At 39.5% G+C, this 55,739-nt stretch carries 65 protein-coding genes (2 of these 65 cut by a window edge); 32 read left to right on the top strand and 33 right to left on the bottom strand.

Annotated features, from left to right (window positions below):
• The 5 genes from H153_RS0102885 to H153_RS0102865 form a co-directional block, all read right to left on the bottom strand.
• Window positions 1-14: the start of a hypothetical protein gene (locus tag H153_RS0102885; RefSeq protein WP_155883393.1), read on the bottom strand. Its footprint begins 781 nt before the window's first position; the window shows 14 of its 795 coding nt (coding positions 1-14); it begins with the start codon at window positions 12-14; the stop codon falls past the left edge of the window.
• 5 nt (window positions 15-19) lie between these two features.
• Entirely contained in the window at window positions 20-622 is a 603-nt protein-coding gene (locus H153_RS0102880) for a hypothetical protein (protein WP_022846639.1), read from the bottom strand.
• Window positions 615-1,055, bottom strand: a complete 441-nt coding sequence (locus H153_RS0102875; protein WP_022846638.1) for a hypothetical protein — start codon at window positions 1,053-1,055, stop codon at window positions 615-617. Before H153_RS0102875 ends, H153_RS0102880 begins: the two co-directional genes overlap by 8 nt.
• Before the next feature lie 190 nt (window positions 1,056-1,245).
• Complete coding sequence (locus tag H153_RS0102870) at window positions 1,246-1,773, bottom strand: YqhA family protein (protein WP_022846637.1); 528 nt, start codon at window positions 1,771-1,773, stop codon at window positions 1,246-1,248.
• Between the two features lie 188 nt (window positions 1,774-1,961).
• On the bottom strand, window positions 1,962-2,540 hold the full coding sequence (locus H153_RS0102865; RefSeq protein ID WP_022846636.1) for a flavodoxin family protein: 579 nt from the start codon (window positions 2,538-2,540) through the stop codon (window positions 1,962-1,964).
• Between the two features lie 144 nt (window positions 2,541-2,684).
• On the opposite strand from H153_RS0102865, the gene H153_RS0102860 reads away from it, so the two are divergent.
• Together H153_RS0102860 and H153_RS0102855 are read left to right on the top strand one after the other, a co-directional pair.
• A complete protein-coding gene (locus H153_RS0102860) occupies window positions 2,685-3,134 on the top strand; it encodes an antitoxin AF2212-like protein (RefSeq protein ID WP_022846635.1) in 450 nt (149 codons plus the stop codon).
• Between the two features lie 8 nt (window positions 3,135-3,142).
• Complete coding sequence (locus H153_RS0102855) at window positions 3,143-3,475, top strand: septation protein SpoVG family protein (RefSeq protein WP_022846634.1); 333 nt, start codon at window positions 3,143-3,145, stop codon at window positions 3,473-3,475.
• Here the strand turns inward: H153_RS0102855 and H153_RS0102850 are convergent.
• Genes H153_RS0102850 through H153_RS0102830 form a run of 5 tightly spaced genes read right to left on the bottom strand, consistent with a single transcriptional unit; the run spans window position 3,429 to window position 6,326 of the window.
• A complete protein-coding gene (locus H153_RS0102850) occupies window positions 3,429-4,277 on the bottom strand; it encodes a 4Fe-4S binding protein (RefSeq protein WP_022846633.1) in 849 nt (282 codons plus the stop codon). The two genes, H153_RS0102855 and H153_RS0102850, sit on opposite strands and share 47 nt — an antisense overlap.
• Entirely contained in the window at window positions 4,277-4,429 is a 153-nt protein-coding gene (locus H153_RS10135) for a hypothetical protein (RefSeq protein ID WP_022846632.1), read from the bottom strand. Before H153_RS10135 ends, H153_RS0102850 begins: the two co-directional genes overlap by 1 nt.
• Window positions 4,430-4,431: 2 nt before the next feature.
• Complete coding sequence (locus H153_RS0102840) at window positions 4,432-5,292, bottom strand: Mrp/NBP35 family ATP-binding protein (RefSeq protein ID WP_022846631.1); 861 nt, start codon at window positions 5,290-5,292, stop codon at window positions 4,432-4,434.
• 1 nt (window position 5,293) lies between these two features.
• A complete protein-coding gene (locus H153_RS0102835; protein ID WP_022846630.1) occupies window positions 5,294-6,076 on the bottom strand; it encodes an inositol monophosphatase family protein in 783 nt (260 codons plus the stop codon).
• 1 nt (window position 6,077) lies between these two features.
• On the bottom strand, window positions 6,078-6,326 hold the full coding sequence (locus H153_RS0102830) for a hypothetical protein (RefSeq protein ID WP_022846629.1): 249 nt from the start codon (window positions 6,324-6,326) through the stop codon (window positions 6,078-6,080).
• A 93-nt stretch (window positions 6,327-6,419) separates the two neighbouring features.
• Here H153_RS0102830 and H153_RS0102825 point away from each other — a divergent pair, with 93 nt between their 5' ends.
• The 3 genes from H153_RS0102825 to pstS all read left to right on the top strand — a co-directional run bounded on the left by H153_RS0102825 (window position 6,420) and on the right by pstS (window position 9,087).
• On the top strand, window positions 6,420-7,091 hold the full coding sequence (locus tag H153_RS0102825; RefSeq protein ID WP_022846628.1) for a response regulator transcription factor: 672 nt from the start codon (window positions 6,420-6,422) through the stop codon (window positions 7,089-7,091).
• Complete coding sequence (locus H153_RS0102820; RefSeq protein ID WP_081638808.1) at window positions 7,036-7,983, top strand: HAMP domain-containing sensor histidine kinase; 948 nt, start codon at window positions 7,036-7,038, stop codon at window positions 7,981-7,983. The genes H153_RS0102825 and H153_RS0102820 overlap by 56 nt, the downstream gene beginning before the upstream one ends.
• Before the next feature lie 66 nt (window positions 7,984-8,049).
• On the top strand, window positions 8,050-9,087 hold the full coding sequence (pstS, locus tag H153_RS0102815; protein WP_022846626.1) for a phosphate ABC transporter substrate-binding protein PstS: 1,038 nt from the start codon (window positions 8,050-8,052) through the stop codon (window positions 9,085-9,087).
• A 49-nt stretch (window positions 9,088-9,136) separates the two neighbouring features.
• On the opposite strand, the gene H153_RS0102810 is transcribed toward pstS, so the two are convergent.
• Window positions 9,137-9,391 carry a DUF4911 domain-containing protein gene (locus tag H153_RS0102810; protein WP_027719978.1) on the bottom strand — a complete coding sequence of 85 codons (255 nt, stop codon included), beginning with the start codon at window positions 9,389-9,391 and terminating at the stop codon, window positions 9,137-9,139.
• Between the two features lie 198 nt (window positions 9,392-9,589).
• Here H153_RS0102810 and H153_RS09830 point away from each other — a divergent pair, with 198 nt between their 5' ends.
• The 5 genes from H153_RS09830 to H153_RS0102785 all read left to right on the top strand — a co-directional run bounded on the left by H153_RS09830 (window position 9,590) and on the right by H153_RS0102785 (window position 15,813).
• Entirely contained in the window at window positions 9,590-10,657 is a 1,068-nt protein-coding gene (locus tag H153_RS09830) for a GGDEF domain-containing protein (RefSeq protein ID WP_022846624.1), read from the top strand.
• 144 nt (window positions 10,658-10,801) lie between these two features.
• Window positions 10,802-11,800, top strand: a complete 999-nt coding sequence (locus H153_RS0102800; RefSeq protein ID WP_022846623.1) for a response regulator transcription factor — start codon at window positions 10,802-10,804, stop codon at window positions 11,798-11,800.
• A gap of 42 nt (window positions 11,801-11,842) precedes the next feature.
• Window positions 11,843-12,724 carry a hypothetical protein gene (locus tag H153_RS0102795; protein ID WP_022846622.1) on the top strand — a complete coding sequence of 294 codons (882 nt, stop codon included), beginning with the start codon at window positions 11,843-11,845 and terminating at the stop codon, window positions 12,722-12,724.
• A gap of 78 nt (window positions 12,725-12,802) precedes the next feature.
• Complete coding sequence (gene thrB / locus H153_RS0102790; RefSeq protein WP_022846621.1) at window positions 12,803-13,699, top strand: homoserine kinase; 897 nt, start codon at window positions 12,803-12,805, stop codon at window positions 13,697-13,699.
• Window positions 13,696-15,813 (top strand): UvrD-helicase domain-containing protein, encoded by a 2,118-nt coding sequence (locus tag H153_RS0102785; RefSeq protein ID WP_022846620.1) that lies wholly within the window; start codon window positions 13,696-13,698, stop codon window positions 15,811-15,813. The genes thrB and H153_RS0102785 overlap by 4 nt, the downstream gene beginning before the upstream one ends.
• A 117-nt stretch (window positions 15,814-15,930) precedes the next feature.
• Here H153_RS0102785 and H153_RS0102780 read toward each other — a convergent pair whose 3' ends face one another.
• Window positions 15,931-16,755 (bottom strand): tyrosine-type recombinase/integrase, encoded by an 825-nt coding sequence (locus H153_RS0102780; protein WP_022846619.1) that lies wholly within the window; start codon window positions 16,753-16,755, stop codon window positions 15,931-15,933.
• A 416-nt stretch (window positions 16,756-17,171) separates the two neighbouring features.
• Here H153_RS0102780 and H153_RS0102775 point away from each other — a divergent pair, with 416 nt between their 5' ends.
• A complete protein-coding gene (locus tag H153_RS0102775) occupies window positions 17,172-17,495 on the top strand; it encodes a hypothetical protein (protein WP_022846618.1) in 324 nt (107 codons plus the stop codon).
• On the opposite strand, the gene sfsA is transcribed toward H153_RS0102775, so the two are convergent.
• The 6 genes from sfsA to H153_RS0102745 are packed head-to-tail and all read right to left on the bottom strand — an operon-like array spanning window position 17,483 to window position 23,828.
• Window positions 17,483-18,178 carry a DNA/RNA nuclease SfsA gene (sfsA, locus tag H153_RS0102770; RefSeq protein WP_027719976.1) on the bottom strand — a complete coding sequence of 232 codons (696 nt, stop codon included), beginning with the start codon at window positions 18,176-18,178 and terminating at the stop codon, window positions 17,483-17,485. The genes H153_RS0102775 and sfsA overlap by 13 nt on opposite strands.
• Before the next feature lie 37 nt (window positions 18,179-18,215).
• Entirely contained in the window at window positions 18,216-18,869 is a 654-nt protein-coding gene (locus H153_RS0102765; RefSeq protein WP_022846616.1) for a histidine phosphatase family protein, read from the bottom strand.
• Window positions 18,870-18,882: 13 nt separating this feature from the next.
• Window positions 18,883-20,733, bottom strand: a complete 1,851-nt coding sequence (oadA, locus tag H153_RS0102760) for a sodium-extruding oxaloacetate decarboxylase subunit alpha (RefSeq protein ID WP_022846615.1) — start codon at window positions 20,731-20,733, stop codon at window positions 18,883-18,885.
• 14 nt (window positions 20,734-20,747) lie between these two features.
• A complete protein-coding gene (accC, locus tag H153_RS0102755; protein WP_022846614.1) occupies window positions 20,748-22,166 on the bottom strand; it encodes an acetyl-CoA carboxylase biotin carboxylase subunit in 1,419 nt (472 codons plus the stop codon).
• On the bottom strand, window positions 22,159-22,611 hold the full coding sequence (locus H153_RS0102750) for a phosphatidylglycerophosphatase A (protein WP_022846613.1): 453 nt from the start codon (window positions 22,609-22,611) through the stop codon (window positions 22,159-22,161). Before H153_RS0102750 ends, accC begins: the two co-directional genes overlap by 8 nt.
• A complete protein-coding gene (locus tag H153_RS0102745; protein WP_022846612.1) occupies window positions 22,608-23,828 on the bottom strand; it encodes a pitrilysin family protein in 1,221 nt (406 codons plus the stop codon). The genes H153_RS0102750 and H153_RS0102745 overlap by 4 nt, the downstream gene beginning before the upstream one ends.
• Window positions 23,829-23,890: 62 nt before the next feature.
• Between H153_RS0102745 and murD the strand changes: the two genes are divergently transcribed.
• From murD to H153_RS0102720, 5 genes are read left to right on the top strand one after another with little or no spacing between them, the layout of a single operon-like run.
• A complete protein-coding gene (murD, locus tag H153_RS0102740) occupies window positions 23,891-25,123 on the top strand; it encodes a UDP-N-acetylmuramoyl-L-alanine--D-glutamate ligase (protein ID WP_022846611.1) in 1,233 nt (410 codons plus the stop codon).
• A complete protein-coding gene (locus H153_RS0102735; RefSeq protein ID WP_022846610.1) occupies window positions 25,120-26,274 on the top strand; it encodes a putative peptidoglycan glycosyltransferase FtsW in 1,155 nt (384 codons plus the stop codon). Before murD ends, H153_RS0102735 begins: the two co-directional genes overlap by 4 nt.
• Complete coding sequence (murG, locus tag H153_RS0102730) at window positions 26,271-27,356, top strand: undecaprenyldiphospho-muramoylpentapeptide beta-N-acetylglucosaminyltransferase (RefSeq protein WP_022846609.1); 1,086 nt, start codon at window positions 26,271-26,273, stop codon at window positions 27,354-27,356. Before H153_RS0102735 ends, murG begins: the two co-directional genes overlap by 4 nt.
• Window positions 27,343-27,876, top strand: coding sequence for an SMC-Scp complex subunit ScpB (scpB, locus tag H153_RS0102725; RefSeq protein WP_022846608.1), 534 nt, complete (start codon window positions 27,343-27,345; stop codon window positions 27,874-27,876). The genes murG and scpB overlap by 14 nt, the downstream gene beginning before the upstream one ends.
• Window positions 27,845-28,717 carry a cytidylate kinase-like family protein gene (locus tag H153_RS0102720; protein ID WP_022846607.1) on the top strand — a complete coding sequence of 291 codons (873 nt, stop codon included), beginning with the start codon at window positions 27,845-27,847 and terminating at the stop codon, window positions 28,715-28,717. Before scpB ends, H153_RS0102720 begins: the two co-directional genes overlap by 32 nt.
• 49 nt (window positions 28,718-28,766) lie before the next feature.
• Here H153_RS0102720 and H153_RS0102715 read toward each other — a convergent pair whose 3' ends face one another.
• From H153_RS0102715 to rsmD, 4 genes are read right to left on the bottom strand one after another with little or no spacing between them, the layout of a single operon-like run.
• The gene (locus H153_RS0102715; protein WP_022846606.1) at window positions 28,767-29,984 is read right to left on the bottom strand and encodes a phosphoglycerate kinase; all 1,218 of its coding nucleotides are present in this window, start codon (window positions 29,982-29,984) and stop codon (window positions 28,767-28,769) included.
• Between the two features lie 57 nt (window positions 29,985-30,041).
• Complete coding sequence (locus H153_RS09825) at window positions 30,042-32,330, bottom strand: peptidase U32 family protein (RefSeq protein WP_022846605.1); 2,289 nt, start codon at window positions 32,328-32,330, stop codon at window positions 30,042-30,044.
• Between the two features lie 3 nt (window positions 32,331-32,333).
• Entirely contained in the window at window positions 32,334-33,002 is a 669-nt protein-coding gene (locus H153_RS0102705; RefSeq protein ID WP_022846604.1) for a 6-carboxytetrahydropterin synthase, read from the bottom strand.
• Window positions 32,995-33,585 (bottom strand): 16S rRNA (guanine(966)-N(2))-methyltransferase RsmD, encoded by a 591-nt coding sequence (gene rsmD, locus H153_RS0102700; RefSeq protein WP_022846603.1) that lies wholly within the window; start codon window positions 33,583-33,585, stop codon window positions 32,995-32,997. The genes H153_RS0102705 and rsmD overlap by 8 nt, the downstream gene beginning before the upstream one ends.
• Window positions 33,586-33,648: 63 nt before the next feature.
• Here rsmD and H153_RS0102695 point away from each other — a divergent pair, with 63 nt between their 5' ends.
• The 6 genes from H153_RS0102695 to ruvX are packed head-to-tail and all read left to right on the top strand — an operon-like array spanning window position 33,649 to window position 38,345.
• Window positions 33,649-34,275, top strand: coding sequence for an outer membrane lipoprotein carrier protein LolA (locus H153_RS0102695; RefSeq protein WP_022846602.1), 627 nt, complete (start codon window positions 33,649-33,651; stop codon window positions 34,273-34,275).
• Window positions 34,272-35,648, top strand: coding sequence for an FAD-linked oxidase C-terminal domain-containing protein (locus H153_RS0102690; RefSeq protein ID WP_022846601.1), 1,377 nt, complete (start codon window positions 34,272-34,274; stop codon window positions 35,646-35,648). The genes H153_RS0102695 and H153_RS0102690 overlap by 4 nt, the downstream gene beginning before the upstream one ends.
• A gap of 44 nt (window positions 35,649-35,692) precedes the next feature.
• On the top strand, window positions 35,693-36,454 hold the full coding sequence (locus tag H153_RS0102685) for a motility protein A (protein WP_022846600.1): 762 nt from the start codon (window positions 35,693-35,695) through the stop codon (window positions 36,452-36,454).
• A 3-nt stretch (window positions 36,455-36,457) separates the two neighbouring features.
• Entirely contained in the window at window positions 36,458-37,156 is a 699-nt protein-coding gene (locus H153_RS0102680) for a flagellar motor protein MotB (protein ID WP_022846599.1), read from the top strand.
• Window positions 37,157-37,165: 9 nt separating this feature from the next.
• Window positions 37,166-37,957, top strand: a complete 792-nt coding sequence (locus H153_RS09085; protein ID WP_022846598.1) for a flagellar motor protein MotB — start codon at window positions 37,166-37,168, stop codon at window positions 37,955-37,957.
• Window positions 37,905-38,345, top strand: a complete 441-nt coding sequence (gene ruvX / locus H153_RS0102670; protein ID WP_022846597.1) for a Holliday junction resolvase RuvX — start codon at window positions 37,905-37,907, stop codon at window positions 38,343-38,345. The genes H153_RS09085 and ruvX overlap by 53 nt, the downstream gene beginning before the upstream one ends.
• On the opposite strand, the gene mnmH is transcribed toward ruvX, so the two are convergent.
• Window positions 38,308-39,351: a tRNA 2-selenouridine(34) synthase MnmH gene (gene mnmH / locus H153_RS0102665; protein WP_022846596.1), complete on the bottom strand. Its 1,044-nt coding sequence runs from the start codon at window positions 39,349-39,351 to the stop codon at window positions 38,308-38,310. The two genes, ruvX and mnmH, sit on opposite strands and share 38 nt — an antisense overlap.
• A gap of 58 nt (window positions 39,352-39,409) precedes the next feature.
• Between mnmH and H153_RS0102660 the strand changes: the two genes are divergently transcribed.
• Window positions 39,410-39,904, top strand: coding sequence for a tetratricopeptide repeat protein (locus H153_RS0102660; RefSeq protein ID WP_022846595.1), 495 nt, complete (start codon window positions 39,410-39,412; stop codon window positions 39,902-39,904).
• Window position 39,905: 1 nt separating this feature from the next.
• Here the strand turns inward: H153_RS0102660 and gatB are convergent, their stop codons facing one another.
• From gatB to fabF, 9 genes are read right to left on the bottom strand one after another with little or no spacing between them, the layout of a single operon-like run.
• A complete protein-coding gene (gatB, locus tag H153_RS0102655) occupies window positions 39,906-41,366 on the bottom strand; it encodes an Asp-tRNA(Asn)/Glu-tRNA(Gln) amidotransferase subunit GatB (RefSeq protein WP_022846594.1) in 1,461 nt (486 codons plus the stop codon).
• Window positions 41,367-41,383: 17 nt separating this feature from the next.
• Window positions 41,384-42,163, bottom strand: a complete 780-nt coding sequence (gene lpxA / locus H153_RS0102650) for an acyl-ACP--UDP-N-acetylglucosamine O-acyltransferase (RefSeq protein WP_022846593.1) — start codon at window positions 42,161-42,163, stop codon at window positions 41,384-41,386.
• Complete coding sequence (fabZ, locus tag H153_RS0102645; protein WP_022846592.1) at window positions 42,160-42,603, bottom strand: 3-hydroxyacyl-ACP dehydratase FabZ; 444 nt, start codon at window positions 42,601-42,603, stop codon at window positions 42,160-42,162. The genes lpxA and fabZ overlap by 4 nt, the downstream gene beginning before the upstream one ends.
• Complete coding sequence (gene ispF / locus H153_RS0102640; RefSeq protein WP_022846591.1) at window positions 42,600-43,082, bottom strand: 2-C-methyl-D-erythritol 2,4-cyclodiphosphate synthase; 483 nt, start codon at window positions 43,080-43,082, stop codon at window positions 42,600-42,602. The genes fabZ and ispF overlap by 4 nt, the downstream gene beginning before the upstream one ends.
• A gap of 4 nt (window positions 43,083-43,086) precedes the next feature.
• The gene (locus H153_RS0102635; protein ID WP_022846590.1) at window positions 43,087-44,094 is read right to left on the bottom strand and encodes a response regulator; all 1,008 of its coding nucleotides are present in this window, start codon (window positions 44,092-44,094) and stop codon (window positions 43,087-43,089) included.
• Window positions 44,091-44,804 carry a hypothetical protein gene (locus H153_RS0102630; RefSeq protein WP_022846589.1) on the bottom strand — a complete coding sequence of 238 codons (714 nt, stop codon included), beginning with the start codon at window positions 44,802-44,804 and terminating at the stop codon, window positions 44,091-44,093. The genes H153_RS0102635 and H153_RS0102630 overlap by 4 nt, the downstream gene beginning before the upstream one ends.
• Complete coding sequence (locus H153_RS0102625) at window positions 44,801-45,397, bottom strand: Maf family protein (RefSeq protein ID WP_022846588.1); 597 nt, start codon at window positions 45,395-45,397, stop codon at window positions 44,801-44,803. The genes H153_RS0102630 and H153_RS0102625 overlap by 4 nt, the downstream gene beginning before the upstream one ends.
• Window positions 45,394-46,095, bottom strand: coding sequence for a ribonuclease III (gene rnc, locus H153_RS0102620; RefSeq protein WP_022846587.1), 702 nt, complete (start codon window positions 46,093-46,095; stop codon window positions 45,394-45,396). Before rnc ends, H153_RS0102625 begins: the two co-directional genes overlap by 4 nt.
• A gap of 4 nt (window positions 46,096-46,099) precedes the next feature.
• On the bottom strand, window positions 46,100-47,344 hold the full coding sequence (gene fabF / locus H153_RS0102615; protein WP_022846586.1) for a beta-ketoacyl-ACP synthase II: 1,245 nt from the start codon (window positions 47,342-47,344) through the stop codon (window positions 46,100-46,102).
• Between the two features lie 149 nt (window positions 47,345-47,493).
• Between fabF and H153_RS0102610 the strand changes: the two genes are divergently transcribed.
• The 9 genes from H153_RS0102610 to hemB are packed head-to-tail and all read left to right on the top strand — an operon-like array spanning window position 47,494 to window position 55,665.
• Entirely contained in the window at window positions 47,494-48,111 is a 618-nt protein-coding gene (locus H153_RS0102610; protein WP_022846585.1) for a bacterio-opsin activator HTH domain-containing protein, read from the top strand.
• A 13-nt stretch (window positions 48,112-48,124) separates the two neighbouring features.
• A complete protein-coding gene (gene pilB / locus H153_RS0102605; RefSeq protein WP_022846584.1) occupies window positions 48,125-49,843 on the top strand; it encodes a type IV-A pilus assembly ATPase PilB in 1,719 nt (572 codons plus the stop codon).
• An 11-nt stretch (window positions 49,844-49,854) separates the two neighbouring features.
• Window positions 49,855-50,178, top strand: coding sequence for a DUF190 domain-containing protein (locus H153_RS0102600; RefSeq protein ID WP_022846583.1), 324 nt, complete (start codon window positions 49,855-49,857; stop codon window positions 50,176-50,178).
• A gap of 4 nt (window positions 50,179-50,182) precedes the next feature.
• Complete coding sequence (aroD, locus tag H153_RS0102595) at window positions 50,183-50,929, top strand: type I 3-dehydroquinate dehydratase (RefSeq protein WP_022846582.1); 747 nt, start codon at window positions 50,183-50,185, stop codon at window positions 50,927-50,929.
• The gene (gene ccsA / locus H153_RS0102590) at window positions 50,926-51,735 is read left to right on the top strand and encodes a cytochrome c biogenesis protein CcsA (RefSeq protein ID WP_022846581.1); all 810 of its coding nucleotides are present in this window, start codon (window positions 50,926-50,928) and stop codon (window positions 51,733-51,735) included. Before aroD ends, ccsA begins: the two co-directional genes overlap by 4 nt.
• Before the next feature lie 15 nt (window positions 51,736-51,750).
• Complete coding sequence (gene hemA / locus H153_RS09080) at window positions 51,751-53,016, top strand: glutamyl-tRNA reductase (protein WP_022846580.1); 1,266 nt, start codon at window positions 51,751-51,753, stop codon at window positions 53,014-53,016.
• A 2-nt stretch (window positions 53,017-53,018) separates the two neighbouring features.
• On the top strand, window positions 53,019-53,963 hold the full coding sequence (gene hemC, locus H153_RS0102580) for a hydroxymethylbilane synthase (RefSeq protein WP_343122674.1): 945 nt from the start codon (window positions 53,019-53,021) through the stop codon (window positions 53,961-53,963).
• Window positions 53,960-54,679: a uroporphyrinogen-III synthase gene (locus H153_RS0102575; RefSeq protein ID WP_022846578.1), complete on the top strand. Its 720-nt coding sequence runs from the start codon at window positions 53,960-53,962 to the stop codon at window positions 54,677-54,679. The genes hemC and H153_RS0102575 overlap by 4 nt, the downstream gene beginning before the upstream one ends.
• Window positions 54,676-55,665, top strand: a complete 990-nt coding sequence (gene hemB, locus H153_RS0102570; RefSeq protein WP_022846577.1) for a porphobilinogen synthase — start codon at window positions 54,676-54,678, stop codon at window positions 55,663-55,665. Before H153_RS0102575 ends, hemB begins: the two co-directional genes overlap by 4 nt.
• A gap of 18 nt (window positions 55,666-55,683) precedes the next feature.
• Here the strand turns inward: hemB and H153_RS09820 are convergent, their stop codons facing one another.
• On the bottom strand, window positions 55,684-55,739 hold the final stretch of the coding sequence (locus tag H153_RS09820; RefSeq protein WP_022846576.1) for a hypothetical protein. It continues 478 nt past the right edge of the window; the window shows 56 of its 534 coding nt (coding positions 479-534); its start codon lies off the right edge, out of view; the stop codon is at window positions 55,684-55,686.

Genomic DNA, 55,739 nt, shown 5'->3' with positions numbered 1-55,739 from the left:
TTCAATGTAGCCATACCTTCTACCCTTTTAAACGAAATTTCTTACAGATTTTTGACATGTAGAGTTCACAGAAAAGCACAAATTCTTCTTCGTTTAAAGATCCATATTCCTTAAAGAGAGAATTCAGTTTTGGCTTTAGCCTATTCCACCTTTTATATTTGGCCTCTCTGGATAGGGCTGATAAGAATGGATTTTCCTCAGAGGGATACTTTTTGTTGAACATCATCCAACATAGTGTTTCAAGTTCCTTGCTTGAGAGATGGTTAGCTACTATTTCTACCATCTCTTCTGCAAAAAGGAATGCTATGACTGAGCGGCTTATACTTTTCCCTGAAAATTCGGGAAGAGACTTTTCTTTTAAAATGTGCTGGATTCTACCCTTTAAAAATTTATCCTGAAAGTAGTTGCGTACTATAGTGTACAGGAAACTGAAATTTACTTCCTTTTTTTGCTCAATAATTTCCTTTTTCTCCGTAAGGATGTAAGAAACTTCAGCCCTTATAACCTGAAAGCTGCATTCACCATACTGCTTAAGTATAATTTGCTTTTCTTTTTCCGTTAACTTCTTGATTAAAACGGAAGTTATCTTGTCGATGATTTCTGGTGACAGAAAGTTACTCACCGCATACTCCGCAGAATTTAAACAGATTTTCGTCTTTTACAAAGTATTCTGGAATTTTAAAAACTTTCCTGCGTGTATTTCTCCTGAAATCTATATAGATGAATTTGTAACTCTGTTTGATGAAGTGAAATTCATCACAAAGTTTATTACATTTTTGTAAATCCACTCTGACAGGTTCAAGGTCATAACCGCAATGTCTGCTTTTTGTTGTGAGAAACGTACAGATGTAGTTTGATTTCACCTTTTTGGATGTTATCATCGGTCTTTTTTCCCGCTGTCTTCTTATTCCCAAATCGGCAGAAACAATACTTGAAACGGATGAAATGTCAACAACAAGCCACAAACATCTGGAATTTTTACATCTTTCCATGCTTTTTTCCACGTAATCTTCTTTGAAAAGTTCCCTGTATATTTCCATCAATCGTTTTTTCATTGTTCGAACCAGCGTAAATGCAGTTTTAATTAACGGAGACTACTTTAAGTTTCGGCTATCGTTTTGCAGGTATCTGAAGTTTGTGGAGCGAAACAGAGCAAATTTGGGAGAAGTAAAACGAAGCCAGATACCAGCTTGTTGTGCGCAGTTAAAAATGACATCATATCATTCTCCTCCTGATCTCTTCACTTTAGTGGCGAGCACTGAGAAAAATGGCTCCGGATATTGAAAGAATAGAAATGGATAGAATTAAAAGTTCTTGTGGATTGTGATATGGTATCTGTAGTGCATATTTAAAAAATGTAACTATTAAAACCATCAAAATAACTTTACCTAATTTTCCTTTCAAATCATCAAGAGATTTAATTTTAAGTATTTTAATGATTTCAGAATGTTCAGCAGGATCTAGTTTACTAACATAAAGTTCGTATAGACCCAAGCCAAAAATTATCATAACAGTTGCTATAAGATATATATCCACCGCCGTGACAACGTCCATAACCGCATATTTATAAAATCCTTTTTCATAATTCATGAAATTGCCGAAAGTTTGCAAAAAAACTTTAAGGATTTTATGAGTTCCTATGAAAAAAAGTGAAAGAGATGCCAGAATTGAAGGAATGACTGCAATTATAACCGCCAATCGACTCTTCCATAGAAAAATTTCAAATATATTTTCAAGAACAGTTTTCTCGTTAATGTTTTTATAATTATTCATATTTGCTCCCTATTTTTTATCAAGCATATCTTATGAAATGCTTACATCGCCGAGTAAATTTAATCATATCAAATTTTAGGATTTAGGACTACCGAAAAGGTTCAAGCTTTTAAAATTTTTGCACGCTTGAATGGCATTTTGAAAAATATTCCAATAGAAATGTGGGCAGCCTCAGCTGCCCACGAATATTATTTAAGCATTTCGGCTATCTCGTTTATATGCCTTCCGAGGCTTTTTGCCGTTTCAATGCCGCCTTTGTTGAACTCAAACTTGCCGTCCTTCTGACTCGCCACTGCTGCGCAGCCAAAATGGGCTGTTGGTGATGTGTCACCAAATACAAGCATGCCGTGAATGAGAGCCCAGCTGTGAATTGCCTGAATAGTATGTTCCTGCCCGCCGTGAATAGTTGCTCCAACTGCCAGAGCACCACAGAACTTGTTTTTAAGAGACCAGCTTACCCTTAATGCTCTTGAACGGTCAAACAGAGATTTCAATTTTCCGGTTATTGAACCAAAGTAAACGGGGGAACCTACAACGATAATATCAGCTGCAGTCATTTTTTCCGCTAATTCCTGGAAACCATCTTTTAGAATACATGTTCCGCCGTTTTTCTTGCAGGCGCCGCAGAGCTTACAGTAACCGATTTCGTAGTCCGACAGGGATGCAATTTCTTTCTCTATGCTGGAGTCTATTTCATCGAGGACTATCTTAAGCAGTTCTAAAGTCGAGCCTTTTCTGTGAGAGCCGTTAATTGCCAGTACTTTCATTGCAACCTCCGTGTTAGTTGTTGTATTATTCTATCAAACAATGCGGATTTAGAAAGAAAACCCATGATTTTTCCCTTTTAGCTTGAAAAGTGAGGCTTTTCTCTCAAAATTTAGTTGTAAGGCTAACATCTGGAGAATGCAACCATGAAAGGGAAGTTCAAAACGGCACAGGTGGTTTATAAAAACGGCGTGTTCGTACCGGTAGAAGATGTAGAGATAAGTGAAGGAACGGAGGCAGTCGTTGTTTTTTGCGAAGTTCCTTCTTTTGAGGAAAAGCCTCCATGGTGGAACGAGGTTTCAGGCGATGAAAACTGGAAAAGAGCCCTTAATGGACTTGTTGAAAGGATAAAAGAAATTGTAATTCCAGAAGAGCTGAAACTGATAGATAGAGAAGGGGAACGGGAAGTTATTGTTATACTTGAAGGTAATGAAACCGCGTTTTTAAAAACTTTAATGGAAGCGGGATATCACGTGTATCAAACGACAGGCATATTTTTCCCTATACAGGTAATTTCTCGTAAGAGACTTCAGAGATGGCAGGAGTTTGATAGAGAAATTTTCCGTCTCATACAGGACGGAATTTCCCTTTTGTAGGAGGAATCTTGGACAAAAAGGCTGTTGAAAGACTCCCTGTAATGGACATGGAAGTTACTGATGTTCGCATATATCCATTTGATACAAGCGGAATAGGAGGAAATGTAAAGGCCGTTGCAGAAATAGTTATAAACGGTATTCTCAAAATAAAAGACATAAAGATTATAGAGTCAAACAAGGGTTTTTTTATACAGATGCCGACAAGGAAGTCAAAATCGGGAGAGTTTGTTCCGGTAGTTGAGACAATTGATAAAAATCTCTATCTACACATAAGGCGTAAGATTCTGGACAAGTTTAAGGAAGAGATTTCTCGTTATGATTCCTACCTTGAGGAATTTTAAAGATAGAAGGATACTCTATATCAAGGGCTTTGCAATCTCTTATGCAGTTTAAACACCTTATACAGGAGGTGCTGTTCGGATCTTCATAAATTTTATGGTCAACGGGGCATACATCCTGACAATGATTGCACCTTGTACACAGGGATGCGTCGTGTGTAAACCTTATAGGTGATACTTTGTTAAAGAGTGAAAAAAGAGCACCTAACGGGCAGAAGAACCTGCAGAAAGGCCTCTTTGTAAAAATCGCTCCTCCCACAATGAGTATCATGACGGCAACTTTAAAAGAAAAAAGCATTCCGGCAAGTCTCCTTATCTCAGGATGAAATCCCACCCAGTAGAGTCCTGCCTCAAGCGTTCCAACCGGACACATCATGCAGAAAAGGTGTTTCTTTAAAAAGTAAGGAAGTATCAGGACAGGGAAAAGGAGCATAGCAAACTTAATCAGTTCTAACTTTTTAGGCATTCTTACTTTTGGTGTTGGAATCTTGTAAAGCATGTCCTGCAGAAGACCAAACGGACATATCCAGCCGCATATCCATCTTCCGAATGGCAGAGAAACGGAACCTAAAATGCCGAGGGTGTAAAACGGAAATTTTGCCATTACCATTAAGTGAGAGAGTGTTCCTATTGGGCATGAAAAGACGGAAGCGGGGCATGCGTAACAGTTCATTGACGGAAAAGGAATGGCTTTCAAAATGCCGGTATAAAGTTTTCCGCTAAAAAAGTTCCATACAGCAAGGTTTGAAATTATTGCGGTAATTGACTGATAAAATCTTCTGTTTTTAAAAAAGGGTACCTTCATTATTCAATCCCTATACAGGAAAGGCATAAAAGCCTTCCATTTTTATATACATAAAGCCACTCCTTCCGAGACAGACCTATGAAAACAAAAGATAAAAAAATGATAAGGAGCAGCAGAGCCGCTCCCGTTTTTCTGTCAATCTTAACTTTCATCTTCAGCTTACCTTTTCAATAATTTTATCAGCTATGGATTCAAAAGCCTTTGCAGATACAGATTCAGGGTCAGCTATTACTATCGGTTTTCCTGCATCACCTGTCTCTACAACTTTAGGCTCAAGAGGGATTTTCCCCAGAAATTCTATGTCAAGTTCTTCTGCTGCTTTTCTTCCACCGCCAGACTTAAATATTTCAATCTCCTTACCGCAGTGAGGACATATGAGTCCGCTCATGTTTTCAATTAGACCTAAGACAGGCACTTTTAACATCTTTGCAAAATTTACGGACTTTTTAGTATCAAGCAACGCTACTTCCTGTGGTGTGGTTACAATCACAAAGCCGTCAAGAGGTTTTATGAGCTGCGCAATACTTAAAGCTTCATCACCGGTTCCAGGAGGAAGATCAATGATGAGATAATCAAGCTCGCCCCAATCCATCTCTGCAAGGAACTGCTTTATTGCCTGATGTTTTAGAGGTCCTCTCCATACGACCGGCTGACTTGAATCCTGAAGCAGAAAAGCCATGCTTGCCACTTTAAGATTTGGCATTTCGTCGGGCGTGTAAGGCTCTATAAGCTCCGTTTCCGGATTAACGTGAAGTTTTGCACCTTCACCGCCGAGCATTTTCGCAACGTTAGGTCCGTGAATATCTGCGTCTAAGAGTCCGACTTTAAAGCCTTTTTTAGCAAGAGAAGCGGCGAGGTTTGTGGCAACAGTGGTTTTTCCCACACCACCTTTACCACTTAAAACCGCTATTTTATGTTTAATCTTTGACATGTTACAGATAAGCTTTTGATCGATAGGATCTTTCACTGTTGAACATTTATCCTTTAGACTGCAGCTGCTGCATTTCTCATCCATTCTAAAAACCTCCTAAATATTTGTTCACTATTGAAAATAAATGTTTGTAGCTGCTTTGGGAAGCTCCTATGATATTTCCCGTCCTTAAAAAGTCTCTACCTCCTTTAAAATCGGAAACGGTGCCGCCTGCTTCCTCTATGAGAAGAACGCCTGCAGCGATATCCCAGGCTTTTAAAGAGAGCTCCCAGAATCCGTCAAAAATCCCCTTTGCCGTGTAGGCAAGATCTATTGCTGCAGAACCGCACCTCCTTACACCAGAAACAGAAAAGAAGACCTCTTTAAAACAGACGAGATAATCGTCTAACATCTCTTTTCCCTTAAAGGGAAAACCGGTAGCTATCAACCCTTCATTGAAAGGTCTATCGCTTACTTTTATCTTTTCACCGTTGCAAAAAGCACCGCTTCCCTTTTCAGCCGAGAAAACCTCATTTAATTTTGGAATTGAGACAACTCCGGCTATCATTTCACCTTTAAAAGCAACACCTATAGAGACGGAAAACACAGGTAGTCCGTGTATAAAATTCTTCGTTCCATCAAGAGGGTCAATGTACCATGTGTAATCGCTGTTCCCTGACGTACCGCTCTCCTCTGCTACAATAGAATGATCTGGAAAATAGGTTTTTATCGTTTCTATTATCTTTTCTTCAGCTTCTCTGTCAGCTTTTGTCACATAATCGTTTTTTGATTTAAAGGCTATCTCTTCTTTCTCAAGACGCCCCTGGTAACCTAAAAGTATCTCTGAAGCTCTCTCTGCCGCTCTTAGTGCCACGTCGATAATTTCCATATTACTCCTCTAACATGTCCATGGGTGTTGGTCTAAATGCAATACTGATGACATTCCCGTTTTCAAGGAGGTATTCTACCTTAAAAGATTCCTGTATTGTTACGAAATCTTTTTCTTTTTCGTTTATAAGAGCAAGCGTGAGGAAAACTGCTTCGTCCCACTTGTCAAGCTCCGTGAAAACAACTTTTAAATCAAATCCAGAACTTGAAAGGACTTTCTCAACGGCAGCTTCAAACTCTTCCGGTATCATACGCTTCCTCTCTGTTAAGAGTCTGTTAAGAGAAATGTTAATAAAATATAAACAACTGCTTGTGTGAATAAAATTAATACTGAAGAGGCAGAAATGAAAGAGATAAAAATTGCGGTTGTTGAAGATGACATGGAAATAGCAAATATCCTCAAACTTGCTCTTTCCCGCGAAGGCTATAAGGTAAGGGTTTTTGATACCTCTGAAAAGCTACTTAACAACATTATCGAGTATCGGCAGGCTTACGATCTAATAATTCTTGATGTTATGCTTCCGGGAATGGAAGGCAGAGATGCCTGCAGGTTGTTAAGAGATAGAAAAATTGATGTGCCTGTCCTTCTGCTGACAGCCCTCTCAGGTGAGGATGACAAGGTTAAAGGGCTTGACAGCGGAGCAGATGACTATCTTACGAAGCCTTTCAGCATAAAAGAGTTGCTTGCACGGGTTAGAGCTCTCCTGCGACGACACGGAGAAATTTCAGTGCCGCCTAAAACCGTCCATAGCAGTATTCAATTCCTTGATGACTTTAGAACCGTAGAAATTAACGGCAGGAAGGTATATCTTACAAAAACAGAATTTATGATTTTTAGAATACTGGTAGAAAACAGCGGTAAAGCTATAAGAAAAGATGAACTGTCAATGAAGCTTGGAAGCAGAGGTTCTATTAGAGCAATAGACGTTCACATAAAAAACTTGAGAGAGAAACTTGGCAATGAAGGGTACAAAATCAAAACAGTCTGGGGAGTCGGTTATAAATTTGAACCTTGAAACCCTGTCGGTAATAAATAGAGAATCCTCTTCCATACTTTTCATAGACAGTACGGGAACAGTAATTGGAAGTTCAGATAAGATATGGGATAGATTTCCTTATTTTGCAGTCATAAAAATGTACGAAAAGTTAATGAAGGGAAAAAAGGCAGAAGCTGAATTCGAAGAGAGCGGAAGAATTCTTAAAATAAAGGCTAAACCTCTGGAAGATGTCTATATGTTAGAGATTGAGGATATTACAAGTCAAACCTGCATAGAGGAATTTAAGAAAAGAATAATTTCAACAATCTCTCACGAGCTTAAAACGCCCCTTACGGTTATAAAAGGCTATGCAGAGCTTTTATCCCTTGAAGCAGAATCTGAGATTATCGGGAAAATGACATCTCAAATAGACAGAATAATGAACATTGTTAACTCTATAAGCCTTCTTATGAAAGGCCAGGAAGGTGAGTTTATAGAAATAGATGTTGGTGATGTTGTTGAAGAGATAGGACACCAGTTTAAAGATAAAATGGCAGCCAAAGGAATAAATTTTAGCGTCAGCGTTGAACCTGACTTAAAGATAAGTGCCGAAAAGATACTTTTTCAGCAGCTTCTCATAAACCTTCTGGACAATGCAGTAAAATTTACAGAAAATGGTAAAGTCGGTGTAAAGGGATACAGATTAGAGGATAGTATTGTTATAGAAGTTTATGATACCGGAAGAGGCATTCCAGAAAACCTTAAACCTTTTATTTTTGAGAAATTTGTAAAGGCGAAAGAGAGTACGGGACTCGGAATAGGTCTTTCTCTCGTTAAGACGATAGTTAAACACCACGGATGGGAAATAGAGTTTGACTCGTCAGCGGGAAAAGGTACGACTTTCTTTATCAGGATACCTGCAAATTCTTAACAAAAAATTAACATTTTTGTGAGATATTTTAATCAGCAACCTTGAAAATTTTCGGGAGGAAAAAGGATGAGAAAGATGAAGAAAGTTACAGTCGCGGCTCTGACAGTTGCAGTAACGGCAGGAACGGTTTTAGGAGCCTCATCTTCAGCTAAAGCATGGACAATCAACGGAGCGGGTGCTACATTTCCATATCCTGTCTATGTTAAGTGGGCAAAGGATTTTAAAAAGGCAACAGGGAATAGAGTAAACTACCAGGGAATTGGTTCCGGTGGCGGTATCAAGCAGGTAACCGATAGAGTTGTTGATTTTGGCGGTAGCGACAAGATGCTTAAACCGTCTGAGCTTGACAGGAGAAGACTTTACCAGTTTCCGGCGGTTATTGGCTCGATAGTTGTTGTTTACAACCTTCCAGGTGTAGGCGATAGAAAGCTTAAGCTTTCAAACAGGGCGGTTGCCGACATTTTTATGGGTAAAGTGAGATACTGGGACAATCCTGAAATCAAGAAGGACAATCAGGGTGTTAACCTTCCTCACATACCTATAACAGTTATTCACAGGTCAGAAGGTTCAGGAACTACATGGAACTTTACGTACTGGCTTTCCGGCATATCACCTGCATGGAAGTCCAGAATAGGGTACGGTAAAGTTGTAAGATGGCCTACTGGTATAGGTGCAAAAGGAAATGCAGGTGTAACAAACTACGTAAAGCAGATTCCTGGTGCAATAGGATATGTTGAATATGCTTACAAAAAGCAGAACAGACTTTCTGCGGCTGTTCTCCAGGCAAAAGAGGGAAACTGGGTTGAGCCCTGCGATGAAACATTTAAAGCAGCCGCAGCCCATGCTAAATGGTCTTTGGGAACTCACTTCTATACCGAAGGAAACCTTCTTCTCGCAGAAGGTAAAAACAGCTGGCCTTTGACAGTCGCAACAATGATTCTCCTTCCAAGAGAGAAAAAGATGAAAAATAAAGAAGTTACTGAGTTCTTTAACTGGGCATTCAAGCACGGCGATAAATCTGCTGAAAAACTTGGTTATGTTCCGCTTCCGGAATCTGTTAAGAATATGATCAGAAAATACTGGAAAACGGTTGTTTTTAAGTGATTCCTTCTCATGTTTCTCTCCGGATGGCCCCGCCTTAGGCGGGGCTTTTCTATTCCCTGTGCCAGCTGTCTCCTGCCTCACCTATAACTTCAAGTTTCTCAACAAATCCACCACTTTTAAGGTATTCAATGGCCTTCATACCTTCATCAACAAAGTCCGGCGCCAGCCAGATCTCTATAATTCCTTTTTTGTTGTCTCGTGTCCTGACTGTTCCCACCTCGTGATACCACTCAAAAATTGCGTTAACAAATGCAATGTCTTTCACTGAAACTTTGCAGATTAAATTCACTCCTTTTTTCAGCATTTTTTCCTCCACGCTAATTGTACCATTCGTTAATTCAAAACTTCATGCAGGCCTTTCCTCTATTTTACAGTGCTTATTTTATCTATAATGTAATTAATTGGTAATTTTGAATGATTTTTGACAAATTAGATATTATGGATTATAATAAATTTAGTAAGGTACCAGATGGCTGTATACAACAAAGAGTAGAAGGTTAGCATGTGCAATTGGAACTTCATACTCCTTTCTTTTAGATGTAAAGACAGAAACAGATTCTACGAAAGATGTCCACACAGAAAGCGTTTTCTGAACACGGTCCTGAACCTTACTCCGCTTCTTGTTCCGGTAATTGTAATTTTTCCCGCCTACCTGTTTGGAAAGCCCCTGATGTTTAAGTTTGGAGTATTCAGTTTTCTCCTGTCAATACTTGCAAAATTTGTCTACTCGATTGGCTGTTATTTTTTCTCTGCCGTTACTCTCATTCTTTCAGTTTCTCTCCTTTGTTTCGGGATAGTTGTTCAAGGAGAACACTTTTTGTACATGTGGTTTGCGGTTGTTCCGGGTCTTGCCTTCTTAATTCTCCCTTATGCTGATGCCGCAGGTGCCATTGCAACGTTTTTATCAGGAATTTTCATTCTTATTTTAAAGTATCACCATCATCCGGTCAGTACGCTTCTATATTACACCTTAAACCTCATTGGCTTCATATCCATTATTTCTCTCGGAGCCTTTATTCTGATGACGGTCATTGACGATACCTTTGAAATGCTTAAGGAATCCTCTATCAAAGATCCTCTAACGCAAGCGTATAATCGGCGGGCATTTATGGAATTTATCAAGGAGGAAATTGCAAGAGCTAAAAGATATCGGTTTCCTATATCTTTGATTATGATTGATATTGACGATTTTAAAAAGGTTAACGACACCTACGGCCACGCTAAAGGAGATGAAGTTTTAAAAAAGATGGCGGCTCTGATAATGACCAGCATCCGTAGATGCGATAAGCTTGTAAGGTGGGGTGGAGAGGAATTTGTCGTTATATGCCCCCATCTATCGAAAAGAGAAGCCTACTTCGTTGCTGAAAAATTAAGAAAAATAATTGCCTCTCACGATTTTAACGGCGTAAAGGTAACGGCCAGTTTTGGGGTAAGCGAGATAGATCCCAGTGATTCAATAGACAGGGCAGTTAAACTGGCAGATAAGGCCCTTTATGAGGCAAAAAAATCCGGCAAGAATAGTGTTAAAGTGTATGTGGAGGAAGAAGATTCTGGCCTGATATTTGATTGAGGTTTCTTAATAACCACCGCATTAAGCAAATAAACCACCAGGCAGGTAAATTAAATAATTAAATAAAAATTATCCGTAAACTTGCATGTTTTGAGTATAATTTTTATCATTATTGTGAATTGTGATTAAATATGGAGGGAGTGGATGGACAGCGGTCTGCTTTCAAGGAATGATAATTTGAGATTGGGCAATACTGAATTTCATATACAGACTGAATATTACAAAACTTCTCAGGAAGTTGTGACACTGATATTCAGAAATGGCAAGGTTCTTAAGAGAATAGAGAGAAAGCTTACCGGAGAAGAGCAACCCAACGAGGTTGTTAAGAAACAGCACGCAGAAATAATTCATAAGTTGCTTTCTGCTTCTTCAACAAAAGAAAAAAGTGAGAAAGAGGAGAAAACAACTATCGATGAATTGATCTTATCGGCAGACACGATAGACTTTTTCCGTTTACTGGTTTCTCAAATCTTTGGAAGAAAAGATTTTATATTTGCAAAGATAATTGATGTAGAAGGAAGGCCCGTTTTAGAAATAGTAAGAAAGGGAAAAAGCGTTGATGAAGAGGTTTTAGAAACTTTTATAGAGGGATTCACTCTTGAAGAGAAGCAGTTTTACTATCTTGGCGATGACGGACTTTATCTTTACGGATTTAAGTTGAAAGATGGAACGATGGTTGTTGTCGGTTTTGAACGGGAAGATTCAAAACATGCACTTGAGAAAATTCTCTACGAAGCTAAAAACTGCTTAAAACCAGAATGCGGCAGCCGGAAACTTTCCATACTTATCGTGGAAGATGTCCTGTTCACAAGACTTGTTGTCAGGGAAACGTTCAGGTTGATTGCAAAAGAGCTGAAGGATTTTTGTTTTGAAGAAATAGACGAAGCAGAATCACTGTACGATGCCCTTTCTGTTTTGAAAGAAAAACGGTTTGACATCGTTATTACAGATATACACCTTGGTGACGGTCTTGGGACGGAAGTTGCTGCATTTATAAAAAAGCATTTTCCAGAAACTAAAGTCATCGCTCTTACGATGTATCCTGAAGATTATGAAAAACATAGGGACCTTTTTGACGAATATATAGCAAAACCTATTACGCCACAGGAACTAAAGAATAAGCTTTTAAAAATTTTCGAATAACATTTAGTGTATGCTTTTAAAAACGATTGGAAGGAACAGGGCATGTCTAAAAAAGTTATTTACGGCGTTTTCACCATTATAGTGCTCTTAGTAATATCATTTTTCGGTGCCAAAATTTACATTAACAAAAAGGTATCAGAAAAGATAGATAAAAAATTTGAAGAAATTAAGCCTTACGCAGACGTAAGCTACAGAAGTGTTGACTATTCTCTGCTCAGAAATCAACTTACCATCAGCGGAATAAAAGTGCTGTACGCTGGTTCAAGATATCCTGTAACGATAAACAGAGTTGTAATTTCAGATTTTGATAGAGAGCATGATTTTCCTCTCTTTGCTTTAGTAAAAGTCAAGGGAATTACTTTCTATGTAAACTCACTTCCTGAGGAAGATAGACTCATTCTGAAAGCTCTTGGATATGGTGATAGAATGAGTGCAGATTTTTCAAGCTCTTACAGATATGATATGGAGAAAAGAAAACTGACGATTTCCGATTTAACATATCACCTGAAAGATATTGGCACTCTGTCCTTAAAATTCAATTTCGGAAATGTCAGGCCGGTAAGAGAAGAGGAAGTGCTTTACTTTCTTTTAGGCGGATGGGGTGAAATTTCAATTTATAACGGAGAGATCTCTTACTCTGATGAAGGACTTTTTAATAGGGTGATAACCCTTATTGCTGCTGAAAGACACATTTCTCAGGATCAGGTAAAAGCTGCGTTAATTAAGCAGATAAAAAACGAGCTTAACGGCGATCCTGTTTCTGAAATGCTGGCAAAAGCGTTTGTTGACTTTATTTTAGATCCGGGAACGTTAAAGATAACCGTAAATCCTGAAAAGCCTGTAACTATTGCTGAGATCATTGCAGAGGATTCTGTTGACAACATTCTGCAGCGTTTAAATCTCAAAGTGGAAAACGTGCACTGAACTTTAGTTCACTCAGAAGCTTGATTTTTTTCTGTTTCAAAGCTATTATCTTATCTCAAGCTAAACGGTGGAGGAGTGATGAAATTTAAGGTTTCTGTTCCCGCTTCAACGAGCAATCTCGGTGCAGGATTTGACGCTCTTGGCCTTGCTCTTACAATCTATAACGACTTTATTGTAGAAACTGCTGATGCATACTCTGTAGAAGTTGAAGGCGAAGGTAAAGGTGAGCTTCCAGAAAACGAGAAAAATCTGTTTTTGAGAGCCTTTAAAAGTACGATGGAATACCTCGGCTTAAATCAACCTGTCAAGGTAAAGCAGGTAAACAGAATACCCCTTGGCCGCGGAATGGGAAGTTCCGCAACGGCTATCGTCGGTGGTATTCTTGCCGCTGAAAAAATAGCAGGAAAGAAACTTTCCCTTCCTGAAGTAATAGATGTTGCTTTTAAGTTTGAACCCCATCCGGATAACGTTCTGCCTGCTTACACGGGCGGATTTGTTGTTGCGGCAACTAACGGGGATCTGTCCTATGTAAAACTTGATTTTCCGGAAGAGCTTAAAGTCATAATAGTCGTTCCTGAACTATTCTTATCAACGGAGGATTCCCGCTCCGTCCTCCCCGAAACATACACCAGAGAAGATGTAATATTTAACGTTCAAAGAGTTGCCCTTCTCATGGGTGCACTTCAGAAGAAAGACTTTTCTCTTTTAAAAGAAGCGGTTAAAGACAGAATTCATCAACCTTACCGGTGCGACCTCATCCCCGGTTTCTGGGAAGTTTTGTCTCAGGGGTACAAAGAGGGAGCTTATGCGGTTTACCTTTCCGGTGCCGGCAGCTGTATAGGTGCACTTGCTGACAGTAACTTTGACAACATTGGAAAAGCCATGTGTGATGTGTTTGAAAGTCTCGGCATTGACGCCAGATACCTTGTCCTTGAAGTTGACAAAGAAGGTGCAAGGATAGAAGACGTCAAATGATAGAAAAACTGCTAAAAGATCTAAACGAACAGCAGAGAGAAGCGGTAACCTATTTCGATTCTCCCCTGTTAATACTTGCAGGAGCGGGTTCTGGAAAGACAAGGGTCATAACCTACAAGATAGCTTACATGATAGAAAAGTTTGGTTATGAACCTGAAAGGATACTTGCCGTTACCTTTACAAACAAAGCGGCAAGGGAAATGAAAGAACGTGTAGAACAGCTCCTTAAAGGTAAAGCCGGCGTTTCTGTTGCGACGTTTCACGCTTTTTGCGTTAGACTTTTAAAATCTCACAGTGTAAGAATCGGTTTTAAGCCAAACTTTTTGATTATTGATTCAGACGACAAGAGAAATCTTCTTAAAACCATTTTAAAAGAGATGAACTTAGATACGGATCTTTATAATCCTGCAGCCATCGGTTCAATGATAAGCAACGTAAAAAATGGCCTTTTTCCTCCCGAAGCGATGGAATTTAGAGGTTACGACCGGTTCTCGGAAATAGTGGAAACCTATAACCGAAAGTTAAAGGAAATGAACGCTTTTGACTTTGACGATCTGTTGCTCTATGCAAAAAAACTGCTTACCGAACACGACGACATAAGGAAGCGTTACATTGAATTTTTCCAGTATGTTCTAATTGATGAGTACCAGGATACGAACGGTATTCAGTACGAAATAACAAAGGCTTTAACGATAGATAAGGGAAACGTTTGCGTTGTCGGTGACGAGGATCAATGTATATACACCTGGCGGGGGGCAAATATAAACAACATCTTAAACTTTGAAAAGGATTTCCCCGGTGCTAAAGTTATAAAACTTGAGAAAAACTACAGATGCTCTGGAGTAATCCTTTCTGCCGCAAATGCCGTTATAGAACACAACAAGATAAGGAAAGGAAAGAAGCTCTTTACAGACAACGAAGATGGTGAGCCCATAAGACTGTTTGTAGGGTTTAATGATCAGGAAGAGGCTTACTTTGTTGGCAGAACGGTTAAGAAACTTATAGATACAGGTACGAAACCTTCTGACATAGCAATCTTTTACAGGACAAACGCCCAATCAAGGAGCGTTGAAGATGCACTTAGAAGATCAGGGATAAACTATCAAATAGTCGGTGGATTGAAGTTTTACGAGAGAAAAGAGATAAAAGATATCATTGCGTATTTAAGGATTATTCTTTTTGATGAAGACAGACTTTCCATATTTAGAATTCTTAACACGCCCAAAAGGGGTCTTGGGGCAGCTGCGGAAGAGAAGATAAAAAAACTTCTGGACGAAGGCAAAAGCAATCTTGAAGCCCTTAAAGCGATGCTCGAAACCGCTCCGACAAGGCAGAAAGAAGGTATAAGGGAGCTAATTCACATAATAGAAGAGGGAAGAGAAAAGGTAAACAGTTTAAGACCTTACGAGCTTGTCAGATTCATAACTGTAGCGGCAAGGTATGAAGACTATTTAAGGAAAGAGTACAGGGAAGATTGGGAATCAAGACTCGAGAATATAAGAGAGCTCGGAAACACAATAGAAGAGTTCGCAGAAAGGACAGGCCTTAAAGGTGAAGAGCTCTTTTTAGAGTTCTTAAACACGATTACACTTTCCTCCGATCAGGATGAGATGGAAGAGGCGGAAAAGGTAACGTTGATGACTGTTCACGCCTCTAAAGGTTTAGAATTTCCCGTAGTTTTCATAACGGGACTTGAAGAAGGACTATTTCCCCACGTTCGTTCCCTTGAAAGCGCGGAGCAGATAGAAGAGGAGCGGCGTCTGTTTTACGTTGCCATCACCAGGGCTAAAAAGCTTCTTATTCTAACAAGGGCAAAGAGCAGGCGTTTCTTTGGCAGTTATAGAGAAAGTGAACCTTCAAGATTTCTTGAAGAGATACCGCCTCATTTAATTAAAAAGGTGGTAAGGAAAGAGAGACCTTCAAAAACTGCATCAACAGAAAGCGTCTCTTCTGTTAAAAAGAACAAAAAACCGAAAATTGTTTTCCATAAAAAGTTTGGTAAAGGTGTTGTAAGGAGAGTTGAAGGGATTGGTGACAATGCAAAGGTGACAGCCTTCTTTGCCAACTACGGTGAAAAGACGATTGTCATGAAGTTTCTAAAAATTCTGGTATAGAAATTCACATTTGCTTTTCAGTTCTCAAGGTTAGACTCTTCCGAAAATTTATTTTCCTTTTTCTGACTACACTCTTTTCATCTTGAAAAAGAAAATATTAACCATAAATATCAATAGTTAACTAACGTTGCTAAAAACTTCGTCGGCAACCTTAAACATAACATCATCACGAACTTTAGCGTACCTTGCAGTTGTGTTTGGCGATGCGTGGCCTAAAAATGCCTGAATTACCCTTATATCAACGCCCCTATCAACTAAAATTGTGGCGAAGGTATGCCTTAACTTATGGGGATGTAGTTTTACTCCCGTACATTCGGCTATCCTGTTAAAGATGTACTTTGCTCCCTGATAGGTTAGAGGAAACAGTTTTTCGCCGTCTAAAGAGTTCATGTAGGTTTCAAGTTCCCGTGCAAAATCTACCGGCAGTGGGATAAACCTCTCTTTGCCGCCCTTTCCAACAACTCTCAACACTTTTCGCCCTTTTACAGTAACAATGTCCTTTTTCTCTATAGAGAGAAGCTCTGAGATACGAAGACCGCAGAAAAGGATTGTCTTCATCATCAGGTAATCTCTGTAGCATCTCTCTTTAGCTGCCTGAAGAACCTTTTCTACCTCCTCATAAGAGAGGGCTTCCGGGACTTTCTGCTTTACTTTCCTTATCCTGAGGGACTTTTTAACAGGATTGCTCTTTATAACTTCCATGTCAACTAAAAAGTTAAAAAATGAGTTGAGAGCGGAAAGACGTCTGTTTATGAGAGAAGGACTGCAGTTTAGACTACCCCTGAAAATCATGATGTCAGACGTTTTTATCTCTTCTACATCTTTGTCACCTATCAGCTCTTTAAAAAGAGATAGATCTTTCCTGTACTCCTTGATGGTTCTTTCGGCTAATTCCTTTGATTTAAAGTTGAGAAACAGCTCAACTGCCTGAGAAAACCTCATAATATCCCCAAGTCATTGATTATCAAGGTTTTTCCTCTATAGTTGAATTTTACCACTGACTATAACAAATGTCAATTTTCTATAGTCTTTTCCGGACGGAAGAACAGATAAAATGGAAGGGCAGGATAGATGGTGTGAGCAACACCCTGTTCCCCTCTCAAACATTAACCATAAAAATAAACGGTTAATAAAATTATCGCTTATCCATTTCCTCTATTTTGAAACTTATAGTCCTGACCTGCGTCTGTAAAGAAAAATCGCGATATCGGGCAAATGGATGGCTATTTCTCTTTCAGCCCCTTTTACGGGTATATTTAATTAACTTTAAATATTTATGGTTAACAATTAAATTTCCCGCCTTAAAAAACGTTTCCGTTTTGCCGATAATGTTCACAAAGAGATAAAGGAGAAAAAAAATGAGGAAGCTTGAAAATCTGCTTTTCTTCTATGAACTTTATCTTGAAGGACTTGACGAGAGAAATCTTCTTCAGTGGAGCATGGTTCTTGATGTTCGCAGTGAAATTGAAAAACAGCTCAGACGAACGAAAAGAGTACCCTTTCACCTGAGAAAAAGCCTTAAACAGCTTGATAAAATTTTGAAGGGCAAACTTGTTAAAGCATCTTCTGATGTTAATTTTGGAAGACTGAGAGAGATGCAGTTTCCCAAACCTTCCCGCAGGTACTGGTGGTACTATCCCGAAGTTTTCTCATGTTCTCATTTGCAGCTTCAAAGTGCCTGAGTCAGTTTTACATCACCATCTAAGACAACTTTCTTATCCTTAAGCTTGACTCTGAAAGCTTTGAATTCAACACCTCTTTCAAGAGCCCTGTAAAAAGTTTCTGCAAATTTCGGGTCTGTCTCGTGATTTGGCCTGAAAAGGTTAGCCTTTCTCAAAACCATTATAAGAATAGAAGCCTGATAACCTTTCTCTTTAAGGCTTATAAGTTCCTCTAAATGCCTTCTGCCTCTTTCTGTCGGTGCGTCAGGAAAAAGACAGACATCACCTATCCTGAGGTTACAGCCTTTAAGTTCAACGTAGTGATTGCCATTGATTAAAAAATCAACACGGCTTTTCCCGATTCTCACTTCCTTTTTGACATCTTCGGGGATAAACCCAAGGATACCCTGTCTTATTGCTTTTTCTGCTATCTCAGAATGAACAGACGTGTTAAGTAGAACAAAACCTTCCTCCATCTCTGCCGCTATTAATTTTGAATCGGTCTTAAGATGGGATGGGTTTAAAGATATAAGGATTTTTCTTCCCTCTGTAAGTATTTCTCTTAATCTACCTGTATCAGCGATGTGACAGGTAATCCTTTTACCGTCTAAAAGACATTCTCCTACAAAACGGTTTTTCCTGCTTAAAAAAGTAGCCTCTTTAAGGTCTCCGAATCTTTTAGATAGATCAAAGAGAACTTTCACTGCAGCTATCCTGAAAATAGGGGGAGAAGTTTCCCCCTTAGAGTGATTTCTGAACTTCAAAGTCTATATCTTTACCAAGATGGCCGGTAGCGTTTGCCACGTGAACGATAACTCTTTTAGTTTTAGGATCGTACTCAAGTACCGTTATCCCGCAGTTTGCCTGTTTAAATGCCCAGAACTTATTAAGATCTGTCTGAAGAACATGACACATTATTACCTTGTTTGTGGCGTCGTGGCCCACTATAACAATAATGTCCTCGTCCTTAAATTGGGATACAACCTTTTCAAAAGCTTTAACCGCTCTATCGTAAACATCTTGAAGCGTTTCTCCACCTTCACCTGGCATTCTTACTTCAGCTGGTCTTTCACGCCACAGTTTTAAAAGCTCGGGATATCTTTTCTCAACATCACTTGCCAGAAGACCTTCCCACTCACCGTGGTCTATTTCCTTAAAACCCTCTTCCGTTTGAACCTGAAGGTTGTGGTGCTTTGCTATTTCTGCTGCTGTGTCGTAACACCTCTTTAACGGACTTGAAAAAACGGCTTTAACAGGAAAACCTTTAAGGGCATTGCCTGCCCTTTTTGCCTGCTCTTTGCCCTCTTCGTTAAGGGGAATGTCCATTTTCCCCTGATATCTTCCTTCTGCGTTCCAGATAGTTTTTCCGTGTCTGACAAGTATTATCTTCGGCATACTTCTCTCCTGCTTACTCTATTGTCATTATTGCTTCGTCAGGGTTAACCTGATCACCGGGTTTTACATAAATAGCTTTAACGGTTCCACTTATAGGTGCGTGAACTTCGTTCTGCATCTTCATGGCTTCAACTATGGCGACCACGTCACCTTCATTAACCCGGTCACCTTCTTTAACTTTTATCTCAACAACTTTTGCAGGCATTGGTGATGTGACGTCGCCTTCTTTCGTTGCCTTTGGACGTTTAGAACTACTTGTAAGTCCGCCGCTGATTTCAACTTCACCTGCAGTTGGAACAACTTCAACAAGCGGTTCAACAACAACTTCCTCAAGTCGTCCATCTATTTTGATAAAGTAAGGTTTCTTACCTTCTGCTTTGTGTCCCACACCTGCGATTTTTACGTGGTAGCTCTCTCCGTGAACGTTAATGATAAACTCTGTTGGAGCAAGCGGCTGAGGACAGAGATTTTCTTCCTCAAGCGTATCGGCAAGGTCTTCCTCAGATATTGCGGGTATTTCACCTTTTTCAACCTTTTCTCTCCACTCAAAGAACTCTTTTGCAACCTGTGGGAAGAGACAGTAGGAAAGGACATCCTCTTCAGACCTTGCAAGTCCTTCAATTTCTTTCCTTCTCTGTTCTAACTCAGGCTCAAGGAGGTCTGCAGGTCTGCAGGTAATTGGCTGCTCGCCGCCAAGAATCTTCTTGATGATTTCCTCTTTTATCGGGGCAGGTGGCTTACCGTAAAGCCCTTTAACATAGTTTTTTGTTTCCTGTGTAATCATCTTGTATCTTTCGCCGGCAAGAACGTTAAGAACAGCCTGAGTTCCAACTATCTGGCTTGTGGGCGTAACAAGAGGTGGATAACCAAGGTCTTCTCTAACTCTTGGAATTTCCTTTAAGACTTCATCGAGCCTATCAAGGGCCCCCTGCTCTTTCAGCTGGTTAACAAGGTTTGACATCATTCCACCGGGGATCTGATGTTCGAGAACTCCTGCATCAACACCTTTAAAGTTCATGTCGTACTTCTGGTAATGCTTTCTAACTTCTTTGAAGTGCTTTGCCATTTTTGAAAGTGCTTCTTTATCAAGGTCTATCTCATAACCAAACTCTTTGAGAACGTAAGCCATTGTTTCAGCAGCAGGGTGTGAAGTATCTGAAGCCATTGGTGAAATGGCAACGTCAAACAGGTCTGCTCCTGCCTCAGCAGCTTTAAGCTGTGTCATCTCAGCCATACCGCTCGTGCAGTGAGTATGAATGTGAACGGGAAGACCTGTTTCTTCTTTAATTGCTTTTACAAGAGAGTAAGCTTTTTCCGGTGAAAGGAGGCTTGCCATGTCCTTTATCGTAATAATATCAACACCCATATCCTTGTACTGAAGGGCAAGCTCAACGTAGAGGTCTTCTGTGTGAACGGGACTTATAGTGTAGGATATTGCCCCTTCCACTATTTTCCCGCACTCTTTTGCTGTTTCCACTGCAACTTCAACATTTCTAAGGTCATTAAGGGCGTCAAAAACCCTGAAGACATCTATTCCGTTTTCGGCAGCTTTTCTTACAAAAGCTTTAACAACATCGTCAGGATAGTGCCTGTAACCCACAAGGTTCTGTCCCCTTAAGAGCATCTGAAGTTTTGAGTTGGGCATGAGCTTCCTGAGAATTTTTAACCTCTCCCAGGGATCTTCTCTTAAAAACCTCAGACAGGCGTCAAACGTGGCACCACCCCACATTTCAACAGACCAGAACCCCGCTTTATCAATGACAGGCGCTATATCTATCATGTCCTTTGTTTTCATCCTTGTGGCAAAGAGAGACTGATGGGCATCCCTCAATGTAACATCTGTAAACTGGAGTTTCTTTCCCATGTCAATCCTCCCGATTAAAGTCCGTGGTGTGCCGCAATTGCGGCAGAAAGAGCCAGAGCGAGTATTTCAGGATCAGGCTCTTTGATAAAGGTAAACTCTTTTATCTTTCTATCTATGAAAGAAGTATCAAACTTTCCGTGAATAAATTCCGGGTCATTCAGGATTTTCTTAAAGAATGGAATGGTTGTCGGCACACCTCTAATCACAAATTCGTCAAGGGCTCTTCTTGAACGTCTGATAACTTCGTCCCAGTTTCTTCCCCAAACAATCAGCTTTGCAATCATTGAATCGTAGTAAGGCGGAATCCTGTACCCCTTGTAAACTACACCATCAATCCTTACGCCTATACCACCTGGTGAATAATAAGCGGTAACTGTTCCGGGAGACGGAACGAAGTCCCTGGTAACATCTTCTGCGTTAATTCTAAACTGCATTGCAAATCCGTATATATTTACACTCTTCTGAGAGAAAGAGAGGTTCATGCCGGCTGCAATTCTTATCTGCTCTTGAACGATGTCTATACCTGTAACAGCTTCTGTAATGGTATGTTCAACCTGAAGCCTTGGATTCACTTCCATAAAGTAGAACTTTCCATATTTATCCATCAAGAATTCCCACGTTCCAACGCCATAGTACCCTATCTCTCTCGCTACCTTTACACAGATCTGTCCGAGTTTTTCCCTCTGCCTCTTAGTAAGAACAGGAGAAGGCGCAATTTCAAGCACCTTCTGGTGGCGCCTCTGCATGGAACAGTCTCTCTCACCAAGGTGAACGACATTACCGTTTTTGTCAGCAATTATCTGAATCTCTATGTGCCTTGGTTCTTCTATATACTTCTCTATGAAAACTTCACCTTTTCCAAAAGCTGCTTCAGCTTCTGCGACGGCAGTTTTAAACTGGTTTATAAGTTCCTCTTCGTTCCTTGCAACTCTGAGTCCTCTACCACCGCCACCGTGAGAGGCTTTTATCATAACGGGATAGCCTATCTTTTTGGCAAGTTCTTTCGCTTCTTCTATGTCGCTTATAGCACCGTCGCTTCCTTCAGCAACAGGAACACCAAGCTCTTTCATAACTCTTTTAGCTTCAAGCTTGCTGCCAAACATTTTAAGATGTTCTACAGAAGGACCTATAAATTCAACGCCTCTTTTTCTGCAGTATTCGGCAAAATCGGGTCTTTCGGATAGGAAACCGTATCCTGGATGAATCGCATCTGCTCCCGCACGACGAGCTATATCAACAATCTTATAGTAGTTTAGATAAGCCTTAACAGGATCACCGTGAATCATGTAAGCTTCATCTGCCTTTTTAACGTGGAGAGAATTAACATCAGCCTCAGAATAAATTGCAACCGTTTTGATTCCAAGCTCTTTACATGCACGGATTACTCTTGTAGCTACTTCACTCCTGTTGGCTATTAAAATCTTTTTAAACATAGTGCCTCCAGACCAGTAACCTTAGAAGGATGTTGGAGTATAAGCCGGCAAACATATCGTCAACCGTTATGCCAAAACCACCTGGCAACTTTTCGAATAGTTTAATAGGTGGTGGCTTCATTATATCAATAATTCTAAAGATTACCAACGCCGCTACCACTGCCGGGAGCGTTGTTTTTATACCAAGCATAGCAATTTCCATTCCAATTATCTCATCTATCACAACGCTATCCGGGTCATTATCTCCCAGCTGTTCAGATAGAGATTGGGAGGAGATTGTGCTTAAGACAAACGTTACGGCAATTATCACCACCTGATAAACAATATTTTCTGGCCAGAAAAAGTAGAGGAGAATTGCCGCCGTGATTGAACCCCACGTTCCCGGCATCTTTGGCAGTTTTCCACTGTAAAAACCTGTAGCTATAAATTCCCAGAACTTTTTCACTTATTGCCTCCCTCTGGAAGAAGTAACATTTGAAGATGTTTATTTTTTAAAAATTCCGTTCCTTTCACAAATTCCTCAAGAGTGAGTTTTTTGATGCTTTCTATCAGTTTTTGGTAGTAATCTAAATTGCCAAAAAGCGTTACCGAGTATCCGAGCTCTTCAGCCTCGGATTCAACACTTTCCTTTTTAAAGATTTCCGTTTTCAGCACCTTTTTCTTGGCAAGTTCAAAAGCTGTTTCATCTACCGATGACCTGATGATTTCAAAAATCTTCTCTTTAAAGAGCCCCGCTTTCGAAGGCTCTGTTATTCCGTAGATATAAAAGAGCCCTGATGACAGGAAAAGATCCTTTAAACCCATTGCTGCATAAGCTGTTCCCTTTTCTATCACTTCCTGATATAGGACAGAACTCCTGCCGTATGACAGATAAGATTCAAGAACACTTAAAACTGCAGTATTAACGTTCTGTGAAAGGCCGGGAATCTTCCATCCGATAAGAACATGGGCGTTGGCAACAGCTGGATGTTTCATTATCTCGTTTCCCGGTATAAGCTCAGGCTCATCAACAGAAGGGGGGATATCAGGATTTTTTGAAGGTAGCGGGGAAAGCTCTTCCTTTAAAAAGTGTAACAATTCCTTCTCATTGATGTTTCCTGAAATTACCACTGTAAGATTGCCGCCGTGATAGTGGTCTCTGTGGAATTCTCTGACATTTTCCGCAGTAAAAGAGGAAACAGTATTTCTAAAACCCAATATGGGATAGCGATAATTTACCTCCTGGAATATCTTTTGGTAAAAGTTTCTCCAGAAAACCTGTCTTGGATCATTCTCAGAGCGGGCTATCTCTTCAAGGACTATCGGTTTTTCTTTTTCAACCATCTCAGGAAGAAGCAGAGGGTAAAACACTATATCCTTTAACAGTTTCACCGCTGTAAAAACATGTTTTTCGGGAATGGTTACATAGTAGTAGGTATAGTCGTAAGAAGTGGCAGCGTTTATTTCACCGCCGTTGTTTTCCACTATCTTTTCTATGGTGCCAGCAGGATAGTTTTTTGTTCCGTTAAATACCATGTGTTCAAGGAAATGAGCAATACCTCTGTTCTTTTCGTTTTCCCAGAGGGCACCGGTTTTGAGCCAGAACTGAACGGAAACGGAAGAGACATCCTTTCTATCTTTCAAAACAACATTTATGCCGTTCTCAAGCCTTTCAACAATCATCCTGACTCCATAAATTTAAGTTCTTGAGAGCAATTATAAACTATTGCATACGAGGTCTAAAAATGGACGTTCTTATCATGGGAAAGGGTAAGAGTGGTTTATCGGCAGGAAAGCTTCTTGAAAAGAAAGGATACTCCGTTTTCTATTACGATGACAAGGGTGAAACTTTTGTTCCTGAAAATCCTGCATTTGTCGTCAAGTCACCGGGCGTTCCTCCTTACCATCCGCTAATTAAGTTCTTTAAAGAGAAAGGTGTCAATGTACTGGGGGAAGTAGAAATTGCAGGAAGATATTTGAAGGGAAAAGTCATAGCGGTTACTGGAACAAACGGAAAGAGCACAACGACGGCCCTTATATATCATGCTCTTAAAAAATTATGGAAAGGAAAAGTCTTTATAGGTGGAAATTACGGAATTCCTGTTTCCGATTTTGCATGTGAAACGGAAGAAGACTCGGTATCCGTCATAGAGCTTTCAAGCTACCAGATAGAAGACCTTAAGGATTTTAAGAGTAATGTCTCCGTGATTCTAAACATTACGCCTGACCATTTAAACAGGTATAGAGACTTCAAGGAGTACGTAAAAGCAAAGTTAAAACTGATAGAACATACAAAAGACAAGATTATCCTTAACGCTGACGATAATTCGCTCAAACCACTTTTAAACAGGAAAAATGTCCTATCTTTTAGCATGAAAAGTAAAGCTGACGCTTTTTTCAAAGATGGAAAAATATTTTTAGATGGCTTTTCTGTTACTATTTCTGAGCTTCCTGTAAAAGGTTACCATAATATTCAGAACATCATGGCTGCGCTTTTAGCTTTGAGAGTTTTTGGTATAGATGAATCAAAATTTCTTGAAGCCATAAAAGATTTTAAAGGTCTTGAACATCGGCTCGAATTTGTGAAAATTTTAAACGGCGTGACATTTATTAACGATTCCAAGTCCACAAATGTGGATTCTCTTGAAAAAGCGTTGCTCAGCTTTGATAAGGTTATACTGATAGCGGGTGGAAAAGACAAAGGAATTGACTTTTCACCAATTAGACCTATAGTGAAAGAACGTGTCAAAAAAGCATTCTTTATAGGGGAAACGGGGAAGCGGTTAAAAGAACTCTTCTCTGAAGTTGCAGAATCAGAGTTTAAAGCGACTTTAGAAGAAGCGGTAATTTCTGCATATAGAGCGGCTGAAGAAGGTGATACTGTTCTATTCTCTCCAGGTTGTTCAAGTTTTGACATGTTTAAAAACTTTGAAGAGAGAGGTAAAATTTTTAAACAAATTGTCGAGGAATTGAAATGAAGTCTGATGCTCTTGGAAAGGTTATTTTTGCAGTTGCAATAATACTTACGGTAATAGGTCTGATTTTTATATACACTGGAAGCTCTTACTTCTGCACAGTAAGCGGTAAACCTCCGTATTATCTGTTCATCAAACAATTAATAACGTTTTTCCTGAGTCTGTTTGCATGTTATGGAACTTACAGATTTTTTGATTATAAAAAGCTAAAAAATAAAAGATGGCTCTGGTTCGTTTACGGACTTACCGTTTTTATTCTCATTTCTGTCCTTATCCTGGGTAAAGAGGTGAACGGTGCCAGAAGCTGGATAAAAATTGGCGGAGTATCTCTCCAACCGGCTGAGTTTGCAAAAGTTACACTCATTATATTTGTTGCAGGCTATCTTGAAAGAAAATGGTACGAAATAGAAAACAATACATCGGTATTTGCTGGCTTTATGTTCTTTGTGTTTTTTCCAATCTTTCTAATCCTTGCAGAAAAGGATCTCGGTTCTGCCATGATCGTTTTCATATCCATCTTTGCAATGATATTTATAACCGGCTTTCGTCTTACATACATATTTACCCCACTTGCTATAGGAACACTTATGTTTGTCCTTGCCGTAATAACTGCACCTTACCGTATAGCAAGGATTAGAATGCTCTTTGATCCATTCGCTTTCTACAAAGCACCGGGAAAAAACGACAGTTACCAGCTTGTTCAGTCACTTGTGTCGTTTGCAAAAGGCGGTATAACCGGCGTTGGTATTGGTCAGGGACAGCAAAAACTTGCCTTTCTACCTTTAGCCTTTAGCGATTTCATTTATGCTCACATCGGAGAAGAGGGTGGATTCATAATGGCTGTTATTGTTCTTCTCCTCTTTTTCGCGATACTCGTTGTTGGTTTGATGATTGCAGACAAAACAGATGATAAATTGGGAAAATTCCTTTCCCTGGGATTAACACTTTACATATTCCTTGAAGCACTCGTTCACATTGGGGTTAACATAGGTGTTGTACCTACAACAGGAATCACTCTCCCCTTTGTCAGTCAAGGTGGAACATCTCTTATTTCAATGTACATAGCCGTAGGACTTCTGATGAGTATTGCCCGTTCTCTTCCTGAGAAGAGCCGAGTAAGTTTTGAAAAAATAGAACAGGGAAATTACAAATGAAAATTGTCATAGCGGGAGGAGGCACCGGAGGACACTTTTTTCCAGCAGTTGCCGTTATAGAAGAATTTGTTAAAACTGGTAATGAGGTTCTGTACATAGGAACAGAAAAAGGCATAGAATACAGGAAATCTGATCTAATCCCCTGCGAGAAAATCTTTATTAACGTTTCTGGCGTAAGAGGAAAGACTCCTTTAAAAATGCTTAAAGGAAGTTTTTCTTTAATCGCCTCAACACTCAAGGTAATCTCTATCATCAACCGGTTTAAACCAGATAGGGTTCTTATTTTTGGTGGTTACGTTTCACTCCCTGCAGGTTTTGCAGCAAAATTAACAGATACACCTCTTATAATTCACGAACAAAATTCCATACCCGGTAAAACCAATAAGCTTTTAAGTAAATTTGCAAGCAAAATCCTGATAGCAAACGAATACTGCCGCCGGTTTTTTCCTGACGGGGTTCTCACAGGTAATCCTCTGAGAAAAGAGATAAGAGAATGTAAACTTTCAAAAGAGCTCGCAAGAAATATCCTGAAACTTGATAGGGACAAATTCACTATTTTAATCTTTGGTGGAAGTCAGGGAGCACAGTTCTTAAACCAAATTACACCTGAAGCAGTTGCACTGCTTAAAGAGTTGATAAGCAAAATTCAGATAGTCCACATATCCGGTGAAGGAAAGGAGAAAGGATTAGTGGAGAGGTACAAAAACCTGGGCGTGAAAGCTTTAGTTACACCGTTTACCGAAAAACCATGGCTTCTTTATAAGAGTGCCGATGTCGCAGTTTCGAGAAGTGGCGCTCTTGCCATTTCTGAACTTTCTTACTTCGGCATTCCGTCAATCTTTGTACCTTATCCTTTTGCCGTGGATGACCATCAATACTTCAATGCAAAACCTATAGCTGACAGGAAGGGATGTTTTCTGGTAAGACAGAACGAAATAGACAGTAAAAAGCTTGCAAATCTTTTGAAAAAACTTTACACTGATGGAACTCTGAGAGATTCTTTTTCTTCTGTTATGAAATCATTTGCTATTCCCGATGCAACCTTGAAAGTGGTGAGAGAGACGGAAAATGCAGGAAGTTGAGAAGATACTTGAAGCTGTTATATTTGTTTCTGAAGAGCCGGTAAGTATTGAGGAGATTGCTCAGAAGCTTGAAATTGACATAGAAAAATTGGAGGAAGCTCTTAAAACACTGAAAGCAAAGTACTCAAACGGTGGCATCATCCTTAAAGAGATAGGCGGTGGTTATAAGTTTTATACTGCACCGGAAATTTCAACTTATGTCAAAAAATTTGTCGAAGATAGACCAATAAAACTATCCAAACACCTCCTTGAAGTTCTTGCTATAGTTGCCTATAAACAACCTGTTACTAAAAAAGAGATAGAAACAATCCGTGGTAGAACGGCAGATGGAGCTATAAAGAGTCTCCTTGAGAAGCGGCTTATCCAGGTCATTGGACGCAAAAAAGCTCCAGGAAGACCAAAACTGTATGGAACAACAAAGGATTTTCTTGTCCATTTCGGTCTCAACAGTATAGATGAACTACCGTCTGTGGAATTGGAGGAGATATTTGAAGAGGGAATGGATAGAAGAAGCAGTTGAAATCTTTTACGAAGACGAGGAGATTGCCGAGGAGATTGACGAAAAAGCTCTCTTATTTATGGAAGAAAAACTTCCAGCATTTGCTGAAAAACTCCCTGAAAGCTTGAGAGAATCAGACTTTTTTGAGATAATTAATATACTTAGAGATAAACTTATTGAGGGTGAAATAAACAGAGTTAAAAATATCCTGGAGGGAAAGATGGGTGTTGTTACGGTTACCTTCGAGTACGGTTCTAAAGGTCTTGAGTTTGCAAAGGAGTTAGCAAAACTCTCTGGATACGATGTTCTCTATAAAGAGATACTTATCCAGACCGCAAAAAGGTTAAATCTTCCAACTGATAAGCTTGAAGAGTTCGATGATTTTAACTACCTTGCAGCCAAGCTCTCACTTGCTGATTTTCTCCAGTTCAGCAGAAAGTTTCTTGATTTCTCAATATTAAAGGGTGAAAGCGAGGAAGAGAGAGAAGTTACCTTTGAAGAATTTAAAGAAATGCTTGTAAAAGTTGTAATGAATATGGCCTTCTCAAACAATGTCATCCTTGTTGGCCATGGTGCCTGCGCCATTTTAGCAGAGTATCCAAACACTGTTCACATTAAAATAGAAGCACCCATGGATTACAGAGCAAAGCTGTGCGCTGAAAAACTTGGCATATCTGTAGAAGAAGCAACAGAAAGGATTGAACAGCTTGATGAAAGAGAGCTGAAATTCTATAAAGATATTGCTGGAGTTGATATCAGGAAAATAGATCTCTTCCACACCAAATTCAACTCTGCAAAACTGAGTCCTGCAACTGCCGCAAAAGTGGCTTATGAACTTGTGAAAAGAATTGCAAACGACTAATCTATAACTACTTTAACTACTTGGATAGGGGGGCTTCCGCCCCCCCTTTTTAATTTCTATTAGAAAGAGCTATTACGCCAGGAAGTTCTTTTCCTGCAAGAAACTCAAGAAATGCACCACCACCTGTTGAGGCATGATCAACAGAGTGTTCAAGTCCCAGAAGCTCAAGTGCTGCAACGCTGTCTCCACCACCGACGATTGTTAGAGCTTCTTTTTTAGATGCAACCAGCTTTCCTATCTCCATTGTTCCAAACCTGAACTTTTCCATTTCGAAAACACCCATAGGGCCGTTCCAGACTATCGTCTTTGCATCTGCCATGGCTTCTTCAAAAAGTTTAGTTGTTGCAGGCCCTATATCAAGTCCCATCATATCTTCAGGAATCTCTTTAAAGGTTGTCAGTTTAACTTCAGTATTCTCTTTAAACTCCTTTGCGTTCATACTGTCAACAGGTATATAGAGTTTTACGCTGTTGTTGTCAGCTTTTTTCATTATCTCTTTTGCCGTTTCTATAAAGTCGTCTTCAACAAGTGACTTTCCAACTTCGTAACCGGCTGCCTTTAAAAAAGTGTAAGCCATACCACCGCCAATAAGCATCTTATCAACAACTTTCAGAAGATTCTCAATTACCTGAAGTTTACTTGAAACCTTAGAACCACCAATAATGAGAACAAACGGTCTGTCGGGATTTTCAAGAACCTTTTGAAGATATTCAATTTCTTTGTGGAGGAGAAAACCTGCAACGGCAACCTTCACAAATTTTGTTATCCCGTAGGTTGAAGCATGCTTTCTGTGAGCCGTTCCAAACGCGTCATTAACATATATGTCTGCAAGCTTAGCTAACCTTTTTGCAAATGCTTCATCGTTTTTAGTCTCTTCAGGATAAAATCTTACATTTTCTAAAAGCGCCACTTCGCCATCTGAAAGGCTGTTCACCGCATCTTCAACCTCTTCACCCACACAGTCAGGAATAAATTTTACAGACCTTTCCAGTAATCTTGCCAATCTTTCGGCAACAGGTTTAAGTGTGTATCGTGGGTCTCTCCCTTTTGGTCTGTCAAGGTGAGAGCAGAGAATAATCTTAGCCCCATGGTCAATGAGATAGTTGATAGTTGGAAGAGCAGCCCTGATTCGCTTGTCTTTCATTATCACACCGTTGTCTATGGGGACGTTAAAATCAACCCTCACAAAAACTTTTTTTCCCTTAAGTTCAGAAGGGGGAATGTCTTTCAAACACATTTTGTTAAACATGCTCTTACAAACTGTCATTCTCTCTCCTCCTAAGAAAGATGCTTACCGAATTATATTAGATTATTCGTGATTTTTTCAGGCAAGACCCCTTAAAACATTACCCGTATGGCCTGAGAAAACCTTTCCAGAGAATATTTTTTCCATATCCTTAAAGGAATATTTTTTGTAAACAAAGTCAAATCTTGGAATAAAAGAGGGGATTTTTCTGCGTATTTTATTTAAATTTAAAGGTTTATTCCACAGAAGAACTGTCCTGCAATTTTCAAAATGGATCTCAAAGTTGTCTTTAAACCTTCCGGTTATTTTGGTTATTCTGTAATTTTGTAAACACATATGAAAAGGAACCATATTCACCCCTGGACAGGTGGCAAAGACTTTATAGAGACAAACCTGTGACTGAAATAAAGGTGTATCCTGATAGATGGTAATAACATCAACACAATCTGAAAGTGAAATAATATTTTCCAATTCATCCTCAACACTTATTGTCAGGTAGTCCATTTTCTTTTTAAGAAAATTAGCACTCTCCCTGTTTAAAGTATAGAGTGTAAAATCGGCAAACAGATTGATATCTTTAAATTTCTCCACCATCTTTAAACCGTAATAGTGGGATACCAAAAAGTTTTTAATTCCAGCTTTAACTGCCCGTTTAACGAAAGAATAAAAGCTCTCTTCTTCGTAAGTTTTAAGGATCAGAGGCATTGCAACGCCAACAGAAATTCTATTTGCCATAAAATCTCTGAAAAGATTAAAGTTTGTGGTCTTCAAGAACACAACAAAAGGTTTTCCAATTGAAGCGGCAAACTTCAAAAATTCCGCAGCGTTTGTTTCATCAACGACAAATACGGCTGAAGGTTTTCTCCTTTTTAGATGAGTAAAGGCGGGCAACCTATACTCTTTTTTAGGGAAAAGCTCCTCCTCCACAATTGAAAAAATCTTCTTTCTAATACTTGAAAGTTCGCTCCGCCTTATAAAAAAACTTCCGTCAATTTTTACATTTTCGACAGACGCTGCAAAGGAAAAATTACCGCTCTTTTTAAACTCACCGGTGACATCATCAACAGTAATGGGATTTTTCTGCGGCGGCTCAGTTTGAACAGGAAAAACGTAACGTTTTTTCACCTCCCTGACCGGATTAAATACATCTACCGTGACGGTTTCTGAATTAAGCTCTATCGAAAGGCAAACTGTCGGTTTTAGAGGTGAAACATTATAATTCCTAACAGGGAAACGGTTCTGGACTTTAACAGAATGGACAAGATAGACAGAACTTCCCTTTTTAAATTTTCTTTTTGTAGAAATCGTAATCTCCCTTCCCCTTACATTTAAAACTTTCACAGGGACAGGTTCATTTTCCTCAAAAATCAAGATGCCGTCGTGTCTATTCAGAGGAAAGGATAACCTGTCAACAGTTATACGGTTACCTTTAGATTCCACCACTCTTCCAATAAATAGGCCGTAATTTCCCGGGAAAGAAGGATCAATACAGTTCTCGGGATGGTCTGAAGGAAAATAGCCGCTCCAGCGTTTTCTTGAAAAAACGATGGCAGAAAGTTTTTTAAATTCCTCTTTCTCAGATTCTTTCAGCTTTACCTTTCCGGCCGCTTCATCTATAAATTTTCTATAAACAGAAGCGTTAACTGCAACGTAAAGCTCATCTTTTAGCCTTCCTTCTACTTTCAAACTATCGATTCCGATCTCATAAAGCTTTTTAACGAAATCGAAGCCTGCAAGATCTTTCAGGTTAAATATGAAACCGTCGATGTCACCTCTAAAAAACATACGACATACCTGAGAACACCGTCCTCTGTTTCCGGAATTTCCGCCTATAAACGAAGAGGCGAAGCAGTACCCGGAAAAGGAAAAGCAGATAGCACCGTGGATAAAAACTTCCAGCTCAATAGTGGAAGATTTACGGATAATTTCTATCTCTTTTAAAGTAAGCTCTCTTGAAAGAATAACCCTTTTAAATCCAAAATCCTCGGCAAATTTAACGCCACTCACATTGTGAAAACCCATCTGGGTGCTCGCTATTAGAGGAACTTTGGGAAATTCCCTTTTTATCATAGAGGCAAGACCGATGTCCTGAACGATAACACCATCTGGTAAAAGATCATATATGCTATCAAGCGTTTTAAAGATGGTTTCCAGCTCGCAGTTTTTTAATAGTGTGTTAAAGGTTATATATAGCTTTTTTTCTCTGCTTCTTGCAAAAGCAAGTGCCTTTCGATAATCTTCTACCGTAAAATTGGAAGCCCCAGCCCTCGCATTTAAGTTTCCTATACCCAGGTAACAGGCATCGCCACCATAATCAAAGGCAGCAAAAGTGTGTGCTAAACTACCCGCCGGCAGCAACAGTTCCATTACTTATTCCGTGTAAGAAGCCGAAGACGTTTCTGTTTCCTGTATTGTTACTCTACTGCAGACAATACCCATAGGTTTAATACTTTCGTTGATAAACTTGAAAAAGAATTTAGCCATGTTTTCCGAAGTTGGCGATTCACTAAATATGGCAATACCGTCAAGGAGTCTCTGGTAAAAATCAATCTCAACCACACTCTTTTCAGAGAAAGCTGGACAGGAGAAGCTGTCAAACGTAAGGTAGTGGAAATTATCAAGAGGAACAGATTCAACGTCTATTTCTCCAGAGACAAAAGTAAAGTTTCTGTTTACACCGTAAAACTTTAGTGACGGTTTCATCTTTTCAATCTCTGGCAGGACGATTTTCCCATCTTCAAGAATGCCAAGTTTTTCAAGAAACATGATACTACCTGCGTCCTGAGAGCTTAAAATAAGTTTGTGATCAAAACACCTGTCAAGAAACCGTTTGAACCATGAAAGATGACCAAAATCAGTAACCATCTGAGACCTGTCAAGAGTATCTGAAGCAAGATATACAGTGAGTTTGTAGTTATGACCGTGGCCAGGAAGGCGACGACATTTTGGATATGTGTTTTTTGTCCACTTCGGATTTAATTGCTGAGAAAATACGGAATGAGCAGCTGAAAAAGTAAAACTTTTAGAGATTTCAAACATTGCTATCCTCCGCTTCCGGCTGGGAAAAGTTTAAAAATGTCAGCGTTGTTGTCCCGTAATGGCGCCTCTCAACAATCCATCGACTACCTTCCGGCAGAAAAGGATTTTTCTTCGGTTCTTCCAGCATTAAAAGACCATTTTCATCAAGAAGATTGAGATTTTTTACTAAATTCACAATTTTTGTGTAGTAACCTTTCTCGTAAGGTGGATCAGCGTAGATAAAGTCAAACTTAGCACTGCCTCTACCCAGTTTTTTCAGGGCTTTTACAAAATCGTCACATATAATCCTGTACTTATCAGGCGAAATACCCAGGCTCTTCAAGTTTTTCTTTATAAGCTCACAAAATCTTTTGTCAGACTCAACAAAAACAACCTCCCTTACACCTCTACTTATAGCTTCTATACCAACATTACCAGTCCCGGCAAATAGGTCTAAAAACCTTGTCCCCTCAAGGTACTCATCGAGAATAGAAAAAACAGACTCCTTCACTCTATCTGTTGTGGGTCGTAAAAGCCTGGTGTCCTTTCTTTTAGGCATCGAATAAAGACGCCTTCCTCTATACTTTCCGCCGATAATTCTCATATATTTAGCTCCGTAACTGTTAGTCAAGTATAATTATACGGCATATGCATGGAGGAATGATAGATGAGAAAGTTATTATATTTCATGGTTGCTTTGGTACTCCTTGTAATCACAAATGCAGAGGCAGAAAACAACCTTATCTCATTTATTGAAGGTTTAAAAAGGATTCGTACGCTTGAAATCTCTTTTGTTCAGATAACAAGACTGGATCCGGATTTGAAAGAGAAAGATATCTACGAAGGCACAATATATTACAAAAGACCGTCAAAATTCAAATGGGTATACACAAAAAACTCAAAAATGGAAATCGTCTCTGACGGTAAAGTTGTCTTTACGTGCATTCCAGAAGAAAAAAAGCTCTTAAAAAGTTCCTTAAAAGAAGGGATTGATTACCTTCCCATTATCAGGATTCTCGAATCACCTCAAAAGTTTGGCAACTATTTCAGAATAGTATCCGACGCTAAGTTAAAGAATAAAGTTGCTTTCGAGCTTGTTCCACTAAAGGACAACGTAAGTTACAGGCAAATTATAGTAGTTTTCGAAGAGGACAAAACTGTTCCGTTATCCTTCCAGGTTTTAAATGACGATGGAAGCGATATTACCTACATCATAGAGAGCTGGAAGGAAAATGTTAAACTCCCCGATACCATCTTCAAGCTGGACAGATGCCATTTTAAGGAGGACAGATGAAGAGGAAGGATTACATAACAAAACATCTTAAGTCTCTAATAAGAAGTGAAAAAGTTAAAGACTCCATGGACTTTTGCATAAGTTATTCCTACGATGCAACACCAACCGGTGAAAGAGGTGTTCCAGATGTAGTGGTGTTTCCAGAAACTCCGGAAGACGTTTCAAAAATACTCACTTTTGCAAATGAAGAGCTAATACCGGTTTATCCAAGAGGTGCCGGTTCAGGATTAACAGGCGGCGCTGCACCGGAAAATGGCGGTATAGTTCTGACAACAGAGAAAATGAACAGAATCATTGATATAGATGAAGACAACTTAGGCGTCCTGACAGAATCGGGTGTCGTGACCTACACACTCCAGCAGGAAGTAGAAAAATTGGGGCTTTTTTATCCGCCGGATCCCTCAAGTTATAAATATTCGACAATTGGTGGCAATATTGCGGAAAATGCTGGCGGACCTCGATGCGTTAAATACGGCGTAACAAAGGATTATGTCCTTCAGCTTGAAGCAGTATTTCCAGACGGAACAATAACAACACTTGGTGCCAAAACAGTTAAAAGTGTAGCAGGCTACAACCTTAAAGATTTGATAATTGGAAGCGAAGGTACACTTGCCGTCATCACAAAAGCCTACTTGAAACTGATCCCTGCTCCAGAAGATGTGAGAACAGCAATGGCAATTTTTGATAATGTCGAAGAGGCAGCTCAAGCAGTCGCAGATATGTTTAAAGCAAAAGTGATTCCTACTGCCTTAGAGTTTTTAGATAGAAATTCTATCGTGGCCGTAGAGAACTATGCGAAACTTGGACTTCCTACAGATGCCGGCGGTCTTCTTATCATTGAAGTAGACGGATACAGAGAAATTGTTGATATGCTCATAGATAGAGCTTTAGAAGTGTGCAGAAAAGCAGGAGCAAAAACAATAAAGAAGGCCACTTCAGCAAAGGAGAGAGAAGAAATATGGAGAGCGCGGAGAGAACTTTCACCTGCAATCGTTCAATTAAAACCAAAGAAAATAAATGAAGATGTTGTCGTCCAGAGAAGTAAAATACCCGAGTTAATAAAAGGTACTTACAAAATAGCAGACAAGTACGATCTAATGGTGGTAAACTTCGGACACGCCGGTGATGGAAACATACATGTCAACTTTATGTTTGAACCTCAGGAAGCAGAAAAAGTTGAAAGTGCGGTAAGAGACTTATTCAGATTTACAATAGAACTTGGAGGTTCTGTTTCCGGAGAACACGGGATAGGTTTCATGAAAAAAGAGTTCTTACCTCTTGAAGTAGGTGAAGCAATAGAAAAGATGATAGCTGTTAAAAAGGCTCTTGATCCCAACAACATTCTTAATCCAGGTAAAATTTTTGACGTTTAAACCGATAAATATTTATAACTATTAATAAAGAACGGGGTGTTCTTATGGACATAGCAACGCTGATAGGTCTTGTTGCGGCTTTCCTGCTGATTGCTATCACAATATTCATCGGTGGAAGTGCAGGCGCTTTCATCAACATTCCATCTCTTCTTATTACAGTTGGGGGCGGCTTTTCAGCTGCAATGGCCGGTTTCCCGATGGCAGAATACATAGGAGGGTTAAAAGCTTTCCTGAAAACGATCAATCCAGGTATGCCGGATCCCCTTGAAACAATTGACTTTCTGGTAGAAATAGCAAAGAGAGCACGGAAGGAGGGAATTCTGGCACTTGAATCGAGCATTGACGATTTTTACGCCAGAGACCCCTTTTTGGGTAATGTTATGCGTATGCTGATAGATGGACTCGACATATCGGAGATTGAAAGCAACGCGGAAGCGGCAATGGCTCAGATTGAGCAGAAACTTTCGACAGAAGCCGCCGTCTGGGAAACACTCGGTGATCTTTTTCCCGCATTCGGCATGATTGGAACGCTTATTGGACTTATCCAGATGCTTCAAAACCTGAGTGATCCATCGGCTCTTGGTCCCGGTATGGCCGTTGCTATGATTACAACCCTTTACGGTGCTATCCTGGCAAACGTTCTCTGCATCCCGACGACTAAAAAATTGAAGTACTACAGAGACCTTACAATGACATTTAAAGAAGCCTACCTTATGACTGCTCAGGCTATTGAGAAAGGCTCTAACCCAAACATCCTCAAACAGAAGCTCAGCGGACTCTTTGGCGTTGAACTCAAAGAGGAGTAACCTTTGAGAAAGAAAAAGCAGGAATGTAAAAGCTTTCCAGCGTGGCTTACAAGTTTCGGTGACCTCATGTCATTACTTCTCACATTTTTTATTCTCCTTTACTCGATGAGTACGATATCACTTGAAAAGTTTAAACAGGTTATAAAAGGACTTACCTCTGCCTTTGGCGGAGAAGTTATCTTTCAAGAAGGCGGCATCCCTGGAGGAAGAAAGATAGGGGTAAATTTTCCAAAAATGTACCCTAAAATGAGAACGAGAGAAGAAATTGAAAAACAGATAGCGGAAATCCACAAATTGCTGCAAAAGAAAGGAATAAAAGCAAGTGTTGCAAAGTATGGGACAGAAATAAAAATAAGGATTAACACGGAAAAACTATTTCCCCCGGGAAGTGCTAAACCTTACAAGAGTGCTCTCCCGATAATAAAGGAGATGTGTGAAAAACTTAAAGCAGTTGAACTTCCGTTAAGGATAGAAGGATACACGGACAACGTTCCCATAAGAACCAAACTGTATCCTTCAAACTGGGAACTTTCAGCTGCAAGAGCTACTGCCGTGTTACGACTCTTCATAAAATGCGGTTACGATCCAAAACTGCTCTCTGCCGCAGGCTACGGACCTACCCATCCAATAGCACCTAACAACACGCCACAGGGCAGAGAAAAAAATAGACGAATAGAGATAGCCGTTGAACTGCCTCAATAGGGAGTAAAGGTGAGAAAGAAGAAAGAGGAATGTAAAAGCTTTCCAGCGTGGCTTACAAGCTTCAGTGACCTCATGTCACTGCTGCTTACGTTCTTTATTCTCCTTTACTCTATGAGTAGCCTTGACGTTTCAAAAGCAGCCAAGTTTTTATCTTACTTCCAGGGAGAAAGAGCAAAATACTTCAGGAAATTTTCAGTAGTTAAACCTATCAAGCTCTACACAAAAGATCTTGCGAGGAAGTTTGGTCGCATTTTAGCCAGACTCCTGCCGATATCAGGTTACCAGATAGTCGTCACAAAACAGTACGTAATGTTGAGACTTTTCAATAGAATTCTCTTCAAAAAAGATTCCATAGAACTTACTCCACAGGCGAAAAAAACACTTGACCAGATAGCTGAGACCATTAAGAAGCTTGGTGGAAATTACACTATCCGCGTTGAGGGATTCACAGACATTAATGCTCCAGAAAAGAAGATTCCAGGAATAAAAGATGCCTGGGACCTCTCTTTAAGAAGAGCCACAACGGTGGTAAGATATCTCATATCAAAGGGAATCTCCCCTGATCGTTTGACTGCAGTTGGATACGGTAATACCCGCCCTCTTTACGTGTGGAACAATCCTATCTTAAGAGCACGTAACAGACGTGTTGAAATCTACATACAGGTTGCCAAAGAACGGAAAGAGATCGAAAAACAGATACAAGAAGAATATCAAAGGTTAAAATACAGGAAAGAAGGTGTAATCACAAATGGGACAGCGAAAGAAGGAAAAGCAAGGAACGAGGCGGTATCTGGCCCTTGATGTGGGATTTAAAAAGATAGGTGTAGCGGTAAGTCTTTCCGGAGTGATTGCAAAACCAGAAAAAATTATATTCAGGAAAACAAATCTTGAAACGTTCAAAGAAATAGAAGAGCTCATACGGAAGCTGGGAATATCAACAATCGTCGTTGGTCTTCCACTTTCAGCTACCGGTGAAAAAACTAAAATAGCAGAAAAGATAGAAAAATTTACCGAGAAACTTTCCAGCTATCTGAAAAAAACTGATATTGATGTGGAAATCGTGTTCCATGACGAATCCCTCTCAACCGTAACGGCAGAAAACATTGAAACGCTTAAAAATCGAAAAGAAAAAGATGATGTTGCTGCAGCAGTTATCCTTCAAGAGTACCTTGATACAGCAAAAGATTGACAACTTTATCTTCAAGCTCTTTTACCGAACCAGCTGCCACTTTAATATCGCAGCTTTCTGGCATTGAACGTTTGTAAAGCTTATCGTAATAATACACCATAAGAAGCTCCACAGCTTCCCTGTATTTTCCCTTTAAAATGGCCGTTTCTATTTTTTTATATACTTCTGGCGAAAGGTATTTCTTTATCTTTCCTAAAGGTTTTAGATAAACTTCCGGTGGATACTTTCCAACACAGTAATCTTTCATGGAATATTCAACTCTAACTGAAAGGGGAAGCTTAACCATCACTTTTATACCCGTCTCCATCTTTCGCCAGAATGGCTCAGGAACAAAAAGTCTCCCTATTCTCTTGCTTTCACCCTCAACGATAATAAACTTTTCATTCTTCAACTTCCTGAGTTTCGCCCAAAGAAGAGCATCAAACATCTTTTGAGAAGGCTGTTTAAGACCTATATTTCCAAAAACGGAACCTCTATGACCGGCAAGCCCCTCAAGGTCAATTGCTGGAAATCCCTGTCTTATAAGATTTCTCAAAACGCAGGTTTTAGCACAACCGGTAGGACCGTAAATAACGTAGAGTCTTTTATTCTCAAGAACTTTCTCCATATCTCTAAGAATAAACTGTCTAAAAGCCCTGTATCCACCTTTTAATCTGAAGACAAATACACCTGCAAGGTTACAAAATGTTGCCACTGCAAGGCTCCTAAGCCCACCTCTCCAGCAGTAGATCACAATATTCTCATGTCTTTTTTTAATCTCTGCTATGGAAGAGACAATGGAAGGAATCTTTGGTGATACAATTTCAACAGCTTTGAGCCTCGCCTCTTTTTCACCTTTTTCCCTGTAAACTTCAGAAACGATTCTCTTCTCTTCAGATGTAAAAAGTGGCACGTTATAAGCACGGGGAATGTGGAACTCTTCAAATTCTTCCGGTGTTCTAACATCAACAAAGGTAAATCCCCTGTCTACTGCCTGTTCAATGTCAATTTCTTTGACCGTACTCACTTTCTCTCTCTCAAATAATCCTGTACAATTTTTACATCTTAAAATATGTGGAAAGGGTATGGTTTCAAGGTCTGATCCAAAATTAGAGATAATGCAACTTATCTTAGAGGAGAAATATCCGGAAGCTCTCAAAAAGCTAACGGAAGTATTAAAACAGGAACCCTATAACAAACAGCTTAAGATGTTACTCTTTGATATCTACTACAACTTAGGTAACGTTAACAGGGCAATCGATACAGCCATAGAAACCTCACAAACCTTGCTTGAAGAAGGCTTCTACGATACGGTTATAGGATACCTTAAAAAAGTCACTTATTACGTCAAACATCCTGCGCTGTACAGGATTCTATTTCATGCACTTGTCAAAAGAGGTCTTGACTACGAGGCATTTCAATCTCTTCTTGATTTCTGCAAATATGCAGTTGAAAACCGTAAATTTCTAAAGGAAGCAGCCGATTTTTTAGACATAGTAATCGACCTCTCTCCCATCCCTTCACTTTCAAAAGAGGCAGAAGAACTGAAAAAGACCCTCCTTAAAGAAGGGCCAAACTAAACTATTCCAATTCATCAAGAACCTCAGGAATAAGCTCATTAAGAAGCTTAGGATTCGCCTTACCTCTGGTTTCTCTCATAACCTGACCAATAAGAAACTTAACAGCTTTTGTCTTTTTCTTATCATCGCCTTCTTTATACTGTTTAACTGCCTTTTCGTTCTTATTCAAAACTTCAACGATTATCTGCTTTAAAGCACCTTCATCTGAAATCTGGACAAGCCCCTTTTCTTCCACAATTTTAGACGGCTGCTTACCGGTTCTAACCATCTCAGGAAGAACATCTTCTTTGGCAACCCTGAGAGAAATCGTTCCTTTGTCAACAAGAGATAAAAGTTCTGCAATGTGTTCAGGCTTAACAGATGTACCGGATATATCGATCTTTTCCTCGTTTAAAACACCCAAAAAGTCAGAAATAATTATGTTTGCTACTTTCTTTGCTTCTCCGTTGTAAGAGTTAGCCGCCTTTTCAAAAAATTCAGCAAGCGCCCTTTCTCTCGTAAGAATGGAAGCGTCGTAAGAGGTTATCCCGAATTCTGAAACGAATCTCTCTTTTGTCTCATCAGGAAGTTCCGGAAGGGAAGATTTGATTGAATCAAGCCATTGAGAATCTATTATGAGAGGGGGAAGGTCTGGTTCTGGGAAGTATCTGTAATCCTCCGCCTCTTCCTTTGTTCTCATTGTCTTTGTAATTCCCTTTTGTGAGTCGTAAAGTCTTGTTTCCTGAACAACTTCACCACCACTTTTAACAAGAGCAATCTGTCTCTCAATCTCATACTCAAGAGCTTTTTGGATAAATCTAAAAGAGTTAACGTTTTTTATCTCCGTCCTTGTACCAAGCCTGTCGCTCCCTTTAGGACGTATAGAAACATTAGCGTCACACCTTAAAGAGCCTTCTTCAAGGTTTCCGTCATTAACACCTATCCATACCAAAATGTCTCTTAACTTCTGCATGTAAAGTCTTGCCTCTTCAGGTGTTGATATATCCGGCTCACTTACTATTTCTATAAGTGGCGTACCTGCCCTATTTAAATCAACGTAAGAATTCTGATCAAAGCCCTCACCGTGAATGGTTTTGCCTGCATCTTCTTCCATGTGTATTCTGCGAATGCGTATCTTTTTTTTCGCCCCGTCAGGTCTCTCTATCTCTATCCAGCCGTGCTCGGCAAAAGGAAGCTCATACTGTGTAATCTGATAGGCTTTTGGCAGGTCTGGATAGAAGTAGTGCTTCCGTGCAAAAACTGAATAACCATTAATCTTACAGTTCAGTGCTAACGCAGCTTTCACCGCAAATTCAACAGCTTTTTTATTTAGCACAGGCAGTGAACCTGGCATCCCGAGGCAGACCGGGCAAACATTTGTATTTGGCGGATCACCAAACCTGTTTTTACATGAACAGAAAATTTTTGTCTCCGTTAAAAGTTGAGCATGAACCTCAAGTCCTATTACCGCTTCAAACTCCATAGCACCTCTCCTTAGACTCAGGCTGTACATATACCTCTTTTACTTGATTCCATAAACCTTAACATCTCTTCTATTTCAGGAATATCGCCAAATTCTTCTCTCACCTTTTCTATAGCAACTTTTAAAGGTTCGTCTGTTTTAAAGAGCATTTCAAAGGCCGTTGTCAGCGCTCTTATAGTTTCCCTTTTAAAACCCCGTCTCTTGAGACCTATAATGTTTATTCCTTCAAGCTTTGCTCTATTTCCAATTGCAACAGTAAAAGGTGGAACGTCCCTTCCAACCGCTGAAGCACCACCTATCATTACATGTTTACCGATTCTCACGAATTGATGAACGCCGGTCATTCCACCAATTATGGCGTAATCATCTACTTTCACATGGCCTGCAAGTGTAGCAACATTGGCAAGGATAACGTGATTTCCAAGTTTACAATCGTGAGCAATATGGGAATAGGCCATTATAAGGCAATCGTCACCGACTTCAGTAACCATTCCACCACCTTCTGTTCCTCTATGAATGGTTACATACTCCCTGATAACTGTTCTATTACCAATCACAACCTCAGAAGGTTCTCCTTTATACTTTAAATCCTGCGGCGGAACACCTATTGTGGCAGAGTAGATAGTACAATTCTCACCTATTGTCGTTTTACCCTCAATAACAGCTCCCTGTTTTACAACTGTTCCTTTTCCTATCTTTACTTCCCTGCCAATGTAAGAAAATGGACCTATCACAACATCTTCATCAAGTTCTGCACCTTTTTCAACAACTGCAAGTTCATGTATTTTTACGCTCATTTTTTCACCACCGATGCCATAATTTCAGCTTCTGCCGCAACCCTGTCATCAACATAAGCAATTCCTTTCATCTTTGAAACGCTCGGCTTCAATATTATAGGTTCAAGAACAAGCCTCAACTGGTCTCCAGGTCTAACCGGCCTCCGGAATCTCGCCTTATCCACACCCATAAAGTAGATAACAACTTCACCTGCTTTCATTTCAAACGATTTAAGCATGAGAATACCACCAACCTGAGCCATTGCCTCGATAATAAGAACACCCGGCATTATTGGATGCCCCGGAAAGTGACCCACAAAAAATGGCTCGTTAATGGTAACGTTTTTTATACCGACAATTTTCTTCTTCGGCTCAAACTCAATAATTTTATCCACAAGTAAAAAAGGATATCTGTGAGGAAGTATTTCCGCAATCTGAAAAATATCAAGTTCTTGACTCAACCTTCACCTCCTTCTATAAGAACTACGGCCTGAGCGGCTATTCCTTCTTCTCTCCCTTCAAAACCAAGTTTTTCAGTGGTTGTGGCCTTAACCGAAACACAATTCACAGGAACTTCGACAGCTGAGGCTATCTTTTCTCTCATATCATTAATGTAAGGTGCCAACTTTGGCTTTTGAGCGATAACAACAGAATCTATATTAACGACTCTATAACCTCTTGAAAAAAGTTCTTTAACCGTTTCCTGAAGTAGAATAAGGCTACTTATGTCCTTGTAACTTTCATCTGTATCGGGAAACAACTTACCGATATCACCAAGGGCTGCTGCACCAAGAAGTGCATCACAGATTGCATGGAGAAGAACGTCTGCATCCGAATGGCCTAATAAACCTTTCTCGTGAGGAATTTCCACACCACCTATTATGAGAGGTCTTCCCTCAACTAATTTGTGAACATCGTAACCTATACCTATTCTTAACATGAGGTTACACTAACCTGCTTCTTATGAATTTTTCTATCTCTTCTCTTATAACCTTCTCTGCCATATCGGGAATAACTTCCCAAGCAATAGATTTTATGATTTCTTCTGCCTCTTTTTTGAATTCTTCCGCTAACTCTTCTTTTAACTGTTTTTTCAGGTCTTCAATGTCTATCTTTTCAACAGGTGAAACTTCCGCTTCAGGAACAACAGGTTGCTGCGGTTCTACCTTTTCTACAGGCGAAGTTTCTGAAGGTTCCTCTTCAACCGACTTTTGAACCTCCTCTGCAGTTTTCTCTTCTGTTTCTTTTTCCACTTCTTGAGGTACTTTCTCAGGTTCTTCAAATTTAGAAACACCAAATGCCTGAGCAAGTTTTTCCTTTTCAGAAGTTTCTTCTTCTAAAACAGGTGTTTTTTCCTCTTTTTCTTCAAGAGATATACCACCCTCTATTGGCTGAATAGCTATAGTCTCTTCTGAAGATTCAGGCTCTAACGTTATAGGCTCAAGTTCCGTCTCTTCACCACCTATATGAAGAACATTTTCCTCTATTGGTTGTATCTCCATTACCTCTTCAGCTGGCGTTATCTCTATTTCTTCCGGATGCTCTTTCTTGCCGCCGGTAAGAACTATTTCTGGCTTTTCAGCTTTCACTTCCATTTTTGGTTTTTCAAGCCTTGCTTCATTGACAAGTCTAAATAAATCGTCAACTGTGAAAGGCTTGGGAAGCACAAACTTAACGCCCATTTCCTTTGCTTTTTCTTCGTCAAAACCCTCACTTTTAAGACCTATAAAAACTACAGGAATACCGGCCGATAAAATATCTGGAATTACATCATAAGCCTTACCATTTTTAAGAGCAACATTTATTATTGCCACTTCTGGCTTTTCTGTATTTACTTTATTTAAAACTTCTTTTAAGGTTTCAGCATGAATTAACTCAACACCTCTCGGTGCCAGAACCTTTTCCATAAGCGTATGCCACGTCTTTTTAGCATCTGCGTAGAGAACCTTCATTTTGTTTCCCTCTCTTTTACCGATTTAATGAGGTCTTCAAGAATTAAAACCAGTTGCTTTGAATTAAGAGCTATTTCATCTATACTCTTGAGAAGATCTTTCTTATCGTCCTCTTTAAAAGCATACATAAGGCTTATGAGATCGCCTTTAACTGCCTCTTCGTTTATCTCTCGTGCCATGTTTATAGCTTCTTTAATTTTATCGGTATCTATAGACGGCACTGCCGTTTTTTCTTCTTTTTTCTTAGCTTCTTCCATGGAAAGTTTAATAGACTCTATTTCCGCTCTTATTATGTCTATTTTATCTTTTATTTTCATTATTACCTGATCATCAAGATTTACTGAAGGTAAAGACGCATTGAGAGATTCTTTCAACTGATTAATAACGGAATCAATAGTTTCAGCACTCTTAATAGATATTCCTGATGCACCAATATGTGTTTTAAGATCCTCTAACTGACTAATTATCGCCTCTATCTGTTCTTTATACTTTTCCAAAATTTCCTCTGTGGACAGAGATATCTTCTTTGTTAAATCCACTACCTCGTCCTGCAAAGATTTCACGGTAGATTCCAGCCCTCTTAAAATGGGCGTGTAATCCTGAACCGGCTTCGAAGATGACATTCTACCTATAACAAATCCTATAACCATACCTAATGCACCGAATACCCCTGCCACAAGCGTTGTCATTATTCCTGCATCCATAATCATCTACCCACCATCTTTTTAATATCTATACCGATGTTTAATAGAATATCATAAATTTTAGCAATAGGTAAGCCCATTACATTGAAGAAATCCCCATTTATCTTTTCTATAAAAATCGCCCCATGCCCTTGAATCCCATAAGCGCCAGCCTTATCATCCGGCTCGCCAGTTTCAATATACCAATCTATCTCTTCTCCGGTAAGAGGTTTAAAAACAACCTCTGTTTTTTCAAAACCCTTAATTAGATCTCCCTCAGGCAGTTTCAAAGCAAATCCTGTAATAACGCTGTGTTCTCTACCAGAAAGTAAACTTAAGAACTCCGCAGCCTCGATTCTGTTTGAAGGTTTTCCTAATATCTCACCATCGATAACAACGATTGTATCTGCAGCTAAAGCTATTTCGTCACTCTTCTGCAAAGAGCTTCCAGCCATAACTTTCAAAACAGCATTTTCTACCGCTGTCACTTCAGGAGCACCTGTCAGGTTTTCACGAATATTAAACGACGAGTAAACCCTGAAAGGAATCCCTACCATCGAAAGAATCTGCCTTCTCCTTGGTGAGGAAGATAGAAGAAGAAAACGGTTATACTCCCTCATAAAATCCCCAACTTCTCGAGCATTTTTTCAGCAGCCGACTGTTCTGCCTCTTTTTTAGATTTCCCCTTAGAAACCGTTTTTATCTCATTTACTATACATTCAACGGTAAATTCTTTGGAATGCTCAGGCCCTTCTTCTTTCACAACCCTGTATTCCGGAATTGTTTTAAAATCCCTCTGTGTAATTTCCTGAAGATAACTTTTATAATCTTTGTAGGTTTTCGTGTTTTCTAATATTTCCCACATTTTGCTTAAGAAAACATTGCAAAAGACAGTTTTAGCAGTTTCAAAGTTTGAATCAAGGTAAATAGCACCAAAGAGCGATTCAAAAACGTCGCAGAGAATAGACTCCTTTTCCTTACCACCGGACTTAAGTTCACCCCTTCCTAAAAGAATAAAAGAACCCAGATTAACTGTCCTTGCAAGTTTTGCAAGAGAAGGCTCGCTAACCAGAAAAGCTCTTATCTGCGAAAGTTCACCCTCACTTTTTTTAGGAAATCTTTCAATTAACTTTTCACTAACTATAAGACCAATAACCGAATCGCCCAAAAATTCAAGAACCTCGTAATTTTCAATTTCATCTTTTTTCTCAAAAGCGTAAGAAGTATGTGTGAGAGCCCGCATAAGGAGCTCCCTGTTTTTAAAGTGATATCCTATTCTCTCTTCAAGCTGTTTTATCTTTTCAAGGAAAAAACTCAACGTCCTATCCTTCCTCATATTTCTTTATTACAAGACACGCATTTGTGCCGCCAAAACCAAAGTTGCTTTTGAGAACATACTTTACATCTGCCCTCTCAGCCTTATTTGGTACGTAGTAAAGATCACATTCCGGATCAGGTTCTTCGTAATTTATCGTCGGCGGGATAATCCCCGTTTTTAATGTAAGAACTGAGGCAACACACTCAACACCGCCGGCAGCTCCAAGGAGATGCCCTATCATGGATTTAATACTGCTTATCTTAACCTTATACGCGTAATCACCAAAGACAGACTTTATGGCCATCGTCTCATACATGTCATTAAATTTCGTAGATGTTCCATGAGCATTGATATAATCAATGTCTTCAGGTTTAATACCTGCATCGTTAATTGCATTCCTAATAGCTCTTGCGGCACCTTCACCATTAGGGGCAGGAGCTGTTATGTGGTAAGCATCGCCACTCGTCCCATAACCTGCAACTTCCGCAAGGATAGGTGCTCCCCTTTTAACTGCATGCTCATATTCTTCTAATATGAGAATTCCGCAACCTTCACCCATTACAAAACCGTCTCTGTTTTTATCAAAGGGACGGCTTGCTTTTTCTGGCTCATCGTTTCTCGTTGAAAGAGCTCTTGCAGCTGCAAACCCAGCAACACTTAAAGGTGTTATAGCACTTTCTGTACCACCTGCAATCATAATGTCAGCATCGCCATACTGAATTGTCCTGAAAGCTTCACCAATAGCATGAGTTCCCGTTGCGCACGCGGTTACAACTGAAATGTTAGGACCTTTGAAACCAAATCTTATAGAAACAAATCCTGAAGCCATATTTATAATTTCCATAGGAACAAAAAACGGTGAGATTCTTTTTGGTCCCTTTTTCATTAAAATTTCGTGCTGTTTTTCTATTGTCCCGATTCCACCTATACCTGAACCTATGAGAACACCTGCCCTTTCAAGATCAATTGAATCAAGGTCAAGCTTTGACATCTCTATAGCCTGAACAGAGGCTGCAACTGCATACTGGATAAACTCATCAGTCTTTCTCACATCTTTCTTATCAAAGTACTTAAGGGGATCAAAATCCTTAACCTCACCAGCAATCTGAACGGGAAAATCAGAAGCATCAAACTTCGTAATCTTTGTTATACAGGACTTTCCCGCTGTAAGATTGCTCCAGAATGTATCAACATCACTTCCAGCAGGTGATACCACGCCTACACCTGTAACGACAACTCTCCTCTTCATATCCTATCTCCTAAAACTATGATTGATTTAACAAAGGCTTCTATGAAATTATATAAAATAAAAGTGGAGACAAATTACGCAACTTCCTGAGAGCGACCATAATTTTAAATCAGTAGAAAAAATTTCTCAAACCTGACGGGAGGTGGAAGATGGTATTAGAAATAAAACCTCAAGAGAAGGATTATGACACACTTGCCCTCCGCGTATTCCTCAAAGCACTGGAAATTATCGGCGGACCCAAGAAATTATTTGAATACAGAAATCTCACATGGGTCCCCAGCCTGATGGAGGCGTGTTACGCAGTTGTACTAAAAGAAGAGGGAATGAAAACAGAAGATGAAATAGCCGAATTTATAGGAATAACAAAACAGACAGTCAGGAATATGCTTTCTGCAGATCCAGATCTGGTTCTTAAAAAGCTGGAAGGCGAGTTAGAAAGCAAAGACATCAAAGTCCATACAGCTGGAGGCCTTGCAAAATTAGCTTATAGAGAAGTTAAAGAGGGAAGAGACAACGTGCCTTTTGTTGTCTCTGTATGCAAAACTTATCTTTCCCAACTTTTTGGCGTCGTCTGGCCTGTAGAAGTTTTAACAGTAATAAAGGGATTGTCATTCCCTATAGAGGATAGACAGGTTCTAAAAGAAAAACTGAAAGGTATTAAAATAAAAGACAGCTATGCCGAAGACCTGATTGATGTGATAGAATTGCCTGTTAGAAGTCCTGCTGATTTATTACACAAATTAAAAGAGGCTGCTACTAAGGATTAAGGAGTCTTTGGATATGGATAAAGCAATCCTGCGCCAGATAGAAAAAAAGCTTGTTGAGCTTGGGATCCCCTTAGAAAAACTCGAAAAGATAAAGAAAACAAATGAGGATTTTTTTGAAGGCCTTATAAAGAACAACCTCATAAAGGAGGAAACTCTCCTCCAAATCTTATCTCAGGTTTACGGTGTTCCATCTGTTGACTTAAGAGAAATTAGTTTAGATGAGGATATTGTAAAGATAATTCCCCAGAGTACTGCCGAAAAAAATATGCTCCTTCCCATCGGTAGAATAGGTCCAAACCTAAAGCTTGCTATGGCAGATCCATCCGACCTGCAGACAATAGAACGATTAAGATTCTCAACAGGCTTCAAAATAGAACCTTACGTGGCCTTACCCTTTAGAATTAAACAGAAACTTGAAGAAGTCTATGGAAAGATAGAGGAGGATTTCTTCTCAAAACTGCGCCAGGAACTTTTAACAGAAAAGGAATCAGCAGAAATAGAAGATTTAGAAGAAACACCTGTCAAAGAAAATGTTGTTTCTCTTGACAACCTGAAACAACTTGCAACTCAAGCACCCATTGTTAAGCTCGTTAACGCTATAGTCCTTGAAGCTCTCAAAAGAGGTGCCAGTGATATTCATATTGAACCGTTTGAGAAGGAACTAAGAATAAGATACAGGATTGACGGAGTCCTGCACGTTGTAGGAAAGTATTCCCCGGAAATTAAAGATGCCGTATCAGCACGTTTTAAAGTCTTAAGTAATCTTGATATTGCCGAAAAAAGACTTCCACAAGACGGCAGAATGTCGGTTAAGTATAAAGGCAGAAAAATAGATTTCAGGGTTTCAACTCTTCCAACGGTATTCGGTGAGAAAATTGTTCTCAGGATTCTCGACAAAGGAAACCTTCAACTTGACCTGTCAAAATTGGGGCTTGAGGAAAGAGAATATAAACTCCTCATGAAGGCAATTAAAGCACCTTACGGTATGGTTCTTGTTACCGGACCTACAGGCTCCGGTAAAACAACAACGCTATATTCCTCCCTTCTAACGGTTAACACACCAGAAGTTAACATAATGACAGCTGAAGACCCGGTAGAATATAACCTTTACGGAATCAATCAGGTTCAGATAAAACACGAAATAGGGCTTGATTTTGCGAGAGTACTGAGAGCGTTTCTAAGACAGGACCCTGACATTATCATGGTTGGTGAGATAAGGGACAAAGAGACAGCTCAGATAGCCATTGAATCAGCTCTTACCGGTCACCTTGTATTTTCAACACTTCACACAAACGATGCACCAAGCACTGTGACAAGATTGTTAGATATGGGAATAGAACCGTTCCTGGTTTCATCATCAGTCCTTCTTGTAATAGCCCAGAGGCTTGCAAGGAGAATTTGCCCTAAATGCAAAGAACCCTACAAATATCCTATTGAAGTCTTAATGGAAGTAGGTTTTTCAAAAGAAGAAGCAGCTACGATAAAAACATACAGAGGGAAAGGTTGTGACTACTGTAACGGTACTGGTTATAAGGGAAGAGTTGGATTTTACGAAGTTCTTGAAATGTCCCATAAAGTCAGAGACGCCATATTGAAAGGGAAAACCAGCGACGATATCCGTCAGATTGCTATCCTTGAGGGAATGAGAACGTTGAGAGATATTGGTAGAATAAAAATCGCAAAAGGCGACACAACACCTGAAGAGGTTCTTCGTGTTACAAGAGAGTATTAAGGAGGTATCGGATGAAGAAAGAGAAATTACTCAGAATATTTATAGATAGTGAAGATAAATACAACGGTGAACTTCTATGGAAATATATTCTGAAATCCGTAAAAGAGAGAGGTCTGGCCGGTGCAACCGTTATTAAAGCTGCAGCTGGCATTGGCTCTCATTCTGAAATACATACAATTAGCGTGCTTGCCCTATCTTTTAACCTTCCCCTAATCATAGAGATAATCGATGAAGAGAAAAAAATAGAAGACTTCATATCATTTATAGATACTTTCCTTGAAGAAGGGCTGGTAACAGTTCAGGATGTTGAAGTGAAAATTTACAGGCACAGGTAAAGAAATGCTACTTGGGACTGTTGAGCTTGGAAAAATTCCCAGAGTCATACTTGCAACAGATGATAAAAATACAGAGGAAAAGCTTTTCAAAGCGCGGGAACTCAAGATAGACCTGATAGAAGCCCGCATAGATTTAATAAAAAGCATAGATAGGGCAAGCATAAAGAAATTTCTTGACACAATAGGTGACTTTGGTTTTTATGCAGTTGCCACCGTTAGGCCGGTATGGGAAGGTGGAAAGTTTTCGGGAACTGAAGAGGAAAGACTCGGAATAATAAAGGAAGTGGCAGAACATCCCATTGTAGCAGCGGTAGATGTAGAGCTACGGGCAGAAATGATTATTAAAAGAGTAATAACATTTGTCAAAGGTCTCCGCAAAAAAATTATTATCTCATACCACGACTTTGAAAAAACCCCCCAAACACGGGAAATAAAGCAGATTGTAGAAAAAGCAAAAGAAATTGGTGGAGATATCGTAAAGTGTGCTTTTAAAGCAAACACTTTAAAGGATGTGGCAGATACGTTATGCACAATGAAATCTTTAGACATCCCGAAAATTTTTATGCTTATGGGTGACAAAGGTGCTATCTCAAGAGTTGATGGGTTCTATTTTGGCTCTCTCTTAACTTATACGTTTTTTGGGAAACCTGTAGCACCGGGACAGATAGAGGCTGAAAAACTGGTAAAATTACTTCTGGAATTTTATCCTGATTACAGGAAGGAAAAACTGAAAGCGGACCCGGGACTATGAACATACAGAGCGTAGGACTAACAACCCTTATACTCTATCTGCTATCGACATTTCACTACTTCCTCTTCCTCACAACGAGAAAAGATAAAGTTGCAATAGTAGGACTTTACGCAAGCAGAATAGGTTTTTTAACGAATGGATTATTTATTATCCTTCTTATAATAGAAAAAGGAAGCAGTGTTCTGTTTACCCCAAAAGGGGCCTTTGCCCTCCTTGCAATATCTGTAATTTCGATTTTTCTCTACTTTTCTACAAAGTACCGTTTACACGTATCAGGAATATTTCTGACGCCGTGGGCAACTCTTTTTATGGGTGTCTCTCTCTTTTCAAAGGGAATTCCCAAAAATGTTTTCCCTCTTGGCACAGTTGGAACAGTCCACATAGTAAGCGCCTTCTTGGGATATGCTGCTTTCCTATTTTCAACAATAGTTTCAATACTTTATCTTATACTTGAATACCAGCTGAAAAAGAAAAAGTTTTCGGTCTTTTACCACAAAGTCCCGTCACTAAGACTTCTTGAAAACATAATTTACAAAAGCATAAGTTTCGGATTCACGTTTATAACACTCTCTATGTTTACAGGTGCAATCTGGTCTCAGAAACTATTCGGAACTTACTGGAGCTGGCATCCCAAACAGGTAGCTACACTAATAACATGGTTCATCTATGCGGCAATACTTCACCTTTACATAAGTGGGAAATGGCACGGAAAGAAGCTATGTTACCTTTCCATTGCAGGAACAATTCTTATTGTGATAGACTTTATCGGTATTAATTTGCTATTTAAAGGAGTTCACTCTTTTTGACTATGGGGTTATTAAATGGGTGACCTGAAAATATGCGTAACCGGTATGAACCACAAAACAGCACCGGTAGAAATAAGAGAAAAGTTTGCCCTCAAAGACGAAAAACTTGAAGGTGCAATTCTTGAATTAAACTCTCTTCCACCTGTTGATGAATGTATGATTTTATCTACGTGCAACAGAGTAGAGTTTTACTTTGTTTCAAGGAATGACAACCCGTTTGTTTCTGTAAAAACGTTTCTCTCAAAATTGAGTGGATTAACAGAAGACGAACTTAACAAATTTCTCTACTTCAAAAGTCAGGAAGAAGCAGTAAGGCACGGCTTCAGAGTGGCCTCAAGTCTGGACTCAATGGTGATAGGCGAACCCCAAATCATCGGACAGTTCAAAGATGCTTTCGCAAAAGCAAGAGAAATGGGAACAGCTGGTGTCGTTATTAATAGATTCTGTGAAACTGCTCTTAAAGTTTCAAAGAAGGTCAGAACAGAAACAGGTATAGCAAGGAATGCCGTATCTATAAGCTTCGCTGCCGTTGAACTTGCCAAAAAGATATTCGGATACCTTTCAGATAAAAACGTCGCCATAATTGGTGCAGGTGAAATGGCAGAGCTTGCCGTTAAACATCTAATAACTACTGGTGTAAACAAGGTATTTGTCGTCAACAGAACACTTGAAAAAGCAGAAAAATTAGCAGAAGAGTTTGGTGGAAAAGCTTTTAAACTTGAAGATATAGAATCCGTCCTTACAGCATCTGACATTGTAATAAGTTCAACTGGCGCATCCGGTTACGTAATTACCAAAGAGATGATAGAAAAAGTGAAAAACAGACGAAGTGGAAAACCGCTATTCCTGATAGACATTGCAGTTCCAAGAGATATAGATCCAGCAATAGACAGAATTGAAAATGTCTATCTCTTTGACATAGACAATTTAAAAGAAGTTGTTGAAGCAAACCTTGAAGAGAGAAAAAGGGCCGCAAAAGAAGCAGAAGAGATAATAGAAGGATGTGTCCACCGATTTGTCCATTGGCTTAAAGAACACGAAGTTGCCCCACTTATAGCGGAACTTAAACAAAAGGCAGAAAAGATAAGAAAAGAAGAACTGGAAAAGAGATTACCTAAGATGAACCTTACTGAAGAGCAGAAAGAACAGGTAGATTATCTAACACAGATAATAATAAACAAACTGCTACACACTCCTATAACAACATTCAGACAAAAAGCACCCGACGAAAAAACCTATATAAAAGTATTTAGAGAGATATTCGGTCTTACAAAAGAGTAAATTTGCGGAGGAACCAGTTGAAAATCAGGATAGGAACGAGAAAGAGCAAGCTTGCCTTGTGGCAATCGGAGTGGGTAAAAGCACAGGTACAGAAGAAATATCCAGAGATAGAAGTCGAACTTGTAAAAATTGTGACAAAAGGGGATAAAATTCTTGACGCACCCCTTGCGAAGATTGGTGACAAAGGGCTTTTTACGAAAGAAATAGAAGATGCGATGTTGAAAGGTGAAGTTGATATAGCTGTTCACAGTTTAAAAGACGTTCCAAGCGTACTTCCAGAAGGTTTAAAATTAATAGCATTTTCTCACAGAGAAGATCCAAGAGACGCTTTCTTATCAAACGGTAGATTCACGTTCAAAACACTACCTGAAGGTGCAAAGGTTGGAACAAGCTCCTTAAGGAGAAAGGCTCAACTTAAACGTTTAAGACCTGATCTTCAGATAGAAGACCTCCGCGGAAACGTAGATACAAGGATAAGAAAACTTAAAGAAGGGCAGTACGACGCTATAATACTTGCTGCTGCCGGCGTTAAAAGGTTGGGATTTGATAATGAAATAGACGAAATCCTTTCACCTGACGTAATGATTCCTTCCGTCTCTCAGGGTATTTTAGGAATAGAGGGAAGAGAAAACGACCCTGAAATTGAAAAAATCATAAGAGACGTCATTAACGACGAAAAAAGTGAACTTGCTGCAGCCATTGAACGGTCATTTCTTAAAACGGTTGAAGGTGGTTGCCAGGTTCCCATGGGATGCTACGCAGAAGTAAAAGAAGATGGGATATATGTAAGAGCATTCATCGCAAGCCTTGACGGTACTACATTCCTTAAAGAGGAAGGACTTTTCCCAAAGGAAAAGCCCGAAGAGACAGGAAGAGCCATAGCCCGGCGACTTTTAAGCCGCGGCGGGAAAGAGATATTAGAGAGTCTTAAAGAGGAAGAAAAATGAGGGTTTTCTTTCCCTCAAAACTTTCGTCTGAACAAATTGACAAACTTAATGATGAAGGGATAGTTGCGATAGCTATCCCTCTTATCAAAACCGTCCCACTTCCATTTTCGGTTGAAGAAATAGAAAATTTCCAGCCTGACTTTGTAGTTTTTTCAAGCAAAAACGGTGTTAAACATTTTCTTTCAAAAATTCCAATAGATTACCTGAAAACTGCTCGTGTAATAGCAGTTGGAAAATCGACCGCAAAACTTCTTAAAAGTGAAGGAATAGAACCATTAGTCCCTCAAACCTTTAGTGGTGAAGGACTTGTAGAACTGGTAAAGACAATGGAGATAAAAGGGAAGAAATTTTTACTGATAAAACCAAAAGTGGCCAGAAAGGTTTTCTCTGAATTTTTGAAACAGACAGGAAATGAAGTTAAAGAAATTATCGCATACGAAACCATAGTGAACGAAGAAGTTAAGGAAGATCTCATTAGAGAGATTGAAAAAGGAATTGATATATTCACATTTACCAGCCCCTCAACATTTAAAAGTTTTCTAAAACTTTCAGAAGATAAAGGAGAAAAAGCCCTTTCAAAATCTAAAATCATTCCCATAGGACATGTAACAGCTAATGCCATAGAAAAGGCTAACTTTAAAGTCTGGAAAATACCGGAAGAATACACATTAAACGGTATAATCAACACGATAATAGAATATGGAGGGAAAAAATGATAACGGGAAAATTTCCTCAGCTGAGGTTAAGAAGGCTAAGAAAGAATGAAAATATCAGAAGAATGGTAAGAGAAACTCATTTAAGCGTTGACGACCTTATCTATCCCCTATTTATCGTTGAAGGTGAAGGCATAAAGGAAGAAATCAAGTCAATGCCTGGACAGTTTAGATACTCAATTGATAAAGTTGTGGAAGAGGTAAAAGAGGTAAAAGAATTAGGTATTCCAGCGATTATTCTGTTTGGCATCCCCGAACATAAAGATGAATTTGGTTCCGATAGCTTTTCAGACAACGGAATAATTCAACGTTCCATAAGAGCTATTAAAGAAGCTGTTCCCGATATGTACGTAATTACCGACGTCTGTTTCTGTGAGTACACATCTCACGGTCACTGTGGATACCTTAAGTGCAATGGAAATGTCTGTGACGTTGACAACGATAAAACCCTTGAGCTTCTCAAAAAGCAGGTGGTATCCCACGCCAAGGCCGGTGCTGACATGGTAGCTCCATCAGGCATGATGGATGGAATGATAAAAGCAATAAGAGAAGGACTTGACGAAGCTGGATTCACAGACATACCGATAATGTCGTACGCGGCAAAGTACGCTTCTGCATACTACGGACCTTTCAGAGATGCTGCCGAATCTGCTCCATCCTTCGGGGATAGAAGAAGTTACCAGATGGATCCTGCCAACATAAATGAAGCTTTAAGGGAAGTAGCCCTCGACATTGAAGAAGGTGCTGACATTGTTATGGTTAAACCAGCACTATCATACATGGACGTTATCAGAGCTGTGAAGGAGAATTTTAAGTATCCAACTGCAGCGTACAACGTTAGCGGCGAATATTCAATGATAAAAGCGGCTGCCGCAAACGGCTGGATAGATGAAAAAAGGGTTGTTCTTGAAACACTTTTATCAATGAAAAGAGCAGGTGCCGATATTATCCTTACCTACTTCGCAAAAGACGTTGCAAAGTGGATTTAATTTTAGGGGGATATCCCCCTACTTCTTTCCCTTATTTAAGGAATATCTAATTGTATTGTAAAGGAACATTAGAA

The sequence above is a fragment of the Desulfurobacterium sp. TC5-1 genome (assembly GCF_000421485.1).
GTDB lineage: Bacteria > Aquificota > Aquificia > Desulfurobacteriales > Desulfurobacteriaceae > Desulfurobacterium_A.
This window is presented reverse-complemented; position numbering and strand designations above follow the sequence as displayed.

Coding starts and splice junctions, on each gene's coding strand:
- H153_RS0102875 (WP_022846638.1), bottom strand. CDS start 1,055: ATGAAAAAACGATTGATGGAAATATACAGGGAACTTTTCAAAGAAGAT.
- H153_RS0102870 (WP_022846637.1), bottom strand. CDS start 1,773: ATGAATAATTATAAAAACATTAACGAGAAAACTGTTCTTGAAAATATA.
- H153_RS0102865 (WP_022846636.1), bottom strand. CDS start 2,540: ATGAAAGTACTGGCAATTAACGGCTCTCACAGAAAAGGCTCGACTTTA.
- H153_RS0102860 (WP_022846635.1), top strand. CDS start 2,685: ATGAAAGGGAAGTTCAAAACGGCACAGGTGGTTTATAAAAACGGCGTG.
- H153_RS0102850 (WP_022846633.1), bottom strand. CDS start 4,277: ATGAAGGTACCCTTTTTTAAAAACAGAAGATTTTATCAGTCAATTACC.
- H153_RS10135 (WP_022846632.1), bottom strand. CDS start 4,429: ATGAAAGTTAAGATTGACAGAAAAACGGGAGCGGCTCTGCTGCTCCTT.
- H153_RS0102840 (WP_022846631.1), bottom strand. CDS start 5,292: ATGGATGAGAAATGCAGCAGCTGCAGTCTAAAGGATAAATGTTCAACA.
- H153_RS0102835 (WP_022846630.1), bottom strand. CDS start 6,076: ATGGAAATTATCGACGTGGCACTAAGAGCGGCAGAGAGAGCTTCAGAG.
- H153_RS0102830 (WP_022846629.1), bottom strand. CDS start 6,326: ATGATACCGGAAGAGTTTGAAGCTGCCGTTGAGAAAGTCCTTTCAAGT.
- H153_RS0102825 (WP_022846628.1), top strand. CDS start 6,420: ATGAAAGAGATAAAAATTGCGGTTGTTGAAGATGACATGGAAATAGCA.
- H153_RS0102820 (WP_081638808.1), top strand. CDS start 7,036: ATGAAGGGTACAAAATCAAAACAGTCTGGGGAGTCGGTTATAAATTTG.
- pstS (WP_022846626.1), top strand. CDS start 8,050: ATGAGAAAGATGAAGAAAGTTACAGTCGCGGCTCTGACAGTTGCAGTA.
- H153_RS0102810 (WP_027719978.1), bottom strand. CDS start 9,391: ATGCTGAAAAAAGGAGTGAATTTAATCTGCAAAGTTTCAGTGAAAGAC.
- H153_RS09830 (WP_022846624.1), top strand. CDS start 9,590: ATGTGCAATTGGAACTTCATACTCCTTTCTTTTAGATGTAAAGACAGA.
- H153_RS0102800 (WP_022846623.1), top strand. CDS start 10,802: ATGGACAGCGGTCTGCTTTCAAGGAATGATAATTTGAGATTGGGCAAT.
- H153_RS0102795 (WP_022846622.1), top strand. CDS start 11,843: ATGTCTAAAAAAGTTATTTACGGCGTTTTCACCATTATAGTGCTCTTA.
- thrB (WP_022846621.1), top strand. CDS start 12,803: ATGAAATTTAAGGTTTCTGTTCCCGCTTCAACGAGCAATCTCGGTGCA.
- H153_RS0102785 (WP_022846620.1), top strand. CDS start 13,696: ATGATAGAAAAACTGCTAAAAGATCTAAACGAACAGCAGAGAGAAGCG.
- H153_RS0102780 (WP_022846619.1), bottom strand. CDS start 16,755: ATGAGGTTTTCTCAGGCAGTTGAGCTGTTTCTCAACTTTAAATCAAAG.
- H153_RS0102775 (WP_022846618.1), top strand. CDS start 17,172: ATGAGGAAGCTTGAAAATCTGCTTTTCTTCTATGAACTTTATCTTGAA.
- H153_RS0102765 (WP_022846616.1), bottom strand. CDS start 18,869: ATGCCGAAGATAATACTTGTCAGACACGGAAAAACTATCTGGAACGCA.
- oadA (WP_022846615.1), bottom strand. CDS start 20,733: ATGGGAAAGAAACTCCAGTTTACAGATGTTACATTGAGGGATGCCCAT.
- accC (WP_022846614.1), bottom strand. CDS start 22,166: ATGTTTAAAAAGATTTTAATAGCCAACAGGAGTGAAGTAGCTACAAGA.
- H153_RS0102745 (WP_022846612.1), bottom strand. CDS start 23,828: ATGATTGTTGAAAGGCTTGAGAACGGCATAAATGTTGTTTTGAAAGAT.
- murD (WP_022846611.1), top strand. CDS start 23,891: ATGGACGTTCTTATCATGGGAAAGGGTAAGAGTGGTTTATCGGCAGGA.
- H153_RS0102735 (WP_022846610.1), top strand. CDS start 25,120: ATGAAGTCTGATGCTCTTGGAAAGGTTATTTTTGCAGTTGCAATAATA.
- murG (WP_022846609.1), top strand. CDS start 26,271: ATGAAAATTGTCATAGCGGGAGGAGGCACCGGAGGACACTTTTTTCCA.
- scpB (WP_022846608.1), top strand. CDS start 27,343: ATGCAGGAAGTTGAGAAGATACTTGAAGCTGTTATATTTGTTTCTGAA.
- H153_RS0102715 (WP_022846606.1), bottom strand. CDS start 29,984: ATGACAGTTTGTAAGAGCATGTTTAACAAAATGTGTTTGAAAGACATT.
- H153_RS09825 (WP_022846605.1), bottom strand. CDS start 32,330: ATGGAACTGTTGCTGCCGGCGGGTAGTTTAGCACACACTTTTGCTGCC.
- H153_RS0102705 (WP_022846604.1), bottom strand. CDS start 33,002: ATGTTTGAAATCTCTAAAAGTTTTACTTTTTCAGCTGCTCATTCCGTA.
- rsmD (WP_022846603.1), bottom strand. CDS start 33,585: ATGAGAATTATCGGCGGAAAGTATAGAGGAAGGCGTCTTTATTCGATG.
- H153_RS0102695 (WP_022846602.1), top strand. CDS start 33,649: ATGAGAAAGTTATTATATTTCATGGTTGCTTTGGTACTCCTTGTAATC.
- H153_RS0102690 (WP_022846601.1), top strand. CDS start 34,272: ATGAAGAGGAAGGATTACATAACAAAACATCTTAAGTCTCTAATAAGA.
- H153_RS0102685 (WP_022846600.1), top strand. CDS start 35,693: ATGGACATAGCAACGCTGATAGGTCTTGTTGCGGCTTTCCTGCTGATT.
- ruvX (WP_022846597.1), top strand. CDS start 37,905: ATGGGACAGCGAAAGAAGGAAAAGCAAGGAACGAGGCGGTATCTGGCC.
- H153_RS0102660 (WP_022846595.1), top strand. CDS start 39,410: ATGGTTTCAAGGTCTGATCCAAAATTAGAGATAATGCAACTTATCTTA.
- gatB (WP_022846594.1), bottom strand. CDS start 41,366: ATGGAGTTTGAAGCGGTAATAGGACTTGAGGTTCATGCTCAACTTTTA.
- lpxA (WP_022846593.1), bottom strand. CDS start 42,163: ATGAGCGTAAAAATACATGAACTTGCAGTTGTTGAAAAAGGTGCAGAA.
- ispF (WP_022846591.1), bottom strand. CDS start 43,082: ATGTTAAGAATAGGTATAGGTTACGATGTTCACAAATTAGTTGAGGGA.
- H153_RS0102635 (WP_022846590.1), bottom strand. CDS start 44,094: ATGAAGGTTCTCTACGCAGATGCTAAAAAGACGTGGCATACGCTTATG.
- H153_RS0102630 (WP_022846589.1), bottom strand. CDS start 44,804: ATGATTATGGATGCAGGAATAATGACAACGCTTGTGGCAGGGGTATTC.
- H153_RS0102625 (WP_022846588.1), bottom strand. CDS start 45,397: ATGAGGGAGTATAACCGTTTTCTTCTTCTATCTTCCTCACCAAGGAGA.
- fabF (WP_022846586.1), bottom strand. CDS start 47,344: ATGAAGAGGAGAGTTGTCGTTACAGGTGTAGGCGTGGTATCACCTGCT.
- H153_RS0102610 (WP_022846585.1), top strand. CDS start 47,494: ATGGTATTAGAAATAAAACCTCAAGAGAAGGATTATGACACACTTGCC.
- pilB (WP_022846584.1), top strand. CDS start 48,125: ATGGATAAAGCAATCCTGCGCCAGATAGAAAAAAAGCTTGTTGAGCTT.
- H153_RS0102600 (WP_022846583.1), top strand. CDS start 49,855: ATGAAGAAAGAGAAATTACTCAGAATATTTATAGATAGTGAAGATAAA.
- aroD (WP_022846582.1), top strand. CDS start 50,183: ATGCTACTTGGGACTGTTGAGCTTGGAAAAATTCCCAGAGTCATACTT.
- ccsA (WP_022846581.1), top strand. CDS start 50,926: ATGAACATACAGAGCGTAGGACTAACAACCCTTATACTCTATCTGCTA.
- hemA (WP_022846580.1), top strand. CDS start 51,751: ATGGGTGACCTGAAAATATGCGTAACCGGTATGAACCACAAAACAGCA.
- H153_RS0102575 (WP_022846578.1), top strand. CDS start 53,960: ATGAGGGTTTTCTTTCCCTCAAAACTTTCGTCTGAACAAATTGACAAA.
- hemB (WP_022846577.1), top strand. CDS start 54,676: ATGATAACGGGAAAATTTCCTCAGCTGAGGTTAAGAAGGCTAAGAAAG.